The sequence below is a fragment of the Acinetobacter sp. YH1901141 genome (genome assembly GCF_013416935.1).
Classification (GTDB): domain Bacteria; phylum Pseudomonadota; class Gammaproteobacteria; order Pseudomonadales; family Moraxellaceae; genus Acinetobacter; species Acinetobacter towneri.
Genome location: NZ_VPEY01000002.1, coordinates 1 through 57671 on the forward strand (window position 1 = coordinate 1; position 57671 = coordinate 57671).

Sequence of the window (57671 nt, forward strand, 5' to 3'; positions counted from 1 at the left end):
AATTTCAAATTGTGCAGCTACTGCTCGAATAGAATAACCTTCCTCAAGCTTAGCTAAAATTTTACGTCTAAAATGTTCTGAATAACTCATTGCACCATTGTATTGGTTTTATAATGATTTGACTATATTGTCACGATTCCTCAATCTCAGCAGAAACAAGCAGCGGCATTGGGCTTTCAGCCTTACTCACAAATACGTTGAATTAAAGCATAAGTGCTGTTTTTAGTTGTCACCCATAAAAAAACCTCAGTTCTTTGCACTGAGGTTTTTTTACAACCGAATCAGGTTGAGATGTCAGGATACTTGGCGTTTCAAATTTTAGAACTGTGGTTTTACCACGACTAAAATTACAATCGCTAATAGCAGCACAGTCGGCATTTCATTGAAGAATCGCCAGAACTTGTGTGATTTATAATGCGCATTGCCAATCAGTTTTTGGCGGTAATAGCCACAAACCAAATGGTAAATCACCAATAAACCGACCAATGCTACTTTCAGGTAAAACCATAACGCATCGTGGTAATTGCGGGTCGCATCGCCCCAATCTACCAAAAAGTGTGCCGTGATGAGGGTGGCAATCATAGACGGCCACATAATCCCTCGGTACAACTTGCGCTCCATGATTTCAAAACGCTGATGGCTCAGTGTATCTTCACTCATGGCATGGTAAACATATAAACGTGGTAAGTAGAACAATGCAGCGAACCAGCAAACCACGGCAATAATATGTAATGCTTTTACCCATAAAAAAGCATCAGAAGGTGCATCCATCGACTATCCTATAGGAGATTATTCATCCCACTTCTTGAAAATAAGGCAGGCATTTACACCGCCAAAACCAAAACTGTTACTCATCACAGTATTCAATTTTGTGTCGCGTTTTTCAAGTACGATATCAAATGCTTTCGCGCCTTCATCAAGTTCAGTGACGTTGATGTTTGGTGCAATGAAGTCGTTTTGCATCATCAAGACAGAATAAATTGCTTCTTGAACGCCTGCAGCACCCAAGCTGTGACCAGTCATTGACTTCGTTGAGCTAAGAGCAGGCACTTTACCTTCACCAAACGCACGTTCCATGGCTTTCAATTCAGTCACGTCGCCTGCTGGAGTAGAAGTACCATGTGTGTTCACATAGTCAATTGCGTCTACACCGTGTTGTTTCGCTTCGTCTAAAGCCATCAAGATACAACGTGTTGCACCTTCACCGCTTGGTGCAACCATGTCTGCACCGTCAGAGTTTGCAGCATACGCAACCACTTCAGCTAAAATATTTGCACCACGTGCTTGTGCGTGTTCAAGTGATTCAAGAACCACGAAACCACCACCACCTGCAATGACGAAACCATCACGGTCTGCAGAGTACGGACGAGATGCTGTTTCTGGTGTGTCGTTGTATTTAGAACACAAAGCACCCATCGCATCAAACAATAAGCTTTGTGACCAGTGATCTTCTTCACCGCCACCTGCAAGCATTAAATCTTGTTTACCCAATTGAATTAGGTTGTAGGCATAACCAATTGCATCGGCAGAAGTTGCGCATGCACTGGTAATTGAGTGCGCGATACCTTGTAATTTGAACGCAACACCCAAGTTTGCCGTAATCGTGTTCGACATGTTACGTGGTACGAAGAACGGGCCAATTTTACGTGCGCCTTTTTCTTCAAGTAGCTCAATCATTTCTGCAACAGATGCAGTTGAGTTACCGCCTGAACCACCCGCGATACCGTAACGTGGGTTGCCTGCTAAATCTTCTTGCTTTAAGCCCGCATGTTCAATCGCATCTACTGCAGCGTTGTAAGCGTACATCGCACACACGCCCATAAAGCGTTTTAATTTACGGTCAATGTGGTTAAAGTTTTGTTCTGCTGCTGCACTTACGTGGCTTTTGAAATTAAGTTCAGCATAAGTTGGGTTGGAACGTGTCCCAGAAATACCGTTTTGTAAAGAATGAGTCACAGCTTCTAAAGTATTACCAATGCACGAGTTAATGCCCATGCCGGTGATTACAACACGTTTCATCTACAGATCCCTTTTATGGTGATAATGTTGAGCCGAACACCGTGACTGCCAAGCAATCGCTGATACGGTATGACTCATGTCTTACAATTGCGTTCATAATAGCAGAAAGAATTTTGAATTCTTATGGCAAATATGATGCCACTTTGCAGGGAAGATCAAACCGCAGTGAAGCGGCAAATGAGATGCAGGAAGCCAACCAAAAGATACACAATCATATTGAGATAAACTTAGACTACACCTAGTATCTACCCATAAATCATAGAAATTAAAAATGAGGAGTAAGAATGTCAGATTCCAAGAATAAACAATCAAGCGGATTCTTCTCGAATGCGATTGGGGTGGCTAAAAAGCTCAGCAGTACAGGCATCCATGTATTGCAGCAAGTTGCACCGGGTACTGTAGCGAAGGATGAGCACAGTGCAAAATCAGGGCAAATTATTGAAGGTCAGGCACGTAGTTTTAGTGCTTTTCAAGCGCGTCAGTATGACAATCCTCAACACATGCTCAGACAGCATGTGCCACAAGTTTCACGTCAGCTTTTAGGACGTCACTATAATCGCGTCAATCAGGTAGCGAGTTTTGTGTCGCCCGATTTTTCCGACAAAATTTCAGATTATTTATTTGATCAGCTGAATAGTTTTACCTCCAATATTAGCTCTGTTGATGATGTGCTTGATCAAGCAGGTGTGCGCGATTTAGAAGAATTGACTCAAGATGTAGATCGTTCTAAACGAATTAGTCAGGCACTTGCAGAACAAAATAAATGGATTGCATCACTGCAAGGCGCATTGACAGGTGCAACAGGAGTAATCGGTTCAACTATTGATGTGCCTGCATCTATTGTGATGTCTTTGCGTACCATTTATCAGGTGGGACGTGCATACGGTTTTGAACTGAACAAAGACACCGAGCAAGAAATTGTTCAGTTTATTTTTAAACAAATTGATTTAGGCGTCATTGCAGAAAAGCAAGCAGTGTTGATGGGGCTAAAAACCTTATCTAATATGCTGCAAACTCATGATGTGCATCAATTACAAAATATGCTCGGTTCAAGCAATGATTATGAGGTATTAAAGAAATACTTCTTAAATGAGCAAGGTCAAGTCAAATGGCCGTGGTTGAATCATGTACCTAAGTTTTCCATGTTGAATAAACTCACGCCTGTAGCAACCGCATCGGTGAGTGCGGTATATAGCTGGAAATTAGTGGAAGATGTGCATCACAAGGCACAGCAAGTATTTTCCAATGCCCGTAGCTATTTAATTCAGCATAAAGACAGCAATTTATCTGCCATTCATGCGTATGAAAAATCGTTGGAATTGCTGGCACAGGCTGCGCCTAAACTCTTGGAGCAATTGAAGGGCAATGAAGCTAAACATGCGGAGCAAGATGAATTAGTAGCGGGGCAAGAGCGCGCGGAATCTGCGCCGTCAGATGCTTTAGTGCAAACCGTATCAGACCATGAAAGTATCCGAGCGGTAAAAGTGCAGAAAAAATCGGACAAAGTGGAAACAACTGCAGCACAGCTCGATGAAAATATTCAGCAAGGTCTAGAAGAATTGGCAGATCAAATGCTAGAGCCACATGCTGAAGTTGCATCGCAAAAACCTGCTGTACCTGCAGAAGAAATTGATGAATATATGCTGGAAGATGCTTTAGAGCCTGTGGAAGATTCAACCCAAGTGGCTGAAACTGTTTCGGAAAATCCAGTAACATCAAGTACAGAAACTGCAAAGCAGGTTACAAAAAAGCCGAGAACTCGTACAAGTACTCGCAAGCCAAAAGCTGAATAAAAACAAGTGATAAGTAGAAATTTGGTTGGTATTTTAACTGCCTATGAAATATTGACCATTTTTCTATCTTCGCTTACAATTGCATGCCCTCAAAAAGTAGTATGTTTTTGGGGCTTTTTATTAACGGGAGAATTGCCACATGGCAACAACAAATCAGTTGATCCGTAAGGGTCGTACGACTTTGGTTGAAAAATCAAAAGTTCCTGCGTTGAAGGCTTGTCCACAACGTCGTGGTGTTTGTACACGTGTTTACACAACTACACCTAAAAAACCTAACTCAGCAATGCGTAAAGTTTGCCGTGTTCGCTTAACTTCAGGTTTTGAAGTTTCTAGCTACATCGGTGGTGAAGGTCACAACCTACAAGAGCACAGTGTTGTTCTTATCCGTGGTGGTCGTGTTAAAGACTTACCAGGTGTACGTTACCATACCGTTCGTGGTTCTTTAGACTGTGCTGGCGTGAAAGATCGTAACCAGTCACGTTCTAAATACGGTGCTAAACGTCCTAAGAAATAATCTTTTAAAGATTAAACTCTTAGTTCGTAGAACTGCAATCCTTTATCGTCTCGCTTGTCTGATTTCTGCATTTAATTTTGTGAAATTCAAGCGACGTGTAGTAAGGCCAGCGAAATGCACACGACACTTTGTGCTACGGCTGGATCACCCTGAAGTGTCATATTTATAGGTAGTTTAAAATGCCAAGACGTCGCGTAGTCGCTGCTCGTGAAATCCTTCCGGATCCTAAATTCAGCAGCCAAACAATCGCTAAATTCATGAACCACGTAATGCAAGATGGTAAAAAATCTATTGCTGAAAGTATCGTTTACGGTGCTTTAGACCGCGTTCAAGAAAAATCTAAAGTAGACCCAGTTGAATTTTTTGAAGCTACGCTTGAAAAAGTTCGTCCAATGGTCGAAGTAAAAGCACGCCGTGTTGGTGGTGCTACTTATCAAGTTCCTATGGAAGTACGCCCATCCCGTCGTACTGCTTTAGCGATGCGTTGGTTGGTAGATGCTGCTGCTAAGCGTTCTGAAAAAACTATGGCGTTACGTCTTGCTGGCGAGTTGCTTGATGCATCTGAAGGTAAAGGCGCAGCGATCAAAAAACGTGAAGATGTGCACCGTATGGCTGAAGCCAACAAAGCCTTCTCTCACTACCGTTTCTAAGCGGATAAAACAGGCCCTAATCAGGAGGGTGATGAATCGGTTGTCACTGAATTGTCATCAAATCGCTTTAAGTTGCTAGGCAGCTTAAAGCGTCCTGTTTTAAACAACAAAATTTAGGAATGCTAGAAATCATGGCACGTCAAACCCCAATTTCTCGTTACCGTAACATTGGTATCTCTGCGCACATCGATGCGGGTAAAACAACAACTTCAGAACGTATTTTGTTCTATACAGGTGAAAGTCACAAACTTGGTGAAACTCACGAAGGTTCAGCAACAACTGACTGGATGGAACAAGAGCAAGAACGTGGTATTACTATTACCTCAGCAGCTGTAACATGCTTCTGGAAAGGTATGGGTAACCAATTTGACCAACACCGTATTAACGTAATTGACACCCCAGGACACGTTGACTTCACAATCGAAGTTGAGCGTTCTATGCGTGTTCTTGACGGTGCATGTATGGTTTACTGTGCTGTAGGTGGTGTACAACCTCAGTCTGAAACTGTATGGCGTCAAGCAAACAAATATAAAGTACCTCGTTTAGCGTTCGTGAACAAAATGGACCGTACAGGTGCAAACTTCTTCCGCGTTGTTGAACAAATGAAAACTCGCTTGGGTGCAAACCCAGTGCCTATCGTTGTTCCAGTGGGCGCAGAAGACACATTCACAGGTGTTGTTGACTTAATCGAAATGAAGTCAATCATCTGGGATGAAGCTTCACAAGGTATGAAGTTTGAATACGGTGAGATTCCAGCTGACCTTCAAGCAACTGCTGAAGAATGGCGTACTAACATGGTTGAAGCTGCTGCAGAAGCATCAGAAGAACTCATGGACAAGTACCTAGAAAATGGCGAACTTTCTAAAGAAGAAATCGTTGCTGGTTTACGTCAACGTACATTAGCGGGTGAAATTCAACCTGCAATGTGTGGTTCGGCGTTCAAAAACAAAGGTGTTCAACGTATGTTGGACGCAGTAATTGAATTCTTACCTGCACCAACTGACGTTGAAGCGATCAAAGGTATCTTAGACGACAAAGACGAAACTGAAGGTTCTCGTGAAGCATCTGACGAAGCTCCTTTCGCAGCGTTAGCGTTCAAAATCATGAACGACAAATTCGTTGGTAACTTAACGTTCGTACGTGTTTACTCTGGTGTTCTTAAAGCGGGTAGCCCGGTTTATAACCCAGTGAAAATGAAGCGTGAGCGTATTGGTCGTATCGTACAGATGCACGCAAATGACCGTCACGACATCGAAGAAATTCGTGCAGGTGACATCGCAGCGTGTGTAGGTCTTAAAGATACAACCACTGGTGATACATTATGTGACGAAAACCACGTAATTACACTAGAGCGTATGGAATTCCCAGAGCCAGTAATTGCATTGGCTGTTGAACCTAAAACTAAAGCTGACCAAGAAAAAATGTCAGTTGCTTTAGGTCGCTTGGCGAAAGAAGATCCATCATTCCGCGTTCGTACAGACGAAGAATCTGGTCAAACGATCATTGCGGGTATGGGCGAGCTTCACCTTGACATCATCGTTGACCGTATGAAGCGTGAATTCAACGTAGAAGCGAACATTGGTAAACCAATGGTTGCATACCGCGAAACGATCAAAAAGACGATTGAGCAAGAAGGTAAATTCGTACGTCAAACTGGTGGTAAAGGTAAATTCGGTCACGTATTCGTACGTTTAGAGCCGCTTGATCCTGAAGCTGGTAAAGACTACGAATTCGCTGAAGAAGTTGTAGGTGGTGTAGTACCTAAAGAGTTCTTCGGTGCAGTAGACAAAGGTATCCAAGAACGTATGAAGAATGGTGTCTTGGCTGGTTACCCAGTTGTAGGCATTAAAGCGACATTATTCGACGGTTCTTACCACGATGTCGACTCTGACGAATTATCGTTCAAAATGGCGGGTTCTTACGCATTCCGTGACGGTTTCATGAAAGCAGATCCTGTTCTTCTTGAGCCAATCATGAAAGTTGAAGTAGAAACTCCAGAAGACTACATGGGCGATATCATGGGTGACTTAAACCGTCGTCGTGGTATGGTTCAAGGTATGGACGACTTACCTGGTGGTACTAAAGCAATTCGTGCAGAAGTTCCACTTGCAGAGATGTTTGGTTACGCAACACACATGCGTTCTATGTCTCAAGGTCGTGCGACTTACTCTATGGAATTTGCTAAATATGCTGAAACTCCACGTAACGTGGCAGATGGCATCATTGCTAAATTCCAGTCTGGTGGTAAAAAAGGTGACGACGAGTAATCTTTCGATTACTATAAGCGCAAACTAATTCATAGTTAAAAAACCTAATGCTCATGGAGTGATCCTCCATGAGTTGTTTTAAAAAGGAAGATCTCATGGCTAAGGCTAAGTTCGAACGTAATAAGCCACACGTTAACGTGGGCACAATCGGTCACGTTGACCATGGTAAAACAACTTTAACAGCTGCGATTGCTACAGTATGTGCACGTAAGTTTGGTGGTGAAGCGAAAGATTACGCTGCTATCGACTCTGCACCAGAAGAAAAAGCACGTGGTATTACAATTAATACTTCTCACGTAGAATACGATTCTCCAACTCGTCACTACGCGCACGTAGACTGCCCAGGCCACGCCGACTATGTTAAAAACATGATCACTGGTGCTGCTCAGATGGACGGTGCGATCCTTGTTTGTTCAGCGACTGATGGTCCAATGCCACAAACTCGTGAACACATCCTTCTTTCTCGTCAGGTAGGTGTACCTTACATCATCGTATTCTTAAACAAATGCGATATCGTAGACGACGAAGAGTTAATCGAATTAGTTGAAATGGAAGTTCGTGAACTTCTTTCTACTTACGACTTCCCAGGCGACGACACTCCAGTAATCCGTGGTTCAGCACTTGCTGCACTTAACGGTGAATCAGGTCAATATGGTGAAGATGCTGTAGTTGCTCTTGTTGAAGCGCTTGATACTTACATCCCAGAGCCAGTACGTGCAATCGACCAAGCATTCTTAATGCCAATCGAAGACGTATTCTCTATTTCTGGTCGTGGTACAGTAGTAACTGGTCGTGTAGAAACTGGTATCGTGAAAGTAGGCGAAGAAGTTGAAATCGTTGGTATCAAAGACACAGTTAAAACAACTGTAACTGGCGTAGAAATGTTCCGTAAACTTCTTGACGAAGGTCGTGCGGGCGAGAACTGTGGTGTTCTTTTACGTGGTACTAAGCGTGAAGACGTACAACGTGGTCAAGTACTTGCTAAACCAGGTACAATCAAGCCACACACTAAATTCGATGCGGAAGTATACGTACTTTCTAAAGAAGAAGGTGGTCGTCACACTCCATTCCTTAACGGTTACCGTCCACAATTCTATTTCCGTACAACTGACGTAACTGGTGCAATCCAGTTGAAAGAAGGCGTTGAAATGGTAATGCCAGGTGACAACGTTGAAATGTCAGTAGAATTAATCCACCCAATCGCAATGGACCCAGGTCTACGTTTTGCGATCCGTGAAGGTGGTCGTACTGTAGGTGCTGGTGTTGTTGCTAAAGTAACAGCATAATCACTTTATAGTGTGAAAAAGCGCTCCATTTGGGGCGCTTTTTTTATGGCTGTATTTTGTGTGCTAGTTTCCAGATGGATGAAAGCTTGTCCTACTGTATTGATGGATGAAATAGCTGTTCTTTAAACCTTGAATCAATCTAAAACCATTTTATGAACATTCTTTTGCTGCGGTTTAGTTGCCTTTTTTCTCTTACATCATAAAAATAATTTTGCTGTCTAATTATTCTTGCTCTTACGTCATAAAAAATTATCGTCTATTTTTTTACTCTTGCGTCGTAAAAATAATTTCATTGTCTATTTTTTACTCTTGCGTCACAAAAAATAATTTCACTTATCATTATTTTTTATTCCTCATGTCCTGAACTGACAACTCACTGTCCTTAACTGCACTTAAATACCGCACAGAAAACCGTAATATGAACTCATACCGAAAAATAAAAAATATAGCGGGTTACAGGAAATGAATGACTTCATTGTTGTAACCTCAGGAGTGAGCAACATGAATGCTAAAGTGAGTATTAGTGAACGTGCAGGGGCGAGTTTTCCTGTCCGTCGAATGAATTTCAACTTTGATGCTGTACCTGAATATTGGATGAATGGTAATGCAGGTCTAACGCATTTTATGACTGCATTATCTGCGTTATTTCCCGCAGGTGAGAAGTTCTTTATAGACAGTGTGCGTGCTGTGCGTTATCACCCAATGCTGAAAGACAATGCAGATTTACAGAAAGAAATCAGTGCATTTATTGGACAAGAAGCCATGCACACGCATGAGCATGTCGGTTTTAATGCCTCTGCACAGAAATTTGGGCATGATGTTGATACTTTGGATTGTTATACAGATACTGTGATTCAAACTACACGCAAATTTATGGCAAAGTTGGCTAAACCGATTGGCATTACACAGAAAATGGTAGATTTAACTGCGACCACTGCGCTAGAACATTTCACAGCTACGATTGCCTCACAATTATTGACCAATTCACATATTCAAGAATTGATGACCGATGACACCATGAAAACTATGTGGTTGTGGCATGCGATTGAAGAAAACGAACATAAAGCTGTTGCGTATGATGTATTTGAAGGTGTGTTTGGCAAAGGTCTGAAAGCCTATGCACTACGTACAAGTTCTTTGGTTATTTCGATGCTGACTTTATTTTTTGTACAAAACTATTTTTTGTTGCGTTTACTAAAACAAGACGAGCAGTTGAATTTGGAAAATTTACGCATGATTTATCGTTATGCCTATAGTCCATCTAAAGGGATTATTACAGGCATGGGCAAAGAAATGTTGTTCTATTTCAAACCGAATTTTCATCCTAACGATTTTGATACCACAACATTATTAAATACTTGGAAAGCTAAATTAGGCTTTTAAACTTTTCCCTTTGGTCAGGCAACGTAAGTTGCCTTTTTTTTTGCTCGATTTTTTTGTAGTGAAATCTATAATGCCTACATCTTAGAACAGCACAAGATCATTTCTTATGATTCGTTTAATGCAAGCCCATGATGTCGCTGATGTAGTTGCGATTGAAAATTTGGTACAAAGTCATCCGTGGGGTGCCAAACAATTTTCCGAAGCGGTGGACAGTTATCACAGTACCGTGATTGAACACGCAGGGAAAGTGGTGGGTTTTTGTATTTTACAACCTGTGTTGGATGAAGCGAATTTGTTGTTGATGGCGGTACATCCAAGTCAGCAAGGCAAAGGTTTAGGTTATCAACTGCTAGAACATTCTATTGCAGGATTGAAAAACCAACCTGTGCAGATTTTTTTAGAAGTACGTGAAAGTAATTTAGCTGCGATAGCCCTGTATGAAAAGTCAGGTTTTCATCAAATTGATTTACGTAAAAATTATTATCCTAAAACGGATGGCACACGTGAGCATGCCATTATTATGGTGAAATCTTGTAGCGATGATTTTGCCAGTTTGTTTAAGTAAATCTGATCGATGCAAAAATAGTATTGCATCATTACATTTTTATTTGATGATGGAGTTATTCCAGCCTAAGGGCAGCGTGGTCATTAAGGAGTTTCCCAATTGCTGCACCTCATCGGTATTTAGGCTGCGGTTAATGCGTCGCCATTGACCATCAAGCAGTAGCTCAAGGGGCACATATTGCGATTTATAGTTCATTTTATTGGAATGTGGTACCCAATAACCTAAGTAAACATATTGCAGTCCCAAATGCTGTGCCTGTTCAATTTGTTTTAATACCGCAAATGTTCCGAGTGAGCGACGACTTTCGTCTGGGTCAAAAAAGGTATAGACCGCAGAAATACCATCATCTAAATAATCACAGGTCGATACTGCAATTAAGCGATCATCTTGCCAAACCTCTAAAAAGAAGCTGCTGGTACAACTGTGGATTAGGAATTTTTCAAATTGGTCACGGCTGGCAGGGAACATATCGCCATCGGCATGTCGTTCATTGATATAGCGTTCATACAGCGCATAATGCAAATCACCTGCATCTTGTGGCTTGGTGATTTTGATCTGTAAATCGTGATTGCGTTTCCAAGCTTTCTTTTGCGTGCTGTTCATTTTAAATTCAGCGACAGGAATACGTGAAGAAAGGCATTGGCGGCACAAATGGCATTCAGGACGATAGACAAAATCGCCACTGCGACGAAAACCGACCCGAGAGAGTTCAGACAAAGTCAGCACATCAATTTTATGTGCAGGATCTAAAAAAACCATCCGCGCAGATTTTTCAGGTAAATAGCTGCAATCATGCGGCGGAGTAATGTAATACTGCAAATCATTTAGCAGGGATTTTGGGTGATATGAATTCATTTTCAAGATCCCTCTCTGTTATTGTCATTCAAATAGGCGCGCATACTGCGCTATTGTTTTACTTGAAAATACACTGTCCTGATATTTTTTCCAATTGATTGCAGGCTGTTTTACAACATCTTGTAACGATTTAAGATAGTCTTGGCGAGAAAGTGTACATGCGCCCAGACTAATTAAATGATCATTGACCAATTGACAGTCAATCCAAGGCAATTGTTGTTCTTGTCCGAGCAGCATCAAACTATAAAATGCCATTTTAGATACATCAGTGCGATGGCTAAACATGGACTCACCAAAACAGCCCTTGCCAATGCTGACCCCATATAAACCACCGACCAAAAGATCTTGCTCCCAAACTTCGACACTGTAGCCATAACCTGCTGCAAAAAGCTGACTGTAACCTTGAATGATCTCTTCAGAAATCCAAGTTTCATTGGCATAGCTACGGGGCAAGGCACAATTGCGAATTACCTGTTCAAAGGCATGATTGACAGTAATGCGATAATCCATTTTTTTCATGTTGCGGATTAAAGACTTACTCGGCTGATAATGTTGCGGAATAATCACGCAACGTGGCTCAGGACTCCACCAACAAATAGGATCACCTTCTGAAAACCATGGAAATAAGCCATGTGTATAGGCTTCATATAAGGTTGAAGGGGAAAGGTCTGCACCTACACAAATCAAGCCTTCACCCTCAGGATCAACTTCAATGGGATCGGGGAAAATGAATTGTGAAGCCGGGAGCGTGTGCATATCAATTGCCGTATGAAGTTTTACGATGAACTTGATTTCATCATACCTAAAAATGCCGTGATAAAAAAACCGCTCAAGGAGAGCGGTCTTTAAACTTGGTCACTAAATTATTCACCAAGTGCATCTAAATATTTTTCTGCATCCAAAGCTGCCATACAACCTGAACCTGCAGAAGTAATCGCTTGGCGATAAATTGAATCGGCCACATCACCTGCAGCAAATACGCCAGCCACAGAAGTTTGAGTCGCATTGCCTGAAGTGCCGCTTTGTACTTGGATATAACCATCACGCAAGTTCAATTGACCTTCGAACATGCCTGTATTCGGTTTGTGACCAATCGCAATGAATAAGCCAGACACATCAACAATTTGAGTAGAACCATCGGTAGTTGATTTTAAACGTACTGAAGTTACGCCTGTGTTGTCGCCCAAGACTTCGTCAACTTGGTTGTTCCAAAGAATGCTGATTTTGCCTTCTTTCTCTTTGGCAAATAAATGATCTTGCAAGATTTTTTCAGAGCGAAGTGAATCACGACGATGCACCAATGTCACGTGTGATGCAATGTTAGACAGGTATAATGCTTCTTCAACAGCCGTGTTACCACCGCCAACGACCATCACTTTTTGGTTTTTATAGAAGAAACCATCACAGGTGGCACAGGCACTTACGCCTTGACCCATAAATGCTGCTTCAGATTCTAAACCTAAATATTGTGCAGTCGCACCTGTGCAAATGATTAAAGCATCACAGGTAAATTCTTCCATATCACCTTTCAGTACAAATGGGCGCACATTCAGGTTTACTTCATTGATATGGTCATACACGATTTCTGTGCCAAAGCGTTCCGCATGAGCTTGCATACGTTCCATTAACGCTGGGCCTGTTAAACCTTCAGGATCACCTGGCCAGTTATCAACTTCCGTAGTTGTGGTGAGCTGACCACCCAATTGTAAGCCTGCAATTAAAGTCGGTTTTAAGTTGGCACGTGCAGCATATACTGCGGCACTATAACCTGCAGGGCCTGAACCTAAAATAATTAAACGTGAGTGACGAGCGCTCATGCACAGCATCCTTTTTTTATTTAGAAATTTATGGAATTATACGTGAAACAGGATGAATTTGCTGTGTGATTAAAGTTGATATTACTGATCATGTAAATCGATTTGAGCTATATAGAAAAAGTTAACAACACACTTCAATAATCTTGCATCTTTTTCTAGGCAACACATGCATAATAGAAGGTCTGTTATAATTTATAGCTTGCTGTGTGGTGAAGCTTGCATCGTGAAATGCAACTTAAATGACACAGCTAAATGAAATACAGACGCTCCGAATCAGGTGGCTTTTTAAGACCATCGAACAAACAAAAAACATTGATGAAGAATTGGCGACAGGACAATATATGACTGCGGTGTCGGGTGCTTATGCACATCGCTTAATAGCGACATTATTTTTGGTCTCTTTTGGAATATATCTGTTCCTTGCAACGGTGACCTATACTCCATTTGACCCAGGTTGGATGCACATTTCCAGTGACACCCAACAGGTTTCAAATGCGAGTGGAATCGCAGGTGCGTGGATTGCCGATTTACTGTTTGGCTTTTTAGGTTGGGCGAGTCTGCTTCTTCCTGCTTATTTTTTTATTGAAGCCTTACAAGTCTGGTGGCCACGTAGTTTTTTAAACCGACCATTTCGTTATGCTGCACAATTCTTCATTTTATTGGCAACAGCAAGTTTGCTGTATTTATTTTGGCAAGTACCTGCCGATACGTTAGACAATGCCTCAGGCGGCATCATTGGTTTTGAACTTGGGAAAAGTTTATCGCAAATTTTAACCATTTATGGAGCAACACTTTTTTTAGTCGTCTTTTGGATTTTCTTATTTACCCTCGCATTTGGGGTGAAGTGGAACAGAACGTGGGCAACTTTAAAAGCTACACCTGCTTATCTGCAAGATTTGTTCTATCGCAATGTACCTGAAGCAGAATCTGACTTTGACCGTTCTACACCACAGGTGAAAAAGACCGTTGTCGCTGCTGCACCTGTGGTTGCTGTTGAAGTGGCATCAACTGATTTAGAAGCAGCAAGTGAACCCGTGGTTGCACAGGCGAAAGAAGCTGAAACAACTGCGCCACATCCTGCGGCAGAGCGTATGTTTAATCACATGCAGCAACGTGAAGAAGAAGAGCAACAGGCGCAGCAACAGCTATTGGTGCAAGATGAAATTGATGATGTTGAGTTAGAAAAAACCATCGAAAAGGCGCATCGCTTAGAACAAGACAGCCAGCGTATTGTTGCGACAGGCGAAGTGTGGCGTGCTTTACAAGAAAATACCGACAGTCAGCATAACCAAGACATTCATGCATTATTACGTGCTTCTGAAGAACCAGAGCCACATCTACAATCGAATCCTTTTGATGAAGTGCGTCCTGCATCTACGGCATCTCAAGCCACTGCAAAATCTTCGTTAGATTGGGATGATGATCAAATTTTTGATGAATTGCTCGCAGCAGTTCCGCAAGGCAAAGCTGCAAGTGATTTACACAGCCCATTCCAAAACAGCGGGGCAATGGATACTTTAGATGAGTCTGTGACCCAGCAAGAAACAGTGCATCCGCACTCGAATCCTACGGCTCACAATTTTAACGATGATCTCAGCAGATTTGAGTCAGATTTTAACCCGCCATCGTCAAGTGCTTCGAATACGCAAAATCATGCTGTACGCCAAGAGCGCCATTTGCAGCATGATTTAGACAGTTTAGATGACTTGTTGGTGGATGATCTTTTGGGTGATGAGTTACAGCAAGATGCATTTCAAGATCAAGCGCCTGTAGCGCGTAGTACCAGTAGCTATGCACAAAGTTCTGCTTTTGTTCAGGCACCTATTCAGACGGCAGCCACTGCCGCAGTGATGGCAAACGCAGCGACTGCTACACAGGCTGAACAAGCAGAAAAAGTGGCGTTATCCAAAGAAGCATTTATCGAAGCTTGGCAGGAAACCGCAGGCAAACCACTAGACGAAGATGACTTTGATTTTGATGCGCCGCTGACCGATGCACATGGTCGTCCGATGTCACGCGCCATGCAGGTTGCAGAAAAACGTCGTGATTTATCGCCATTACCGGGTTTGGATTTGCTTGATAAAGTCGATCCAAACAAAAAAGTGAACTTCACCGCAGAACAATTATCGCGCTTGTCGGAATTGCTGGAAATTAAATTACAGGAATTTAATGTCAAAGCCAAAGTGGTTGAAGCACAGCCTGGTCCTGTCGTGACCCGTTTTGAGCTGGATTTGGCACCTGGGGTCAAAGCTTCAAAAGTAACCAATATTTCTCGTGACTTGGCGCGTTCAATGTCGATGGCATCGGTACGTGTGGTCGAAGTGATTCCGGGCAAACCGTATATTGGCATTGAAGTACCGAATAGTTCACGTGAAATGGTACGTTTGATTGAGTTATTACAAACGCCTGCTTTTGAAGATCCAAACGGCATTTTATCTATGGCGATGGGGAAAGACATTTCAGGCAATCCTGTGATTACTGAATTGGGCAAAGCACCACACATGCTCGTAGCAGGGACAACGGGTTCAGGTAAATCAGTGGCAGTGAACTCGATGATTTTGTCGATGTTGCTGAAATACAAGCCTGATCAATTACGCTTAATTTTGATTGACCCGAAACAATTGGAACTCGCCAACTATAACGATATTCCACACTTATTGACGCCTGTAGTGACTGATATGAAAGATGCCGTCAGCGCTTTAAATTGGTGTGTCAATGAAATGGAACGTCGTTATAAGCTAATGTCTTTCCTGAAAATTCGTAAATTAAGCGACTATAACCGTAAGGTTGAAGAATCTATTGCCAATGGTGAAGATTTAATTGATCCAACTTGGAAGCCGGGAGATTCAGCAACGCAAGAACGTGCACCGCGTTTAACACCATTGCCATCTATTGTGATTGTGGCAGATGAGTTTGCCGACATGATCATGCAAGTGGGCAAGAAAGCGGAAGAAATGATTACCCGTTTGGCACAAAAATCACGTGCAGCAGGGATTCACTTACTCTTAGCAACTCAGCGTCCATCGGTGGATGTGATCACAGGTCTAATTAAAGCCAACATTCCAACCCGTGTAGCTTTGCGTGTGAACTCGAAAATTGACTCACGTACTATCTTGGATGCGGGCGGTGCAGAAGACCTGCTTGGTCATGGTGATATGCTATTTTTAGGGCCGGGTAAAATTGAGCCAGAACGTGTGCATGGCGCATTTATTTCGGATGATGAAGTCAACCGTATTTGTGATGCGTGGCGTGAGCGTGGCGATCCTGACTATGTCGATGAAATCTTGACGCCATTTGATGAAGAACCATCTTCACGTGGTTTTGAAGATGGTGAAGGCAGTCCAGACCGTGATGTGTTGTATGATCAGTGTGTAGCATTTGTTTTGGAAACACGTAAAGTGTCGACCTCATCTTTACAGCGCAAATTTAGCTTGGGCTATAACCGTGCGGCACGTATTGTCGATCAGATGCAAGAGCAAGGCATTGTGAGCGAGCAAGGAGCAAATGGGAAACGTGAAATTTTAGTGTAAAGCTTTCACTTTCTGTTTGATTTTGAATCAAGTAGTGCTATAAAAAAATCCCGCAATTCAATTGCGGGATTTTTTCTTTTTACACTCAATCTTTTTGGCTGAATTTAGCCAGAGATTGTGTTTAAACAGTTTAAGCAAACTTGGCTAAAACTGCTAAAAAACCATCTTTTTGACGTGGAAATTCAGCAATCACATCGTGAATACGCTGACCTTCAGGATTAGTGGCATTGACATCGCGACCATCGGCAACAAATTGTGTCAATAGACGTTCATAGTCGCTTGGACGCATGTGTTTAAATGCGTGATAGAGTACGTGAAAATCTGCATTCACACCTGCAGGTGGAAGTTGATTCAAATAGGCAAATACACGTTCATCCGACCATGCTTCGTTAAAGGTCGCAGGTTGAGATAATGCCATGGCAATCTCCTTTATATTCTTTTGAAAAAAATAGGGCAAAATAACTAGTGTTATTTTGCCCTGATTCAATTTGCTTGACTAATCAGTATTCAGATTATCGCTCTTCAGGCAAATTGATATTCATTTCCAACATTTCAATATTGGCTTCTGAACGCACAGACATTTGAATATGTTGTTCATCGACACCACGCACGTAGCGATTTACCACTTGCATGATTTCTTTTTTCATCTGATCAATTTTTTCTTGGCTTAAGCGTTTACCAAGACCTTGTTCAGAAGCAACAATCACTTTTAAGCGATCTTTTGCTGTTTGTGCGCTAGATGGCTTATCTTCACCGCTAAATAATTTGCTCCAAAATCCTGCCATGTCTACGCTCCAAATAATCGTGCTAACCAGCCCTTAGGTTTCGCTTCAATATGGCGAAACGGACGTTCTTCACCTAAGAATCGTGCAACCAAGTCATCATAAGCCTGACCTGCAGCAGCATCGCTATACAGAATGACAGGTTTACCTTCGTTTGATGCTTGAAGTACGCTCTTACATTCAGGAATTACGCCTAAAGTAGGTACACGTAAAATATCTTTAGAAATGTCATCAATCGTCAGCATTTCTTGTTTATCGGCACGTTCTGGGTTGTAACGTGTAATACACAGGTGCTTACGGATACGACCTTCGTTTTGTTCTACTTTTTTAGTTTTGCTGTCTAGCATACCAATAATACGGTCAGAGTCACGTACTGAAGAAATTTCAGGGTTAGTCACAATAATCGCTTCATCGGCATGATACATCGCTAAAATAGCGCCGCGCTCAATCCCAGCAGGTGAGTCACAAATAATGTAATCAAACTCTTGTGCAAGCTCATCCATAATACGTGCCACGCCTTCATCGGTCAGGGCATCTTTATCACGGGTTTGAGAGGCTGGAAGAATATAAAGGTTTTCAATATCTTTATCGCGAATTAATGCTTGTTGTAAACGCGCTTCATTATTTAAAACATTCACAAAATCATAAACAACGCGACGTTCACAACCCATAATTAAGTCAAGGTTACGTAAACCCACGTCAAAATCGATAACAACAGTTTTGTGACCACGTAGGGCTAAACCTGTTGCAAAAGATGCACTTGTAGTGGTTTTACCTACGCCACCTTTGCCTGATGTTACGACAACAATTTTCGCCACCGAATCCACTCCTGTTATGGTTTAAATTCCCCTATATTTTTTGGGGATTTTTGGTGATTATTTATACATTAAAATTGTAGAGCTTCAAATACAAGCTCTTGGTTATCATTTAAGTAAATATGCACAGGTTTTTTAGTCACATGCTGAGGAATATCGTCCGCCACGCAATACGTGCCTGCAATAGATACCAATTCTGCTTCTAGGGAATGACAGAAAATTCGTGCCGCAATATTCCCGCCCGCGCCGGCAATGACTCTACCACGTACACTACCATAAATATGTATATTTCCTGAAGCAATCACTTCAGAACCGCTGTTGATGCCTGCGGTTAAAATAATGTCGCCCTGATGTTGTACCAAGCATTGACCTGTACGCAAAATTTCATCGTGATAAGACGTAATATGCGCTACAGCAGGTGTAGTTTCAGCAACTTGATTTTCCGTCTGTTGCTGTTCTGCCGCAGGTTCAGGTTTTACTTCAACCACTTGTTCTTTGGTGGCTTTCACTTCCTGCAATGGACGGTCTTGCGGGATGACAGGGAACTGAATAGCACGTGCCTGATCTGCCATAATGCCTTCAGTCACAGCAATTGGCTGTGCTTCTAGGCTAATTAGCAATTGAATTAGCGCAATCAATTCTTGTTCGACTGAACTTTCAATGACCACCAAAACCCCTGGTGGAAATGATTTTTGCAACATTGGGCTTAGTTGCTGGCGGATCGCATCATGATCATTGGTGTCTAAGCTAATGCGAATCGCATTGACCAATCTGCCTTTTATCCGTATGTCAGCCATAATAATTCCTTAACACTTCTAACTTTGCTGGTTGTTGAAGTCATCTTATAAATAGAGCAAATCCTAGAACAAATTGGGTGAATTCTCTAGTTCAGTTACTAAAAATATTTCACATTGTTTTAGCTAAAATTATCGAAAGACCTTTATGAAATATCGTGTTGTTGTCCTTCATTTAAAATTTGTTGCCATTGTTTAACTTTTACTTGTTTGCGAATTGCTTCTAAACTTTCAAATATCGCTGATTCTACTAATTTATCAATATGCTGATTATGTTCAATCTCAATCTGACTAATTTTTTCAGCAATCATTTGATAAGTTGGATTTTGTACTTGTTGATGCTGCTGTGCAAAAGGTTCAATTAAACCTTGGGTGATATTTTCGCCCAATCGTTGTCCGATACTTTGAATTTGCTGTTCAATACGTCCACCGACCAATGGAATCAGGCGCAGCAATTGCGTCAGTTCAGGCGTATCTTCAATGGCTTGATTCACCACCAACCCGACATTTTTCGCAATCATGTGACGCTGCATTTGTAATTCTTTGCCTAAGGATTCCTGCAAAATATCGGCTAGGGCAATCGCGAGTAATTGACGATGATGCTCGACCAAATCATCAATAAATTGTTTGTGAGTGGTACTGGTGGTCAATTCACGTTGCACACCATTAAGTACCGTGAGCACCACACGGCTACTCAGTTCTTCCATTAGCAAGTTGTAGTAAAAGTTGCCGCGTTTATACCAACTGTCTGGAATGACTTTATAGCCATGGCTATGCAGGTTGTAACCAATCGCGATGGCACGTAATAAACGTAAAAAACGCAATTGCGGAATAATTGCAAGAATTTCATACCAGTGAATAAACGGGAAAAACCACCAACGCTGATGATGTTTGAAAATAATTGCAATACCCCAACGCACGCCCAACTCTACAATTAAAAACGTGGTAAACCAGCCTTCGGTAATCACCACCCAAGGGCGCAATTCTGTTCGATAAAACTGTAAAATTTCAGGTAGACGAATAAAATCGAACAACCATTCGCCAAAATCACTCATTAAAATGGCATTGGCACTTAAACAGAACAAGTTAAAGATGATTAAACCCATCAAAAACAAGTCATAAGCCAAGGCAATTTTCCATCCCCATGAATCTTTACGCAGGGGATGAAAAGAGGATTTGATGACAGGTTCTTCAGACTTTTTCATGGCGTACCTGAATGGTTATGCAGTCGGAGCTGCAAGTTTTTGTTGCATGCTTTCAATCAATTGATCTTTTTCCAGCCACAGTTCATGCACCCATTGCTGAAAACGCTCACGATATTCAGCATCATCTTCGTAATTGCCGCCCAACACCCAATCTGGAATATTAATTTTGCGTAAATTCACCGCAATGCGCGGCACCTCACCTAACCAAAACTCGCTATAGCCCGGCACGCCATCTGGGTACACAATGGTCATATCTACCAAGGCATCAATTTGATCACCCAAAATATTCAATGCCAAAGCTAAACCACCAGCTTTTGGCTTTAATAAATGTTGATAAGGCGATTGTTGTTGATCATGTTTTTCTTGGGTAAAGCGTGTGCCTTCTAAATAATTCAGCAGGGTAAAGGGCTGACTTAATAACTGTTGGCAGGCTTTACGCGCTTCTTCCATATCGCGGTCTTTCAGCTCAGGTTTTTTGGCAATTTGTGCTTTGCTGTGACGCTTCATCATTGGGAAGCCTAAAATTTTAAAGGCTTGTCCTACAAAGGGAATAAAGATCAGTTCCCACTTGGTAAAAAAGCGGGTCAATGGCATACGGGTTAAGCCAAAATACTGATTTACTGTGGTATCGACCCAACTTTGATGGTTACAGGTCATGAGATAACGACCTTGCATGCTCAGTTGCAAATCTTCATCAATGCTGATATCCCATTGGGTATTGGGTAATACATGATCAATCAGCCAGTTGTTTACACTGAGCCAACTGTTGGTAATTTGAATATTGGTTTCATCGACCTTACGTGACTGCTTTAACAGTTTGGTTAAGCCCAAAGCCAACACAGGAGGGCCGTGAAAAAATGTACTGCCAGTGATGACTGTACCCACGGTGAGACCTTTTGTGATTTTTTTTAATAAAGGGTGTTTCTTTGCTTGCGATGACATATAAATCAATCCTGAAGATAAATCGTCCAATGCGTCACGTGTTTGTAGATGACTCCAATATAAATGTTGTTTTTAAAATAAAAAAGTGTTGAAGTGAAAGTGTGTAGAAATTGTGATGAAGTTATACCAAGATTTGTACATGATCATGTATATTTGTAAGTAAAAGTTTTTTTATTAACAAAAAATCAATGGTCTAAGTATATTTTTTCATTCAATATTCAGCATATACAACAAAACACAAGTAAGGAGGCATGCCATGCGTGCATTAGCAATTTCGGCAGCAGTCGTAGGGGCAATGGTTTTAACTGGTTGTCAAACGACTGGTAACAACCTTGGTGGTATGGAATATGACAAAACTGCGTTAGGCACAGTAATTGGTGCTGCTGCGGGTTATGGCGTCTCTAAAGGTAACGCAAATACAAGCGCACAAAACAACCGTGCTGCAGCGATTGGTGCTGTAGTGGGTGCTGCTGCGGGTGTTTATCTTGACAATAAAGAAAAACAACTTCGTCAACAAATGGCTGGTACAGGCGTAGAAGTAAACCGTAATGCCGATGGTTCTGTTGGCTTGATCATGCCGGGTAACATCACGTTTGATACTAACAAATCAAACATCAAACCAAACTTCTATTCTACCTTGGACAAAGTAGCGCAAACGCTAACCCAAGATAACAAGAGCGGTATTTTGGTAACAGGTTATACTGACAGCACTGGTAACGACGCAATCAACATTCCATTGTCACAAGCACGTGCACAATCGGTTGCAAACTACTTGGCTAGCCGTGGTGTATCAACTTCACGTATTAATGCACAAGGTCACGGTGCTGCAAACCCAATCGCATCGAATGCTACTGCAGAAGGTCGTGAGCAAAACCGTCGTGTAGAAATCAGCATTTATGCAATCCAATAATCTGGCATTGTATAGATTGTAAAGAACCGCCTTCGGGCGGTTTTTTTATGCAAGCAATTTCTAGGGTCTACTCAGCAAATAGACAATGACGTCTAAAGTAGCATTTTAGATTAGTCATCTTTGGCGGAGATGACTATAATCGAGCTCGAACCGAAATAGAGGAAATACTATGACACTGGCAAGTCAGTTAAACGACAAGCAACTTGAAGCGATGAAATACACTCAAGGACCCTTGTTAGTGCTTGCAGGTGCAGGTTCAGGCAAAACTTCGGTGATTACCCGAAAAATTGCCTATTTGGTTAAGCATTGCGGGATTCCTGCGCATCGTATTACAGCGATGACTTTTACCAACAAAGCAGCACGAGAAATGAAAGAGCGTGTGACCAAATTGTTGTCACGTGAAGAAGCTAAAGGATTATCGGTTTCGACTTTCCACACCTTTGGTCTGAATTTATTACGTTTTGAATTAAAACACACGCCGTTAAAAGCCAACTTCTCTATTTTGGATGCCGATGACTGTAAACGTATTCTGATGGATTTAATGCACCGCGATAATTTGTCGGGTGCAGAAAGCAAAGAATTGATTGCCAAAGCCATGAAGATGATTTCGGACTGGAAAAATGATCTGATTGCACCAGAGCAGGCGCATACCACCTGCGAAACGCCAGAAGACATCCAGTTTGCACATTTATATCAACTTTATGAACGTAATTTACGTGCCTATAACGCGGTAGATTTTGATGATTTAATTGTAATGCCGACACGACTTTTGCAAGAAAATGCCGAAGTGCGTGACAAGTGGCAAAACCGTGTTCGTTATTTATTGGTCGATGAGTATCAGGACACCAACACCGCACAATATATCTTGGTGAAATTACTTGTGGGCGTAATGGGGCAGTTCACTGCGGTAGGTGACGACGACCAATCGATTTACGCTTGGCGCGGTGCGAAGCCTGAAAATATGGCCTTGCTGAAAGATGATTTCCCGAATTTAAAAGTGATTAAACTTGAGCAAAACTATCGCTCGACCAGTCGCATTTTAAAAGCGGCCAACACCGTCATTGGCAATAATCCACATATTTTTGACAAAAAACTGTGGTCAGATAAAGGTCATGGTGAAGTGATTCGGGTAATTACATGCCGCAATGATGATGATGAATCAGAACGCGTGGTTAAAGACTTACTCACGCATAAACTGATGAATGGTAAAAGCTGGAAAGATTATGCAATTTTGTACCGAGGGAACTTTCAGGCACGTATTCTGGAAACCCAATTACGTCAAATGCAAATTCCTTACAAGCTTTCGGGGGGGCAGTCATTCTTCGCACGTGCTGAAATCAAAGACATCATGAGTTATTTGCGTCTGATTATTAACCCTGAAGATGACAGCGCATTCTTACGCATTATTAACACGCCTAAACGCGCGATTGGTCCTGTGACTTTGGAAAAACTAGGGCTGTTTGCACAGGAAAACCATTTGTCATTATTGGCTGCTGCAGGTGATCAGCGCCTAACCATGGCAATTCCGAAAAAAGCCACGACGCAGTTGGCAGAGTTTTCAGATTTTATTAGCAATTTTACGCGTAACTTATTGGAAGATGATGAACCTGTGCCAATCATCCGTCAAATGATGCTCGAAGCAGGTTATATCGACTACATTAAAGAGCAAGCAGCTACCCCTGCGCAGGAAAAAACCAAGCTAGATAATATCGAAGTTCTATATAGCAGCATCCAAAGTTTGATTAACCGTGCTGAAGATGTCGATGAAAAGAATATTGAAAGCGTGATTCGTAAAATGGTGCTGCTCGATATGCTCGAACAGCAACAGGAAGAAGAAGACACTGATAAAGTCAATTTACTCACCCTGCATGCGTCCAAAGGCTTGGAATTTCCGTACGTGTATTTGATTGGTTTGGAAGAAGAGCTTTTACCGCATAAAAACTCAATTGTGGCAGATACTGTCGAGGAAGAACGCCGTTTGATGTACGTGGGGATTACTCGTGCACGTCAGGGCTTAACCATTACTTTGGCAGAGCAGCGCAAAGCGGGCGGGCAAATGAAACAAATGACCCCAAGTCGTTTTTTGGATGAATTACCACAAGATGAATTGGAATGGCTCGGACGTAAGAAAAAGTTAGCCGGTGATGTCGATCCGAAATTACAGGCACAGCATTATTTGGAAAATTTACGTGCCTTAATCAAGCGCTAATTTTTTGAAAATACTTAGGGCATTGATGCAAGTACAGCATCAAATGGCACATCGAAAATCGAAAGAAAATTGAAAATTTAAAAACAGGATAAACTTCATGAAAGTTCAAGTTAAAGTCTTAGATTCACGTTTAGGCACAGAATGGCCAATGCCAACTTATGCAACCGCAGGTTCGGCAGGTTTGGACTTACGTGCTTGTGTAGACAGCAGCACCGTGATTGAGCCGGGTCAAACAGTCTTGGTCAAAACAGGTTTAGCGATTTATATTCAAGATACAGGTTTTGCAGGCATGATTTTGCCGCGTTCAGGCTTGGGTCACAAACATGGCATCGTGTTGGGGAACTTGGTGGGTTTGATTGATTCAGATTATCAGGGTGAATTGATGGTTTCGGTGTGGAACCGTAGCCAAACAGCATTTAGCTTAGAACCTGGTGAGCGTTTAGCGCAATACGTTTTGGTTCCTGTGGTACAGGCCAAGTTTGAACAAGTAGATGAATTTGTTGCCACCGAACGTGGTGCAGGTGGTTTTGGGCATACGGGCAAAAACTAAGTTACTTAGGTTTCAGCCTATATCGTTTGGTAAAGTTTTATCTGAAACTTTACCAACAATTCTTGAAAAGTAACGAAAGATGTACTAATAATGACAAGTAAATCACTAGCTCTGATGAGACCATTGCACATCTATTAAAAAATCTAATTAGAATTTTCAAAATATCTCGAGCCAAGATTTATTCACTTTATGTTGGCTCATCTTTGTAGTTGTAAGCCTATGAACAATCCACAAACACTTTTTCCTCAGCATATTTTTCGCGCTTACGACATTCGTGGTAAAGAAACTGTGCTGACTGTGAAATTGATAAACGCGATTGCACAAGGATTGGTGCAACAATATCAACAAGAAAAGCAAACTCAAATTAGTATTGGTTATGATGCGCGTTTAAATAGCCCCGCTTATGCTGAAATTATGCGCCAAGTCTTTCTTGCCCATCAATTTCAAGTGACGATGGTGGGTTGTTGTTCTAGCCCGATGTTGTATTTTATGGCACGACACACGGCAGGCAATGGCATTATGCTTACGGCCAGTCATAATCCAAAATCAGACAACGGCATTAAATGGATTGTGCAGGGCGAACCGCCAACCCCTGAAATGATTCAACACGTGGCACACGATGCAGCGCCATATTATTTAAATACCGATGCAGCACCATCCATCGCCTCACAACACGCCACTAATATTTCACATGAATTTATTGAAGATGCGTGTCAGCAATATCAGCAGGCAATGTTGAACGATATTCAACTGGCAGGCACTTTTAAAGTGGTTTTAGATGGGATGTATGGTTCGGCAGGTCATTGCGCTGCTTTGGTTTTGCAAAAAATGGGCTGTGAGGTGATTGCTTTACGCTGCGAAGCCAATGGTCATTTTCCAGAACATGCACCCGATCCATCACAAGAAAAACACTTACAACATTTAAAAGCTGCGGTGCGTGAACATCAGGCGGACATTGGCATTGCTTTAGATGGCGATGGTGATCGTGTCGTCCTCTTGGATGAACATGCCAATGTGCTTTCAGCAGATCGTTTGCTGTCTTTATTTGCAGAAATGTGTTTAAAAACTCATCCTCAGCATCAAGTGGTGTTTGATGTAAAATGCTCCACTATGGTGCGCAATACCGTGCGTGATTTGGGTGGCGAAGCGGTGATGATTCGCTCGGGCAGTACCTTCTTGCGGCGTTATTTGGCGCAGTCGCAAGGCAAGGCTGTGTTCGGTGGCGAATACGCAGGACATTATGTATTCAATGATGGACGTGGTTTTGGCTATGACGATGGTATTTACGCAGCGCTGCGCGTGTTGGAATATTTAAGCCACAGTAATTACAGCAGCCTTTCGGCATTGATGCAGAAATACCCTGAGCGTTGCTGCACTGAAGACACGTATATCAGCACACGGAATATTGAACCGAGTGCGGTTTTAAATGATGTTGAAAGTTCTAGCCATCGCAGTGGTGCAGAATTAAGTAAAATAGATGGTGTAAGACTTGATTTTGAAGATGGATTTGGCATTATTCGAGCATCCAATACAGGCGAATATTTTACGGTGCGTTTTGATGCCGATAATCCATCACGACTGAATGATATTCGCGATACATTTGTTTCCATGTTAAGTGAGCGATACCCTGAAATCGCCCAAGACATTTTAGATGCTCAATAAGGAGAGGCGAATGCCACATCAACAGACTGGTATCGACAAAGCGCAAATTTTGACTGAAGCTTTGCCGTATATTCAACGTTTTGCGGGCAAGACCCTTGTTGTGAAATATGGCGGCAATGCCATGACCGACCCTGAGCTGGAAAGTTCTTTTGCTCGTGATATCGTGTTGTTAAAGACTGTAGGCTTAAACCCGATTGTGGTGCATGGCGGTGGCCCACAAGTGGATTCTATGCTCAAGCAATTGGGACGTGAGTCTGACCGTATTGATGGCATGCGTGTCACCGATCCTACGACTATGGAAGTCGTAGAAATGGTCTTGGGTGGTAGCGTTAACAAATCTATCGTCAATCTGATTAACCAACATGGCGGTCGTGCCATTGGTTTGACGGGTAAAGATGGTAACTTGATTCGCGCACAAAAATTATTGATGCAAAAAACTACTGAAACAGGCGAACTACAACAAATTGACCTTGGTTTGGTGGGTGAAGTGGTGGGTGTCAAAACCGACGTGTTGGAAATGTTTACCAGCAGCGACTTTATTCCAGTGATTGCACCTTTAGGTGTCGATGATGCAGGCAATACCTATAACATTAATGCCGATTTAGTCGCAGGTAAAGTTGCCGAAGCATTGGGTGCGGAAAAGTTAATTTTGCTGACCAATATTACGGGTGTATTAGACGAAAATAAAAACCTGTTAACTGGTTTGACTACGCAGGAAGTAGATCGTTTAATTGATACAGGCGTGATTTACGGTGGCATGATTCCAAAAGTGGGTTGTGCATTGGATGCAGTTAAAGGCGGTGTAATCAGTGCACATATTGTAGATGGTCGTGTGCCACATGCTACTTTATTGGAAATCTTTACTGATCATGGTGTGGGAACATTAATTACCAACCGTGTCCAAACGCGTAAATAAAACTCTATAAGATGATCCCTAAAAGAGCTTCACAATTGAAGCTCTTTTTTATGTCAAATTTACGGCAAGAAACTGAAATTTTGTTGATTCAGCATCCTTGAAATTGCTTTGCACCTATCCTGCAATCTTAAAATTGTAGTCGCTAAAATCGCGGTCATCATAGTGTCATGCTGCTGTCCTAGTGTAGGAGAAAACATGAGGTATCTATGATGCTACAAAAATTAAATCAGTATCGTCAGCAGTTTAGCTTTCCTATGGTTAAAGTGGGTAAAGCACAGAAAAAAAACAGCAAAGCTACGCAATATGCGTTTGAATGGGTTGAAAATTTAAAGCAACTACAAGAAGTACAGCGCTTTCGTGCACAGCAATTTTCCAAGCAATTTGGCATTGAATTTGAATCGGCTTTAGATCAGGACTTGTACGATTTTGGCTGTGAACACGCCGTACTCAGAGATAAATCTACGGGTGAAATTGTTGCTTATACTCGTTTAAAACTTTGGCAAGGGCATGAGCTAGCCAACAGTTATAGTGCGCACGAGTTTAAAATTATAGATGAGTTAGGGCATCTCTCGAATATTGTCGAAATGGGGCGTACTTGTGTGCATCCACGTTATCGTTCAGGCAAAACACTCTCTATTTTATGGCTGAATTTAGTGCCTAAAGTGTTATGGGAAATGCGTGCCAAACACATGATTGGCTGTGTCAGTATTCGTTTGGAAGGTAATGAAGCACGCGCGTATCATACCCATCAAGCGATTCAACAATTGGCAGAAAATCAACGCTGCGATATTCAGTCACAGCAGCCGTTTGAGCCAAGTTGTCCAAGTCATAGCTTTAGCCAAGATGAACGAATACCTAAACTGTTTGATGTTTATCTGAAAATGAATGCTAAGCTGTCTGAGCAAGCATTTTATGACCGTGAGTTTAACTGTCTAGATTATTTTGTTTTGTTAGATGTGAAACAAATGGCGAAACATTTTATTCGCCAAAAGAAAGTGAAAGCATCTTAACTAGAATAATTAAGCAGAGATTTCTACAGCACTGCATATCTATGAAGTGGTACTGTAGAAATCTATTTATATTTTTCAGATTTGAATTATCCACATGGCTGATGCACAATAATCAGATAATTTCATTATTTGTATAAAGATAAGGCCTTATGTGTCAGTTGCTTGGAATGAATTGTGCGACACCTACCGATATTACCTTTTCATTTCGGGGATTTTCGCAGCGCGCAGGAATCACCTCAGATCATTCTGATGGCTTTGGCATTGCTTTTTTTGAAGATAAAGCTTGCCGTTTATTTGTCGATAACCAGTCTGCAGTGGAGTCACCCATTGCAGAATTGATCCGTAACTATCCCATCAAATCGCGTAATGTGATTGCCCATATTCGTAAAGCGACACAAGGCAAAATTAATTTAGAAAATTCACATCCGTTTAGTCGTGAGTTGTGGGGACGCCAGTGGATTTTTGCCCATAATGGTGATTTACATGACTTTCATCCACGTTTATCAGGTCGTTTTACCCCTGTGGGCAATACCGACAGTGAACGTGCATTTTGTTATTTGTTAGATCAATTGGTAAATCATTTTGGTTATGATGAACCGAGCCTGACGCAAATTTTTGACTTGTTAGCCGAAATTTCTCCTAAAATTGCAGAACATGGCACTTTTAATTTTTGTTTGTCCAATGGTCAGGCATTATTTAGTTATGCGGTGACCAAATTACATTGGTTGGTGCGTGCTTATCCATTTCAGCCTGCACAATTAATTGATTTAGATGTTGAGGTTGATTTTAGCCAAGTCACCACAGCAGAGGATTGTGTGGCAGTGATTACCACTGAACCCTTGACTCAAAATGAAACATGGACAGCATTTCAGCCAGGTGAAATGATTTTATTTCAACATGGACGCCCAATTAAAACCCAAATGACACATATTGCGCGTTTGGAACGTGAGCGTTTAAATCCTGAATTAAGACGGATCACCAAAGCGGATCAATACTAATTTATACGGGTATGTGTGGTTGAAAAATATTCATTTTATTATTGTATAATTCAATTAAATCAAGAATGAAAATGTATAAATTGGTTAATTAATAATTGATTCTTTTAGTCGGGTATTTTTGTTAAAATTTATTTAAATCAATGTCTTGTGTTGTTTTTGTGCGATTTAAACCAATCCCTACCAATTCGCTTCATTTTTATTTATGGGAAATACGGCTACCATTCCGCAATGTGATTAATCATTTATTTCTGTAAGGTGGTCGTATGAAGATGAAATGGGTTCCAGAATACAACACTGGTATCGATGTGATTGACGATCAGCATAAACGTATCCTCGATTATATTAATGAAATTGTTGAAATTAGCGATGGTACAGATCGAGCACGTGTAAAGCAGATTTTAGATAATATTATTGATTACACCCAGTCGCATTTTACGTTTGAAGAATCATTACAAGAAGAAGCGGGTTATAAATACCGCGTACCACATAAACGTGTACATGATTTATTCATTAAAAAAATTGAGTTTTATCGTGATCGTTTTGAAATGGGACAATCCATTGAAGGCGAATTGCATGAAGTTTTATCAAAATGGTTAATTAATCATATTCAACACGATGACGCCGATTATGTCGGTGCAGTGAAAGAGAATATGATGGGTATTATTAAGGAAAATGAGAAGAAGAAAGGTAAAGGCTGGTTCGCTCGTTTCTTCTCATAAGTCTGAAGCCATAAAAATGAAAGAATAAAAATTATAAATTTGCGCAGCAAACTGTCTAACGATAATTTGCTTTTTCTTTTTTGAGGTTTTGCTTTTCCTTGATGACAAAGGCAAAATAGCCGTAGATTTTTATTAGGACAGCGTCATGCAGGACAATGCTATGTCACGATGGTTATCGCCGCTGATGGCATTTGGTTTATCATTCATTATTATTGCCACACTCGCACCAATGACAGGTATTCAGGTTGAGCGTCAGCTCGACTTTTGGTTGTTGTGGTTAGCAACCATGCTGATTTTGGCATTACCGATTACTTATTTGGAAATTGCCTTAGCCAAACGCTCAAAAACGACAGCATTACAAGCACTTTTAAGTTTAACCCGTGATGCCGATGCTTCTCAAAAATGGCGTTTGGTGGGCTGGCTTGCAGTGGTGTTCATTCCATTTTTAGCAGGCGGTTTGTTGTCTAATGCTGCGCAAATTTTAAATCAATATGCCGCTGCAGACTTGGCTAGTCATGTCTTGTTTGTGATTGTGGCTATTTTCGCACTGGCATTGTCATTAGTGCCGCGTCAAATTTTATTGCTATGTACCGCTGTTGCTGTTGTGGCGGCTTTGGTTTTATCGATGGTGATGGGTTCAGAACTCCCTGCATGGCAAGTCACCTCAATTGAGTTTAGCGAATGGGGCAGTGCAACCGTTTTGGCTTTGGTGGCCAGTGGTTTAGGCATGGGCTTGTACTGGCAAACTAGTTTGCCGCAAGTACAGCAACAATCTGCAGCAACTTCAACGGTATTGCCAATTTGGATTGCTCAGCTATTGGCAGTCGTTGCTTTTGCATTCTTTGCCGTGCAAGCACAAATTCCAGCATTGGCTTTGGTGGTGGCAACTGTTGCAGCAGCAGCGGTTTTATTACAATTGGCACGTGAACAATTGGCACAACGTCAAATGGTGGTTGCGATTCAGTGGGTTGTATTGATTGCAGCAACTTTGGCTTGGGCAATTCCTGCCATTAGTCCTGTATTTAATTTTGCCTTATTGCTTTGGGGCTTAGTTATTTGTTTGATTTACGCTATTTTTGCAGGCTGGATTATGAAAATCAGCCATTTGCGTAAAGCCATGAACTTTAGCAGTGAAGCCTTTTATAACATTTGGCGTATTGCGGTACGTGTGGTGTTACCTGTATCTATCGTAGTGGCGATGGTGGCGTTAATTGGACAGTGGATCGCATGAGTCAAATGGCGCAGGTTTGGGTGGCGTATGCCACACCCGAACAACAATGGCATGTGGCTGTCGCATTTCAGCAGGGCATGACTGTACTGGATGCAATTCAGCAGAGTGGACTTGTGACAGCAACGACTTTACCTGAACCGTTGATGCTGGGTATTTTTGGTGTACGGGTTGAGCCGCAGCATGTATTACAAGCAGGTGATAGGGTTGAGATTTATCGTGCTTTGACCATTAACCCGAAAGATATTCGTCGTAAACGTGCCGCAAAGAACCCAGTAGGGCGTTATGCCAAAAGCAATCGCTTGAGACAATTGCAATGATTTAAAAAACCCCTCAGATGAATTTCAGTGAGGGGTTTCTTTTTATTCTAAAGCGGCTATAGTGGTGGCGCGTTGAGAATCGCTTCTTTCGATCCTGGTAGGCCTGGTTGAGATTCTGGAATCGTTTCCAATCCTTCAACTTTTTCTACAATACCATTTTGATTGAAAAAGATTTTCAAATGCTGACCATGCGCGGCAGGGATCTTGGCTTTTTTAGCATAAGTTCCTGGGATATAGTTGTAAATGTAGTCCCAACGTAATGGATTCATCGGGTCGGCGATGGTAGGACTGCCCAGCAAAAAGCGGACTTGTTGATGACTCATACCGACTTGGACTTTAGACGCTTGAGCTTGGGTTAAAGGTGTACCCTGTGGAATATCGACTTTATAAACGCCCAAGGTCGAACAGCCTGCGAGCAGTGAAGTGACCAATAACGTCAACATGATTTTTTGCATTTTGCTACACTATCCCAAATTAATTATGATGCATTTGATCTTGATCCAGTGTTAGATCATACTGCATCTTAACTTTGTTGCATATTCCAACTTTAATTTTGTTGAGAGACCTTTTTTCATGCCTATTTCAAATCAAGAATTACGCAAAGCTGGACTTAAAGTTACCCTTCCACGAATTAAAATCTTAGAATTATTAGAAAATTCAAAACAACATCATTTAAGTGCAGAAGATATCTACAAAACTTTACTCGATCAGGGTGAAGATGTGGGTTTAGCAACTGTGTATCGTGTGTTAACACAGTTTGAAGCTGCAGGCATTATTGAGCGTCATAATTTTGAGAACAATCATTCTGTGTTTGAAATTATGCAGGAAGATCACCACGACCACTTGGTTTGCTTGAACTGTAGCAAAGTGGTTGAATTTATTAACGATACCATTGAAAAAGAACAGCATGATGTGGCAGAGAAATTTGGTTTTGAGCTCACAGGGCACTCGCTGAATTTATATGGTTATTGTGATGCGCCAGAATGTCGTGAAGCCTTACGCAAGAAATAATTTGCTGTAAGCATAAAAAATAGGCTTCCGTATGGAAGCCTATTTTGTTTGTGTTTAAGCATTGTTGCGAAGTTATTGCCCATCGAAGGTAATATTCGAAGTTGCATGTAACAAGCGCTCGCCACCTTCTTCTGCAAGTTTGATTTGTAGACGCAAATCGTTTGGCGAGTCGGCGTGTTTAAGTGCATCTTTGTAGCTAATTTGCTTGGCTTTATAGAGGTCGTATAAAGCTTGGTCAAAGGTTTGCATACCCAACTCACGTGAACGCTTCATCAGGTCTTTAATTTCGTGCACATCACCTTTACGGATTAAATCTGCAATCAGTGGTGAGTTAATTAAAATTTCAATCGCAGCACGACGTGAGTTGCCATCAATGGTTGGAATTAACTGCTGTGCCACAATCGCTTTCAGGTTTAGCGATAAATCCATGAACAACTGGTTATGACGGTCTGCTTCAAAGAAGTGAATAATACGGTCAATTGCTTGGTTAGCGTTGTTGGCGTGTAGGGTGGCAAATACCAAGTGACCTGTTTCGGCAAAGGCAATTGCATAATCCATGGTTTCGCGGGAACGAATCTCACCAATCAGAATCACATCAGGCGCTTGACGCAAGGTATTTTTTAATGCGATTTCAAAGGAGTCGGTATCAATCCCGACTTCACGTTGGGTAATAATACAGCCCGCATGTTCATGCACAAATTCAATCGGGTCTTCAATGGTGATGATATGACCTTTAGAGTTTTGGTTGCGGTAACCAATAATAGATGCCAAAGAAGTCGATTTACCTGTACCCGTTGCGCCTACAAAAATGATGATGCCACGTTTGGTCATCGCCAAATCTTTAAGAATAGGTGGCAGTTTCAAGTCATCCATGGTCGGGATTTTGGTTTCAATCCGACGGAGTACCATGCCCGGCTCATCACGTTGTTGGAATGCGCTGACACGGAAACGTGCTGTTTTTTCACTGTTGGTAATCGCAAAGTTACATTCACGGGTTTCGGCAAATTCCTTGCGCTGTTTTTCACTCATAATTGAGTTAAGCAGCTGACCGACAATTTCACCTGTAAGTTTACTTTTGGCTACAGGCACAATTTGTCCATGAATTTTCATGGAAGGTTCAACATCGGCTGTAATAAACAAGTCAGACGCTTTTTGCTGAATCATTAAATTCAGTAAATCATTAAAGTCCATCGCGTATCTCGAATTTTAAACTTATAAGAATGATTCAGGCTGTTTTGCAACCGTACGAGCCGTTTGTGGGCTAATCACACCGCGCGATACCAAGTTTTTCAAACTCTGGTCAAGGGTGGTCATACCGTAGTTGGTACCAGTCTGAATTGCCGAGTACATTTGAGCTACTTTGTTTTCACGAATCAGGTTACGCACTGCAGGAATACCAATCATGATTTCATGCGCAGCTACACGACCACCACCATTTTTCTTGAGCAGGGATTGTGAAATGACGGCTTGTAAAGATTCAGACAACATGGCACGTACCATGTCTTTTTCTTCGGCAGGGAATACGTCAATCACACGGTCAATGGTTTTTGCTGCAGAGGTGGTGTGTAGCGTACCAAATACCAAGTGACCCGTTTCAGCAGCAGTCAGTGCCAAACGAATGGTTTCTAAGTCACGCATCTCACCCACTAGAATAATGTCAGGGTCTTCACGCAGTGCCGAACGTAATGCTTCGTTAAAGCCATGCGTATCACGGTGTACTTCTCGTTGGTTAACCAAACATTTTTTAGATTGGTGTACAAATTCGATTGGGTCTTCGACGGTCAGAATATGGTCGTAGCGATTGTCATTAATAAAGTCAATCATCGCGGCAAGTGTGGTTGATTTACCTGAACCCGTTGGGCCTGTCACCAATACCAAACCACGTGGATATTCACAAATATCTTTAAAGATTTGTCCCATGCCTAAATCTTCAAGGGTCAAAACTTTAGAAGGAATGGTACGGAATACTGCACCTGCACCACGGTTTTGGTTAAATGCGTTCACACGGAAACGAGCCACGCCTGGGACTTCAAAAGAAAAGTCCGTTTCTAGATTTTCTTCATAATCACGACGTTGTTTATCATTCATAATGTCGTACACTAATTTGTGTACTTCTTTATGTTCTAATGCTGGTAAGTTAATTCGACGAACTTCACCATCCACACGAATCAGTGGTGGCATGCCCGCAGATAAGTGTAAATCCGAAGCGCCGTTTTTAGCGGAGAACGCCAATAATTCTGTAATATCCATGAAAGTCCCCGAGATCAATTAAATCTTAATTATTTTGATAGAATAATACGGCTTTCCATCAGCTTAACCAACTGTTAGTTGCTGGACAAGGTAAAAAAAGATGAATGAAATGAGAAATGCATCAATGAATAATCTGCAGCTTATGCGCACTCAGGTTTTGCAACAAATTCAACAGGCATGCCAGTTGGCACAGCGCGAGCCAAATACGGTGCAATTGTTGGCAGTGTCTAAGACTCATCCGAGTGAAGCCTTGCGTGAAATGTATGCGACAGGGCAGCGCGCTTTTGGCGAAAATTATTTGCAAGAAGCTTTGGATAAAATGCAGGCCCTGAGTGATTTAGAAATTGAATGGCACTTTATTGGGCATGTGCAGCGCAATAAAACCAAACATTTGGCAGAAAAATTTGCATGGGTGCATGGGGTAGATCGTTTGATTATTGCCGAGCGTTTATCGAATCAGCGCGATGCTCAACAAGTGCCCCTGAATATTTGTTTACAAGTAAATATTGATGCGCAAGACACGAAGGATGGTTGTCAGCCGAGCGAAGTTGCAGAATTAGTCCGACAGATCAGCCAATTACCGCATTTAAAACTACGCGGTTTGATGGTGATTCCTGCACCTGATCATCCTCAAGCTTTTCAAGATGCCAAACAATTGTTTGATGCAGTGAAAGCACAACATGCACAACCTGAAGATTGGGATACTTTGAGTATGGGGATGTCGGGCGATTTAAATGCCGCAATTGCAGCAGGTTCAACTATGGTACGGATTGGTACAGCATTGTTTGGCGCACGTGACTATTCCAAGGCTTAATTGCTAGATGAACAAAGAATCTGCCAAGATTTTGCAAACATTATCTTGTACGTTTTGGCTGACATGAAATGCGGAATTTTGCGGCTAGTGCTGAAGGTTGGATTTTCTTAATATGAACTTATCGGGAAACAGGGAGTTTCCTAAATAAGAAGAATAAGAAATAGAACAACACGGAAGTGCTTGGTACGACAGGAGTTATACCAAAAACTGAATCTAGAAAGCCTCGACAGGATGTCGAGGCTTTTTTAGTTATGTATACTGTAAAGCTGTCAAAGTTTTGGCTTGTGTAGATTATTTTTAATGACCTTCACTATTTTTAGAAAGCGCCACTTCCGTCCAGTAAATAGGTGAAGTAGACATTCAAGATTTATTTTCTATCCAGATTCGAATACGGGCAATCAGTAAAAATAGCAGAAAACAGAACTGAAAGAAGCCTGTGAAAATGATGGTCCAACCGCTATTTCCAGGTGTTTTTCTTGCATCCAACTCAATGACTAAAGTGCAGACGGTGAGAATGATTTCAAAAATTAAAACCGCTTTAAAAACCCAAGGTTTAGGGAAACGTATTAACCATGTGAGAAAAATAATACTTAAACTGGGCAATACAGCAAAGAGAATAATCGTTTTTATATCCATAAAATTAAGTACTTAAAGTGTGGGTGATTTTAAAATAAATTCAATACAACTTCATGGAAGCCTAAAATCTGAAATCTCACAGTCATCTCAATAATTCTTCAATCGACAAATAATCTTCAGATTTTAGGCAGTATTGGCTTTAACCCACCACATTGACTTCACTTGCCCCTGCACCCACTGGTTTGACTTGAATTTGCACAGAAATTCGTTCGTGCATTTCCTGAATATGCGAAATCAGCACCACTTTACGTCCCTGACTTTGCAGATGGTCTAAGGCATTCATCACCATGTGCAAGGAAGTCGGGTCGAGAGTGCCAAAGCCTTCATCAATAAATAGCGATTCCAGTTTCATTGAGCCAGATGCCATATTGGCAATTGCTAGTGCCAAAGCTAAAGAAACCAAAAAGGTTTCGCCACCCGATAAAGACAGAACAGGGCGAATTTCACTGTTCATATCTAAATCAATAATCGCTAACCCCAAACTGTCAGGAATACGATGCAATTGATAACGCGAACTCAGTGGTAGCAATTGCTGATTGGCGTATTCCACCAAAATATCCAAGTGATGTTCTTGGGCAATTTTCTTAAATTTCGTACCTTCTTTATGCCCAATTAAATCGTAAATACGTCCCCAGCGGTATTCTTCAGCTTTGATACTTTCAATTTGAGTTTGATAGGTAGCAAAAATCCCTTGATTGGTGCTATTCAGGCGTAGCTGTGCCTCAATCTCATTATAGTTTTGCTGTTGTTTGGCTTTGTCTGTTTGCAGCGCTGCCAGTTGCGTGGTGACCTCGTCAAAACTCAGTTGTGGCTGTTGCTTTAAGTGTTTTTGATATTGCTCTTCCAATGTTTGCCAAGCCGTTTTAGCACTCTCCAAACTGTTTTGTTGTTGCTGCAGCATGTTGCGTATTTGCTGATGTTCGGCATAAGAAATCTGTAAACATTTATCAATGATGCTGGCTTGAAAATGCGTGTGTGTCGCTTGCCACGTTGCAATGTGTTGCTGACATTCAGTGTGTTGCTGCATGCGCTGTTGAATTCTACTATCCAAACCATGTTTTTGCAGTTGTAAGTCTTTTAACACCTGTTCTGCTTGATTAAGTACAGTTCGTTGTGTGCTAAGTGCAAGATTGAGTTGCTGTTGTTGCTGATCTAAAGCCTGCTGCCATTCTTGATAGGTCTGATATTCACATCCCGCATGAGTTCTTGTAAGCTGCTTAATTTGATCACGCAGCTCACTTCCTGCAGTTTTAATCTGCTGCAGTTGTAGGGTTTTCTCTGCATGTTGCTGTTGTAAAAATAGCAACTTTTCTTGCACTTGCTGCTGTTGTTGAGTCAGTTGTTCAATCGTTTTGCTCAGTTGAACTTGCTGCTGCTGCAAGTGATGACGTTGCTCTAACTGTTGTAAGGCATTTTGATAGTATTCAATCGGTTGATTGAGCCAAGCGTGTCTTTGTTCTGCATCTAAAAGCGACAATATAGGCTGTAAACGCTGAGCGAGGTCTTGGCGTTGTTGAATAGCATATTTGAGTTGTTCTGCCTGCTGTGCAGCATTGCGCCATTGTTTCAGGGTATCGTTTGCTTGTTGAATACTCTGCTGCAAGTGTTGAGTGGATTGATGTGTTGTTGCCCAATGTTGCTGTACGTGTTCAATTTGCTTTGCAACAGGCAGCGCTGCATCCAAATCTAAAGATAAGGATGTTGCAAGCTGTTGCACCAATGTCTGTTGTTGTTCAAGTTGCTGTTGCAGTTCAAGACTGCGTTGTTGTTGTTGATGATAAGTTGCATCGTATTGACTGCGAGCACGCTCCAATTGTTGTAGCTGTTTTTGCGCATGCTCAAATTCAGTTTTGGCCTGCTGCAATTGCTGATCCTGCAATTGGTTTAAAGCGTCACTGAGTAAATTTTCATGCTGGATAAACGGATGTTCATGGCTGCCGCAGACCATACAGGCTTCATTCGGTTTTAATTGGGCACGTAAATCCTGCACACTTTGATGCTGCAATAAACGCTGCTGTTCAAAGATCTGCTGTAATTGTTGCAAGGCTTGTTCAGTAATTTGCACTTGCTGCTGTTGGGTTTGAATTTGAGTCTGTGTCTGCTGTTGCAGACTTAAAGTTTCTTGCTGACGCTGTTGTAACTGCTCAAATAGGGTGGTCTGTTGTTGCCATTGTTCAAGTGCCTGTTGCAAGCGCTCTAAAACATGCACACTCTTTAAAGCATGTTGTAATTGCTGTTGCTCTGCCGTGAGTTGCTGCTCAAGTTGTTCAGGATGTTGATATTGTTTTTCCCAAACCAACAGTTGTTGCTGTGTATGTTGTTGTTGCTCAATTAAAGTATCTAATGCAGATTGGAACAGCGTAGGGTTTTGCTGACGTAGTTGCTGTTCAAGCTGCAAATAATCTTGCAGACGTTGCAACGTAAGGGCTAAATTATCATCAAAATTTGCCCATGCCGCAGTCTGTTTGAATTGCTGTTGTAAATGTTGCTGTTGTTGTTGCTCGGTTGCAAGTTGAGTCGTCAGTTGCTTCAAATTATTTTGCACAGGCTGAATTTGCTGCTCTGCAAATAATTTTTGTGCAGCATCCAAAGCGGTATATTGTTGAAGTTTGCTAGAAATTTCATGTTGTAACTGTGCCGCAATTTCAAGTTGTGGTTTCAATTGTTCAACATGCTGCTGCCATGCCTGAAGGTCTTTTTCCGCTTGCTGTTGCTGACTAATCGCTTGCTGTTGTGCGTATTCCGCTTGTTGCAAGTTTGGTTCAAATTTCAAAAGCTGCTGATTCAGATTTTTTAGCTCGGTATCTGCTTGCTGACGCAAGACAAATTGCTCGCGGATGGTTTGAAATTCATCTAAATGTTTGAGCAATTGTTTTTGAGAGGCGAGTTTAAGATCGGCATCGACTTGAACATCATATATTTCTTTTTTAGCTTGGGTGCTGGCATAGAGTTCATGGCAATCTTTGTGCCATTTCACATCATTTTCATACAGTTTTTCGGTTTGGGTCAGCAAAGCTAATTGTTGACTTAGGTCATGTTGTTGGGTTTCTAAGTCTTTTAGTGTTTCATCGCTGAGGAGCACCACATGCCCCATGACATTTTCAAGATCTGTTCGCTTTTGTTTAATTTCACTAAATTTAACGGCTGCACGTTTACTGACTTCGGTAAAAATTTGCGAATTGGTTAAATATTCAAGTAAATCTGCCCGTTCATGGTCTTTGGCTTTTAAAAATGCCCCAACTTCCGATTGTGCCAATAATACTGCGCGTGTGAATTGCTCAAAACTAAGACCAATCAGTTGTTCTACAATCGGCGTAGCTTCAGAAATTTTTTGATTTAAAACCCGTTGCTCATCTAGGCAGGTAATGGCACGTTCAACTTTTAAGTTTCCATCCACTTTGTTATGTGCACGGCGAATTTGCCAACGTGCCGAATAGCGTTTTTGATCAAGCGCGATAAATTCAAGTTCTGCAAAGCCAGAAGTCGTACCACGACGTAAAATATGTTTAGAATCTTTTAAGGAAATTTCTTTGCCTGCGGTATCGGTCAGACTGCCTGTAGCACCTCTCAAACGTGGAATTTCGTCATAAAGTGCCAAACACATGGCATCCAGCAAAGTCGATTTGCCTGCACCAGTTTTGCCCGTAATTGCAATTAAACCTGCCTGTGCCAGTGGCTCATCTTCAAAATTGATGACATGCGTGCCTGCCAAAGATGCCAAATTATTTAAACTTAAACGTAAAATTTTCATGGCAAATCCTTAAGCTTTATTCTGATCAAGTTCTTGTTGGGCTTCGGTCAAAAGCTGTAAAAAATCTTGGCTCACTTCTGGGTCAGGTTGATAGCCCATTTTTTCCCATAAATCTAAAAATAATTTTTCAGGCGTAGGCGGCTCTAAATCAATTTTTGATTGTTGCACGTTCGAGTTTTCACAGTTTTGAAAGCGTCGTGCAATGCGCAGTAAACGATAGCGGTTGGCAGGCAGTGCTTGTTCAATTTGTTGGCGTAAATCAATGGGTGGCGGGGCATCGCTGATATATTCAATTTCTAAAAAATGCCGTGCGCAAACTTCTGCAATTTCATCTTTTGGCAATTTATTCAGTTCGGTGATTAATTCAGAAAGTTCACAGCGAATCCGAAGCAGCTCTACCGTACGTGGAATAAGCAAGCTTTCATATTGGAAACGCTGTGCATCTGCCTGTAATGGATCAATCCTAACTTCAAGGACTTGGTGTTTATAATTCAGCTCGCTAAATGATAAAGGGATGGGTGAGCCGCTATAGCGAATGTGTGGCTGTCCGACCTGTTGTGGTTTGTGTAAGTGTCCGAGTGCGACATAGTCAATCACCTCATCAAACAGCGCAGTCGATAAGGCTTCTTCATTCCCCACTACAATTGGGCGTTCTGAGTCGGAAGTTTCGCCACCTTGCATGTGTGCATGTGACATTAAAATCAGGGCTTGATCGGGTTGTTTACGGGCTTTGGCTTCTGCAATCAGTTGTTGATGTAAGTAAGCAACCGCAGATTGATTGTCACTGCTATGTTCATTTAAACCTGTAATTTCTGCACTGCGTAAATAGGGCAGGGTCAGACACCATGCCACAATATTTTGCGCAGCGTCATAAATAGGCACTAGGAGTTTATCTAAATCTAATTTTTGCTCGGCTGTTTTACCAATCACGCCCACAGCTTTGGCGTTGAAGCGGTCTAAAAAGGGTTCAACTTGCTCAATGCGATACCCAGAGTCATGATTGCCTGCAATCATTAAGGTTTGCATGTGTGGAGCAAGCACATGCGCATCGGTAAGGAATTGATAGAGTTGTTTCTGAGCGCTCGAAGCAGGATTGACCACATCAAAAATATCGCCTGCTATGAGCAGGGCATTCGGCTGTTTGCTTTTAATTTGAGTTAAGAGCCAATTTAAAAATTCAGTATGTTCATATTCACGTTCATGGTGATGGAAAAATTGCCCCAAATGCCAATCAGACGTATGTAAAAAATGAACAGCCATGCGTGTTCCAATCTTGATGTTGAATTATGGGATAACTTAACATAACTGAGCGCAACACTGCGGCAAAAAACCAGTTTTCTGCTTTTAAAGCGACAATTTAGGTCGCAGAGATTTTAAAGAGAAGGGAAAGTAAAATCTGTCGTGATCTGTATAGAAAAATATAGAGAGTTAAAATACTGATGTTAGAAAGGCTAAAAAAAGACCTTAAAAAATAAAGACCGACGATTCGAGTGATGATGAAATCGTCGGTCAAAGAAAAACTTGCGATACAGTAAAGCTTTGGCTGCTGTTCAAAGCATGACTGTATGCGATTTATTGCTTTAGTCAGGTCACCGAAAATATTGTGGATGCCATACACATTAACGGTTGTTGTGACCTTGTAGCCTATATAACGTCAGGCTTTTGTATTCGGTTGACAATTTCATGAAAAAAAAATCAATTTTTTTTATACTAGGCTGAATCTTTTGTCTGAGTCATCTTTATGGTATCGCTAAGCCGTTATTTTATCTGGTTTTTCTTGTATTGCTTTGTGATGACCTGTATTTGTGGCGTATTGGCTGCATTATTACCTGCGGGTGTAGGCGGGATTTTAACTGCGGTGCCTTATTTGGTTGCCATGATTTTAGTGCTGTATAAGTTTTTAAAACAACAACGCCGTGCGCCGAATGACAAGGAACGCAAGACATTTACTTTAGGATTTAGCCTGATTTTTTGGGGCTATAACTTGGCGTTTTTATTATTAGGTTTGGCGATATTTTCTCGCCAAAACCCAAGCATTTGGCAAGATTTTTTACAGTATTTGCAACAGCCGCAATTTATGAGTGTGGTGGTGATCATGTTCTTGTTGATCGCAATTCCATTGTATCTGCTGACCTATTGGTTTTATGGTAAACAGGCACAGCGTATGGCAGTTAAAATGTTTGGCTGATAAAAGAAGTTGTTAATATCTGATTTTCCTCAAATATACATGATCAGTTATGTGATGATGATTTGCTCAGACTTGAACATTCAGTCTAAATCACGTATAGCTAAAACTATATTTTTCATCATGCTGAGATTGGAAGATGCATAAACCTTTGGTACTGGTAACAGGGGCAAGTGGTTTTATTGGTTCACAATTGTTGCCGTTTTTATTGCAACAGGATTATCGGGTGGTGGGGCTAACCCGACAGCCCAATCGAGTATCCAAACATCCACAATTACGCTGGATTCAGCAGTTAGATGAACTCGACACCGACCAAATTGATTATGTGATTAATTTGGCGGGAGAAAGTATTGGGCAGGGCAGATGGACAGCAGCACGCAAACAAAAATTGCTTGATAGTCGAGTTCAGACCACACTGCACTTATATCAATATCTTGAAAAGCGCCGTATTTTCCCCAAGTGTATTATTTCAGGCTCGGCAGTGGGGTATTACGGAATTGACCCGCAGGAACAATGGTCAGCAGTATGTACCGAACACAGTGCAGCACAAGATATTTTTATGTCGCAGTTGTGCCAGCAATGGGAACAGGCTGCGTTAAGCTTCAGCCAGCAAAATACTAAAATTATGCGCTTGGGCGTGGTGTTTGGGCGCGGTGGTGGCATTTTACCGCAAATGTTATTACCAATTCGTTTAAATGCCGTCGGGCGGATTGGGCATGGACGGCAGCCTGTTGCATGGGTGCATATACAAGATGTTTTACAGGCCATTCACTGGTTAATGACGCAACCTGTAGACGCCAAAATTTTGAATGTGGTTGCACCTGAAAAAACCAGTCAGCAAGACTTTGCCGAAACCGCAGCTCGGCTTTTAAAACGTCGTCCATTTTTGGTGTTACCTGCTTTTGTCTTGCGTTGGTTATTGGGCGAGCAATCGCAATTGGTGCTGAATGGGCAATATGTTAAACCACAAGCGTTAGAACAAGCAGGCTATTGCTTTCAATATCCAAAACTTGAACAGGCGCTAGCGGCTTGTCTGGGTGCATCATCCTCTACTTAAACAGAGGATGATGCTGAGTGTTATGCACAGATTGAGGTGGGCTGTAACTGCTTTGGATCATAAGCGGCAGGATCAACAATCGTTTCTTGCCCAAGCATGAGCTGTCTTAATAACTGCGCTGAAGCAGTGCCCATACATAAGCCATTACGGAAGTGTCCGAAATTCATCCATACATTATTTAGGCTTGGCACTTTGCCGATATACGGCACACCTGTAGGCGAGCCTGGACGTAAACCAGCCCATTGTTTCACAATGGGGAACTGTGCCAATTCAGGCACCATTTCAAAACAAGCCGTTAAAATATCTTGTTGGGTTTGCGGGTTTGGTGTGGTGTCAAAACCAACGTGACGCATACTGGAACCGCATAGCACATGCCCATCTTGACGTGGAATCAAGTACATCACCTTGTTCATGCACATGCTTGGCAACCATTGTGCAGGGGTTTTAAATAACACAATTTGCCCTTGTACAGGCTGTACAGGAATCTCTAAACCCAGTTGTGCCGCCCAGTGCTGTGACCATGCACCTGTCGCAAGCACGATATGATCTGCACGATGCAAGCGACCATCGGCAGATTGAATGGCTTGAATACGATCTTCAGTGATCTGAAATTGCTGAATTGGGCAGTGTTCAAAAAATCGCACGCGCGGATGTTGTTTCAAATATTGCGTGAGCGATTGTAATAAACGCGGATTGCGCACATTGGCAAGTTGTGAGAAATACAGGGCTTGTTTAAATTTGGGGTGGATATGCGGGTTAATTTGTTCGAGCTGTTCCCGATTCAGACATTCAGCTTGCTGCATCGGTTCATGATGACGTTCGGCATAATTTATACCAATCTCAAAATCATCTTCATCAAAAATCAACATGCCTGTTTCATGGATTTCAAAATCAATGCCTGTAATAGGTTTGAGTTTTTCATTCCATGCTTGGTACTGCGGTTTGGCAAATTGGGCTAAGTCATTGACCGCTTGAGGATAACGCCACGGATACATGGGAGAAAGAATTCCACCACCTGCCCATGATGCCGCTTGTGCTGCTTGTTGTTGATCAAAAATACTGATAGAGCAGCCCTGCTCTACCAGTTCGAGTGCAGACAACAAACCGCTGATGCCTGCACCAATGATTGCGATGTGCATGAAAGTCGCCTGTTTATGCCATATCTTTAAGTTTGAGTGCTGCTTCTTCGGCAAAATATGTCCAAATACCATCTGCACCTGCACGGCGGCAACTCATTAGCGATTCAATAATCACACTGTCCGACAACCAGCCATTTTGAATCGCGGCAGCAAGCATGGCGTATTCACCACTCACTTGATAGACAAAGGTTGGCACACCAAAGTTATCTTTCACTTCACGTACAATGTCTAAATAAGGCATGCCTGGTTTTACAATCACCATGTCTGCACCTTCTTGAATATCCAGTGCAATTTCATGCAAGGCTTCGGCACGGTTGCCAATATCCATTTGATAATTGTATTTGTTGCCGCCTTTTAGGTTGCTGGCAGAACCGACTGCATCACGGAAAGGACCGTAAAAGCTAGAGGCATATTTGGCTGAATAAGCCATGATAGAGGTATAGATATGCCCGTTGCTTTCCAACGCCTGACGAATCGCACCAATACGGCCATCCATCATGTCACTTGGCGCAACCACATCTGCACCCGCTTCGGCATGGCTTAACGCCTGTTTAATTAGACATTCAACCGTTTCATCATTCAGGACATAGCCTGTGTCATCAATAATGCCATCTTGACCATGAGTGGTGTACGGGTCGAGTGCGCCATCGGTAATAAGTACCATCTCTGGCAATTCTTTTTTCAGCAGGCGTAGTGTGTTTTGCACCAAGCCATCTTCACGCCATGCTGCTTCTGCGGTCAGGCTTTTGTCTTCTTGTGGTGTGACTGGAAATAATGCCAGTTTAGACACGCCCAACTGCATTAAACGCTCGGCTTTTTTGAGTAATAAGTCTGCCGATAAACGCTGAATATTTGGCATGCTTGGAATATCTTGGGTTTGATTTTGTCCCGGTAAAACAAATACAGGATAAATCAAGTGATCTGTGGTTAAGTGAGTTTCGCGAACCATGGCGCGTAATTGATCATTTTTACGGATACGACGCATACGAGTGGCAGGAAATGCAGGGCGATTGAACGTATAGGTCATAAAAATCTCACTGATCAGTATTAAACTAGACGACTATTGTAGCCCCTTAAATTTCATTTGGGCATACATTGGCTGTTTTTATTGTTGGTAAATTGAGTTGTTTGGACTTTTGGGCACGTTATGAGTAATGCAGAGAAAAATTGGACTGGGAATATACATTTAGGCGCGAAAGTCGATATTGATGTCGTGCTAAGACAATTGGTCAATGCATTTAATGGATCGCCATTTTTTCAACACAATGGCATGAGCATGCGTGTGGTAGATGGTCAAATTGAAGCCTATATTGAGATGCAACCGTATATGGTGGGCAACGTGGCTTTCCAAATTTTACATGGTGGTGTTGCTGCAACCATTTTGGACAGTGTGGGCGGTATTGTGGCAATGGGGGAGTTATATAAACGGACAGAACCTGACGATTTGCCCGATACCATTAAAAAAGTCACTCGTTTGGCTACCGTAGATATGCGAGTGGATTATTTAGCACCGGGACGCGGCAAGTATTTTATTGCCCGTGCGGAAACTTTGCGTTTAGGGCGTAAAGGCTGCACCATGCGTATGACGATGGTCAATGATGAAGATAAACCAATTGCAACGGCAATTGCGTCTTATGCCTATTAAAATCTAAGGTAGGGCGCGAACAATTGTGTTTTGCATAATTGGATGACTGTTTATTTTTGAGTAGTTTATTGTTTTAAACATATAAGGAGTTGAGTGATCATCTCCTTTTTTTGTGTGCATGAAGAGTTTTTTGAATTGTGACAGTTTGTAGCGACTTAAGTTTTCTTTAAGTTTAGATTTCTATCTTGAGCATTGAGTTATTTTCTATCCAATGTGATGCACATGATCAAATTTAATTTTGATGCTCAATCATCCAGTCAAACGCATTTTCTGGATGCGAATTTTCATCAGCAAAAAAATAAAAAACAATTCAACGGGTATGCATATGTAGCGCAGCCGTATAAACCACAAACGAACCCAAAACAGTTGAACCTAGAACAGCCACATTTAGATGTATTACACAGCTATGCCTCGGTGATTCAAGCACACACAACAGCACAACATTTAAATGTGACAACTGTGACCCAAGATGCTAGCAAACAACGCTTGGCATTAGAGCATTTTATTCGAGATAAATACCAAAAAGTCCATCAGGCATCCATAAATACTTTTTCAGATACCTTGTTTGCAGGCTATGTAAACCACGACATGCAAGTGGTGATTGGCATGCAACCATTGGGCGCAAACCAAGCCTTTTTGGAACAGTATTTAGGTGCACCCATTGAAACCATTTTAACCCAATTGAGCCAAGTGCCTGTAACGCGCGCGCAGATTGTTGAAATTGGCAACTTGGCAGCGCAAGACATGAGCAAAGCCAAATTGATGGTGGCTTTTTTGGTCTTTCACTTATCGCAGAACAATGTGTCGTGGGCAGTTTGCACAGGAACAGCAGCAGTGCGCTATGTGTTACAGCAAATGGGTTTGCATTTTCAGGTACTAGAAAAAGCCAACCCCGAAGCCTTGGGCGATGCACAGCATCAATGGGGCAGTTATTACCAACAGAAGCCTTATGTACTGGCGATTGACGTTGCAGCAGCGTTGGCGGTCACGCAACAGCAATATTGTTTTTATGCCTAAGGTCATGCAGAAAGGCGGAAATTGAAAGATGAATGAGTTATTTGAAAACCTGAATCACTATGCCCAAACAGACCCTGAGCGTGAAGCAATTGTGACGGCACAAACCACACTGAGTTATGCCACATTACAGCAACGGGTTGAGTTGCTCAGTGCAGAATTGGCAACTTATCAAGTACAGCGTTTGGCGTTGTGGGGTGTGAACCAGGCCGATTGGATTGTGGTCGATTTAGCCGCACGTAAAGCTGCAATGACAGTCATTCCTGTGCCTTTATTTTTTACTGCTGCACAAGTGCAACATTTACTGCAAGACAGCCAAGCCGAGTTGCTGTGTATTTTGACGGATACTGCACAAAGCGATACTCCGTCCAATGTTAACTCGGCTATTGGAAATACTGCTATTCCAGAAGCTTTGTTGGAGATGATTGATGCAGTTCAGGCACAGGTTTTGCCACCATCAGATTTATATCAAGGGCAGTTGTTTCGTCTAAGCGTTGAAACAGCACAACCGCATTTATCCCCAAATTCTGCTGAGCAGCCTACAAAAATTACTTATACCTCGGGCAGTACAGGTACACCCAAAAGTGTGTGTTTGGCAGAAGCCACCATCAATTCAATTACACACTCTTTAAGTTAGGCATTACAAAGTAGCCAGCTTGGGCGGCATTTGTGTCTAATTCCATTTGCAACATTGCTTGAAAATATCGCAGGCGTGTATGTGCCTTTTCACATGGGACGTGCAGTGGTGGTGGGTGAAGTCAGCCAGTTCGGTTTGCTGTCCAACCATGAGTTTGATGTTTCACGCTTTGTCGATGCCGTGCAGCAATATCGCATTGAAAGCGTGATTTTATTGCCGCAAATGCTCAAAGCGATTGTGGAATATATCCATCAACACGGCGATTTGGGCTTGCGCACTTTGAAGTTTATTGCCGTGGGTGGTGGCAAGGTGTCTGCAGATTTACTCAAGCAGTGTCAGCAATTCAATTTACCTGTTTATGAAGGTTATGGTCTGTCTGAATGTGCATCGGTCGTGAGTTTAAACCTGCCTGAAGCTCGCAGAATTGGCAGTGTTGGCCGCGTATTGCCGCATGTTCAAGTCGAAATTGCTGCCAATCAAGAAGTGGTGGTCAAGGGCAATGCCATGTTGGGATATATGCATGAACTTGGGCGTGAGCAGGATGCGGTATCAGCCGATATTCACACAGGCGATGCAGGTTATTTTGATGAAGATGGCTATTTATATATCACGGGGCGTATCAAGCAAATTATTGTCAGCAGTTTTGGGCGCAATATTTCACCAGAATGGGTTGAATCGAACAGTTTGAGTGAGCCTGAAATTCAACAGATTGCCGTGTTTGGTGAAGCGCAGCCGTCATTATCTGCAGTGATTTATGCCAAGGAACATCGTTCAGATGCGCAATTGGCAGCCGCGATTTATCGTGCCAATACCCGTATGCCTGATTATGCCCAAATTAAACACTGGTGCCGTGCTGAACAACCTTTTTCTTTAAATAATCAGATGTTAACCGATAACGGAAAATTGCGTAGAGCAGTCATTCAGCAACAGTATCAGACAGCTTTGGCACATCCTACAACGTATTTAATGGCTGATCTTGGAGATGTTTCACAGATAGACATCAACCTGTCAGTCATCAATAGAGATAGAGAGAAATCACATGAATATTGCACAACAGCAATTCAAACATTCCCCACAACAAATTAAAGATCGTTTGGTGGAGCACGGTTGGGTTTTACTTAGAAATGAACATTATGATGTGAATGCGTTTAGTGGGCTGATGAGCAATATTTGCTAAAAGCTGACCTATGACCCTGCACGTGAAAATGTGACCCGACAATCGCAAAAAGTAGATGCAGGTACGCAGGCAATGGGACTGCATATAGAAAATGGTTCAACCCCAATGCCGCCTGATATTATTGCTTTTTTTAGTGAAAAAAGTGCTTCGCGTGGTTCGCAGACTACTTTATGTGATGGACATGAGGTATGGCAAAAACTGCCTGACACACTGAAGCAGAAATTTGCTGAACCGATGACCATCAGCCGTTACTTACCCAAAGCGATGTGGCAAAAGTATGTGGCGACAGCACTCAATATTGCCGATGCCGTACAGGTCGGGCAGCAGGAACTCGCTCATTTTATTGAGATGATTCCTGGACAACGGATTCGTCCTGCGCATGATGAAGGTGTGCAGTATGACTTGAACATGCCGATGATTCGCCATGACAATTTAAAAGCTGTGCCTGCCTTTGCCAACACCTTGTTGGGGCCTTCTTATAATTACGAAAAGCCGCGTTTTTACTTTGCCGATGGCAGCGAAATCCAAGCGGAATTATTGGAAGAGTTGGCAGAGCGATGCGAGCGTGAAACCTCAGAAATTGACTGGCAAGATGGTGATGTGGTGCTCATTGATAACAAGCGCTTTATGCATGGCAGACGTGAAATATTGGTGCCATTAGAAGATCGTAAACTCTATATTTGTATGGGCTTGGGACTGAATCCTGCATTTTTATAATTGAGTTGTATCGAATATCTTAAAATTGAGAGTATCTTTTATGTCAAATTTAACTGCGGTGATTTTCGGGGCAACAGGCGGGATTGGTCATGCGATTGCGCATCATTTTGCTAAAAAAGGCTTAAACTTAATTTTGGTTGGGCGTAAGCAAGACACCTTGCAACAACTAGAGCAAAGTCTGGCGCAGCAGTATCCTCAGTTGCAATTACACAGTCTGCGTTGTGATTTAATTGATGCCAGCAGTCGTCATGATTTTATTCAGGCACTTGCCGCATTAAAACAGCCGATTCATTACTATATTAACAATGCAGGCATGAATGATTTTCGTCTGTTTGCGCAGCAATCACAGGATACCATTGAGCAAATGATGTTGGTCAATGTGGCTTATCCGCTGCAACTGATTCAGGATGTGATTCCATATATGTCGGACAGTCAGCCGAGTCAGATCATCAATATTGGCTCGACTTTTGGCAGCATCGGCTACCCTGGCTATGTGAGTTATTGCGCCAGTAAGTTTGCCTTGCGTGGTGCAACTGAAGCATTGGCGCGAGAGTATGGTCAGACTGCCATTCGTTTTAGATATTTCTCCCCACGCGCGACCAATACCAGTATGAACAATCCCGATGTGATAGAAATGAATATCAAAATGGGTACAAAAGTGGATGCACCTGAATTTGTGGCACAAGAGCTGTATCAATTTTTACAAACAGACCGTCAATCCTATCAGGTCGGGTATCCTGAAAAAGTCTTTGTCAAACTGAATCAGTTGATGCCTAGCCGAGTCGCAGCTGCCATTCAAAAAGATTTAGACACCATTTATGAATATGCAGATCAAAGCAAAGCGTCCTTTATTCAGCAAACTTCCGCCTCATAAATGATATTTTTTTCGATAACGCCATAAGGTGGTTCGGCTAATGCCCAAGGCTTGTGCCACCAATTCAGTTTGCCCCTGATATTTTTCCAGTAAATCCTGCAGTGTGTCTTTATCTACTTTATTGTTGGTTTTGATGGGCAGCTCAATAGGTTGTGGCGTTGGGGGAGCTGTGGCGAGTTTCAAACTAGCATGCACAATTTCATCGGGTAAATCGTGTTGATCAATTTCCGTTTTACCTGCTGACATGGTCAATGCATACAGCAAGGTATTTTTTAATTCACGCACGTTGCCCGGCCAGTCGTAATTGATTAATACCTTCAGTACTTGCTCGGTCAAATGTGGCGTGACCTGAAACTGGGCTTGTTGTTGCAAAATAAATGCTGCAATTTTAGGGATATCTTGTTTACGTTCACGTAGTGGTGGCACAAAAATTGGAATCACCCGTAAACGATAAAGTAAATCTTGGCGAAATCTGCCTAAACGCGCTTCTTCACGTAAAGCGCGATGGGTTGCGGTAATAATTCTGACATTCGATTTAATCGCTTTTTCACCGCCCAAAGGGGTGAATTCGCCCGTTTCTAATACTCGCAATAATTTGGCTTGCAGTTCCAGTGGAATTTCTGCAATTTCATCTAAAAATAAAGTACCACCTGCAGCACGTTCAAACACACCTTTATGCTCACGAATTGCCCCTGTAAATGCACCTTTCACATGCCCAAACAATTCACTTTCTAAAATATTGGCATTTAAAGCAGCACAGTTAATCGCAATAAAGACTTGTGCATGCCGTTGGCTGCGTGCATGTACTGCTTGCGCCACCAACTCTTTACCACTACCAGATTCACCACGCACCAAAACAGGAAACTCAGTAATCGCTACCCGTTCAATAATGGAATACATATGCTGCATTTGTGGCGAATCACTATGGAAAAACTCCGCCAAACTATTTTGTGCTTGGGCAGATGGGGTGAGTGTTTGTGATGACACTGTTGCAACGCTAGGCTGCAGAAAGAATAAACATCCTGTGAAATCGGCTGTATGGACACGAATATTTAAGCTGTGGTAGTGCCATGCCTTAGCACTATTCGGGAGTTGCAGCAGACCTGTCTGTGGTTGTGATGCTGATTGTGATTGTAGTTTTAATTTCAATAATTGGTTTTTTAATGTTTTACCCGTAGCTGCAGAAACAGAAGCATCTTGTGCATATTCATAAATCCATGTTTGAGCAATGTCGTCATAAACATAGAGCAAACTGTCTGGACAAAGTTGTTGTAAATGAAACAAAAAGCTTTCAAGACTGGCTTGTTGTTCAAAGTCATGTATCGCATTCATGATGTTTCATCTTTTGTTTCATTATTGATTCAATTGAAACACAAAATGCAACAGATGTGAAACATGGAGGATGATCTAAATTAAACAATATCTCTTAATATATTGTATTTTATTAATATATATAAAAGAGATTAAGTTGGCACTATATTTGCAAAATTAAGAATAACAAAATATAAAACTCAGTATCTATCTCATGATCTTTCATCAATTTTTTGAAGCTGACAGCTCGACCTATACTTACTTATTGGCATCTGAACAAACCCGTGAAGCGGTGCTGATTGACCCTGTAATTTCAGAGGTTGAGCAATATGCTGCTTTTTTGGAGCAGCATGGTTTGCAATTGGTTTACAGCTTAGATACCCACGTGCATGCCGACCATATTACTGCGGCAAATACCTTAAGAACCCGCTTTGGTTGCAAAACTATTTTGCATCGTAATTCGGGTGTTGGGTGTGGTGATATTTTCATTACCGATGGTGCGGCCATTCGTGTCGGTGAGTTGCAGATTGAAGCACGTTATACCCCAGGTCACACCAATGCATGTACCAGTTATGTGGTGGATGGCATGGTGTTTACGGGGGATGCCTTACTGATTGATGGTTGCGGTCGTACAGACTTTCAAGAAGGGAATCCTGCTACTTTGTATGACAGTATCCACCTGCAAATTTTTAGCTTACCTGATGACACTTTGGTGTACCCAGGGCATGACTACAAAGGGCGTGTGTCTTCTACCGTTGGGCAGGAAAAACGCAATAACTCGCGTTTAGGACAAGGGCGCACCAAAGCGGAATTTATTACCCTCATGCAGAATTTAAAACTGCCTTATCCAAAACATATTGATGTGGCTTTGCCTGCCAATAAAGTTTGCGGCAAGTAATGCTTGCACAGCACAACACAGTGATGGAATAGGGGAAAATACGCATGTGGATGTTAATCCTAGAAGGCTTGGCGATTGGTACTTTGCTGGGTTTGACAGGGGCAGGGGGCGGTATTCTTGCCGTTCCTGCTCTTATGGCAAGCCAAGGCTGGACTGTGGTGCAGGCTGCACCCGTGGGTTTATTGGCAGTCACTTTGGCAGCTTTGGTTGGCACAGTTGAAGGCTTGTTCAAACGTATTGTGCGTTATCGTGCTGCATTGTGGATTGCCTTAATCAGTATTCCATCTGCACGTTATGGGGTGCATTTGGCAGGTATTGTCCCGCCCATTTGGTTAACACTGGCGTTCAGTCTGGTCATGTTTATTGTGGCGTATCGTATTTTCTTTAATAAAGTCAACGACCAAATTAATCCACCGTGTAAGGTAAACCAAAACACAGGACGCTTAATTTGGAATGTTAAAACGGCGTCTTTGCTTGGTGGTGTTGGTGTAATTGCAGGCTTGTTGACGGGTTTGTTGGGTGTGGGCGGTGGTTTTATTATTGTGCCGTTATTGCGTAAATTTACCGATTTGGATATGCGCAGTATCGTCGCAACCTCTTTGATGATTATTTTCCTGATTGGTGGCGTGAGTATTTCAGCACACGTTTTAGATGGCTTTCAGTACCCAATGGCAGTCACCATCACCTTTGTTCTGGCGTGTATTGTCGGGATGTTACTTGGACGTACTTTGGTACATCGCATGAATAGCAATACTGTACAAAAGGTATTTGCTACAACAGTCATTGGTGTTGCGCTCTACCTCATTTATACAGCGATTATGGCTTAAGTCTAATATTTGGATACTATGTTTTTACTTTGAACTGCAGTATTGTGAATAGGTAACGTATTGTTAAGTGTAAGAAAAAGCACTAGACCTAGACCAAATTAAAGATTAGTTTAGCTGTATAAGATGACAAGGAGCCAAGAATGAAAAAACATTTATTTTGTGTGGGTGTCGAGTTCCGCAAAGCATCCGATGAAACAGGCTCTTATGCGTATTTGACCGCATATTTAGGCGCAGATGACTTACATGAAGCGATTGATCGCGTTCAGAAACAACTGGAGCAAGAAGGCAATAAAGTATTGTTCGTTCGTGGTTGCTGGGTTGTCGATGCCGATTGTGATGATGGTTTCTGCCCAACTGAAGAAAGTAATGCTGCCTCTAAAGCAGACCTACTGTTCAACGATGAAATCTATTATGGCAAATTGCAGCAATGGTCAATCAACAATGGCTATGAATACTGAGTAAAATGTTGGCTGAGTAAGATGCCGATGGGTTCAGTTTACTGACCTGTGAATATTTAAAAAACCGCGTTTGAATGATTCAAGCGCGGTTTTTTTATTCTTCATCAACCAAATGAACAAGTACATATTTTTCAAACCAGATCGGAAACTCTCCTTTAAAATCTGGATTAATGATCAATGTATCTCCGTTAGTCACTTCACAGATATAAGAAGCCATATTCTTGGTCGCATTACTTGAGTTATCAAATAAATACGCTCGGTCGGATACTTCAATCGCATCAATCAACATGTGCATAGTGCGGAAATAGCGTTCACGGATTTTAATTTCTTCGACTGGATGACCACCATTTTTCACACGTTGTTTAACTCGGTCCACATTAATATCAGGGTCCTCAGTCGTCACAAAGTATAAATAGGTACGATAGCCTTGCGTTTTAGCATCTCGCAAAAACTCGATTTTACTCTCATGAGACATTACGGTTTCAAATGTAAATCCAACCTTAAGCGTAAGTAACTCTTTACGGATGACATCAAGAATTCGGGCTGCGAGGTAGGAATCAATCGTGTTCCCGCTTAAGTCGATTAAGCTTCCATCAATCACAGGATCTACTGAGAGGAGAGGACTTTTGCTTAGAGTACCATCTGCATTTTTTAGTGGTCGACTTGCTTGAGTAAGATAATCAACCAATATGTTTGCATTAATGCGTATATCAAATTGACTTAGATCAAGAATGGGTGTGGCTTTAAGATCGCGCTCAAGGTTGTCAGCATTCAAAAACAATTTAGATAAACGGCTATCTAAACCATTAATCATCGTACTTTTGCCCGATCCATTTGGACCCGCAAACATTCTGATTCGAGGTGTTTTTGGCAACATAAATTATTCTGCAGTAGCCTCTATGTTACGTTTTCTAATTTTAAAGGTTCTGCGACCATTAAACTGGCGGGCTAGATCAGGGTTCCGACCAGATAACTGTTTGATTAAAACTGGTTTGCCATTCGGGGTTTTGCTGACTAAGGCATCATTTTCCACATAAAGTACTCGATCACTGTGAGCTACTGCAATGAAGCGTTCACGCAAAACGTCAGCTGCAGCTGTAGCGATTTCACTTTCATTGGTTCGGTTTCTAGTTGACATATCTAAAACCTCTAGGTGATTAAGTTTCATGGTTAGCGCGTCAATTCTTGGATTAAGAATAAATTGCTCTATTTAATCAATATATGCGTATTTTGATTAAATTCCAAGAACAGTATGAAGCTAGTAAGTATTATATTTTTGCATTTCTGATGCTATCAGAATACCACATCAACCGTTTTTTAGCATTGTGTCGCATGTAACTTGAAATGCAGATATTTTATTGCTTTTGATATTGAGCTAAAACATCAGTTTCCAGCGCTGAAAACTTTAGAGCCTACTTAAAAGGACGTCCTTCGCCTTGTTCTTCATAAGTCACACCATCTCGAATGTGGTACAAGCGTTTAAAGGTAGGGATGATTTTATCGTCATGTGTGACTACAATAATTGCAGTTTGAAATTTTTCTGCCATTTCGTGTAATAAGCGAATCACGGTCATCGCGCGTACACTATCCAATGGTGCAGTGGGTTCATCGGCTAAAATCACAGGCGGTTGATTAATCAAACCACGTGCAATGGCGACACGCTGTTGTTCACCACCAGACAATTGCCCAGGCATGGCATGTACCCGATGCTGCACATCGAGCGCCGTTAAAATTTCCAATGCGCGGGCGCGGGCAATGTCATTGGCTACGCCTGCTAACATCGGCAGCAGCGCTACATTATCCAAAACATTTAAAAAAGGAATTAAGTACGGGGTTTGGAACATAAAACCAATTTTATCGCGGCGTAAGGCACTTAAGTCTTTGACTAACCAACGTTGATCAAAAATCACCTCATCGCCCAAAGTCATGCGTCCTTCGGTAGGATCAATCACGGCACCTAAACATTTGAGCAAGGTGCTTTTACCCGAACCTGAGGGGCCAATCAGCCCAACCACTTCACCGGGTGCAACCTGCATTTTGACATCTTTTAAGGCATAAAAGGCATTGTCACCTTGTCCAAAACGCTTTTTTAAACCTTCAATTAAAATGCCGTGTGTCATGTTATCCCCCAATTGCTTCGGCAGGGTCAATGCGCAGTGCCATCCGAATTGCAACCAAACTGGCTAACATGCAAATCAGCATCACCGCAATAAATCCAAAAATAGAATCTTGCGGAACCAATAAGACATATTTCGGGAAATATGGTGCGGCAAAGGTTGAACTGATTTTACCAACAGCAAACCCAATTAATCCAAGCGCGAGTGCTTGTTGCAAGATCATCCAAGCGATTGTGCGATTGCGTGTGCCAATTAATTTTAAGACCGCAATTTCACGAATTTTGTCCATAGTCAGGGTATAAATAATAAATGCCACAATCGCGGCGCTGACCAAGGCCAAAATCACCAAAAACATGGCAATTTGTTTGGCGGATGTGGCAATCATTTTGCTGATTAAAATGTGTTCCATCTGCGGGCGGGTATAGACTGTTAGTTGTTGCCAACGCTGAATATGTGCTGCTGTTTCTTCAGCTGAAGCACCTGCATTTAAACGGACTAAAATAGCATTCACATAACGGTTGCTACTTTGTGCATTGAGTACGCTTTCAAGCAAGTCAGGATAAGCAGGGCGGTTATAAATTGGGTTTACTGCAATTCGTCTACGGTCTTGTAAAATGGCAGCATTGTCCTTTTGGAATTGCGCCTGTTGTGCATCTTTCAGCGGAATAAAAATCATCGGGTCACCACCCGAAGACACCATGCGTCGGGTTAAACCCACCACGGTAAAGGTGTTACGACGGATTTTAATACGATCACCCAACTTTAATCCCGTACTCATGTCGGCTACGGCTTCATAGTGCCCGCGGGTCAATTGACGTCCTGCCAATAAATGTGGCGGCCACCCCAAGTTATTCCACGCATGTTCACCTGTTTGAATCCCGACCACCATCGAGCGAATATCTTTATCTTGATGATGCACTTGCATGGTTAAATAAGTAATATTTGAAGCATGCGCCACCCCGGGCATATTCATCACGCTGCGATATAAATCATCACGCACACTTGAAGGTTCTGCATAAGGGCCAAGTGTATCTTGCTGCACTACCCATAGGTCAGCACCACTGTTATTCAGCAGGGCTTTGGCATCATCTACCATGCCGCGATACACGCCAGCCATAATTAAGGTCACACCAATCAGCAAGCCGAGTCCAAAGCCAGTAAATACAAATTTACCCCATGAATGGAAAATATCACGACCTGCCAGACTAATCATTTAGCTGCTCCTGCAAGTTGCTTGACAACCCGTAAACGGTTTTTGGCATGTAGGGGTTTTTCACTATACAGCACCACTTGATCATTTTCGGATAAGCCTACGAGCACTTGCACATCGCCCGCTAAATTTGAACGTCCTAATTGAACTTCAACAAATTGCGGCTTTTCGGCCACAACTTTCCACACGCCTACTTGGTTATTG

General features: G+C 42.0%; 54 protein-coding genes and 2 pseudogenes (1 of these 56 running past the window's edge). 30 read left to right on the forward strand and 26 right to left on the reverse strand.

Annotation, left to right across the window (positions count from 1 at the left end):
* The 3 genes and pseudogenes from FTV52_RS14610 to FTV52_RS01535 form a co-directional block, all read right to left on the reverse strand.
* Nucleotides 1-90 (reverse strand): annotated as a pseudogene (locus FTV52_RS14610) (transposase); the annotation flags it as partial.
* 228 nt (nucleotides 91-318) lie between these two features.
* A complete protein-coding gene (hemJ, locus tag FTV52_RS01530) occupies nucleotides 319-771 on the reverse strand; it encodes a protoporphyrinogen oxidase HemJ (protein WP_004975266.1) in 453 nt (150 codons plus the stop codon).
* A gap of 18 nt (nucleotides 772-789) precedes the next feature.
* The gene (locus FTV52_RS01535) at nucleotides 790-2019 is read right to left on the reverse strand and encodes a beta-ketoacyl synthase N-terminal-like domain-containing protein (RefSeq protein WP_004975268.1); all 1230 of its coding nucleotides are present in this window, start codon (nucleotides 2017-2019) and stop codon (nucleotides 790-792) included.
* 284 nt (nucleotides 2020-2303) lie between these two features.
* Here FTV52_RS01535 and FTV52_RS01540 point away from each other — a divergent pair, with 284 nt between their 5' ends.
* The 7 genes from FTV52_RS01540 to rimI all read left to right on the forward strand — a co-directional run bounded on the left by FTV52_RS01540 (nucleotide 2304) and on the right by rimI (nucleotide 10477).
* Nucleotides 2304-3812: an EcsC family protein gene (locus FTV52_RS01540; protein ID WP_179989606.1), complete on the forward strand. Its 1509-nt coding sequence runs from the start codon at nucleotides 2304-2306 to the stop codon at nucleotides 3810-3812.
* 139 nt (nucleotides 3813-3951) lie between these two features.
* Nucleotides 3952-4326, forward strand: a complete 375-nt coding sequence (gene rpsL, locus FTV52_RS01545) for a 30S ribosomal protein S12 (RefSeq protein ID WP_000246374.1) — start codon at nucleotides 3952-3954, stop codon at nucleotides 4324-4326.
* Between the two features lie 179 nt (nucleotides 4327-4505).
* Entirely contained in the window at nucleotides 4506-4976 is a 471-nt protein-coding gene (gene rpsG, locus FTV52_RS01550; protein WP_004975277.1) for a 30S ribosomal protein S7, read from the forward strand.
* A 131-nt stretch (nucleotides 4977-5107) separates the two neighbouring features.
* The gene (gene fusA, locus FTV52_RS01555; RefSeq protein WP_004975278.1) at nucleotides 5108-7243 is read left to right on the forward strand and encodes an elongation factor G; all 2136 of its coding nucleotides are present in this window, start codon (nucleotides 5108-5110) and stop codon (nucleotides 7241-7243) included.
* Between the two features lie 95 nt (nucleotides 7244-7338).
* Complete coding sequence (tuf, locus tag FTV52_RS01560) at nucleotides 7339-8529, forward strand: elongation factor Tu (protein ID WP_004975768.1); 1191 nt, start codon at nucleotides 7339-7341, stop codon at nucleotides 8527-8529.
* Nucleotides 8530-9030: 501 nt separating this feature from the next.
* Entirely contained in the window at nucleotides 9031-9912 is an 882-nt protein-coding gene (locus tag FTV52_RS01565; RefSeq protein WP_096902701.1) for a metal-dependent hydrolase, read from the forward strand.
* Nucleotides 9913-10018: 106 nt separating this feature from the next.
* Complete coding sequence (gene rimI, locus FTV52_RS01570; protein WP_178866998.1) at nucleotides 10019-10477, forward strand: ribosomal protein S18-alanine N-acetyltransferase; 459 nt, start codon at nucleotides 10019-10021, stop codon at nucleotides 10475-10477.
* Nucleotides 10478-10516: 39 nt separating this feature from the next.
* Here the strand turns inward: rimI and FTV52_RS01575 are convergent, their stop codons facing one another.
* The 3 genes from FTV52_RS01575 to trxB form a co-directional block, all read right to left on the reverse strand.
* Nucleotides 10517-11332: an arginyltransferase gene (locus tag FTV52_RS01575; RefSeq protein ID WP_131261724.1), complete on the reverse strand. Its 816-nt coding sequence runs from the start codon at nucleotides 11330-11332 to the stop codon at nucleotides 10517-10519.
* A 24-nt stretch (nucleotides 11333-11356) separates the two neighbouring features.
* Nucleotides 11357-12088, reverse strand: a complete 732-nt coding sequence (gene aat, locus FTV52_RS01580; protein WP_096902699.1) for a leucyl/phenylalanyl-tRNA--protein transferase — start codon at nucleotides 12086-12088, stop codon at nucleotides 11357-11359.
* A gap of 107 nt (nucleotides 12089-12195) precedes the next feature.
* Nucleotides 12196-13149 (reverse strand): thioredoxin-disulfide reductase, encoded by a 954-nt coding sequence (gene trxB / locus FTV52_RS01585; protein ID WP_004975288.1) that lies wholly within the window; start codon nucleotides 13147-13149, stop codon nucleotides 12196-12198.
* Nucleotides 13150-13490: 341 nt separating this feature from the next.
* Between trxB and FTV52_RS01590 the strand changes: the two genes are divergently transcribed.
* Nucleotides 13491-16679, forward strand: coding sequence for a DNA translocase FtsK (locus tag FTV52_RS01590; protein WP_104853253.1), 3189 nt, complete (start codon nucleotides 13491-13493; stop codon nucleotides 16677-16679).
* Nucleotides 16680-16809: 130 nt separating this feature from the next.
* Here the strand turns inward: FTV52_RS01590 and FTV52_RS01595 are convergent, their stop codons facing one another.
* The 6 genes from FTV52_RS01595 to FTV52_RS01620 all read right to left on the reverse strand — a co-directional run bounded on the left by FTV52_RS01595 (nucleotide 16810) and on the right by FTV52_RS01620 (nucleotide 21217).
* On the reverse strand, nucleotides 16810-17097 hold the full coding sequence (locus FTV52_RS01595) for a PA4642 family protein (protein WP_004975291.1): 288 nt from the start codon (nucleotides 17095-17097) through the stop codon (nucleotides 16810-16812).
* A gap of 94 nt (nucleotides 17098-17191) precedes the next feature.
* Nucleotides 17192-17464 carry a cell division topological specificity factor MinE gene (gene minE / locus FTV52_RS01600; protein WP_004975292.1) on the reverse strand — a complete coding sequence of 91 codons (273 nt, stop codon included), beginning with the start codon at nucleotides 17462-17464 and terminating at the stop codon, nucleotides 17192-17194.
* Nucleotides 17465-17466: 2 nt separating this feature from the next.
* Nucleotides 17467-18279, reverse strand: coding sequence for a septum site-determining protein MinD (gene minD / locus FTV52_RS01605; RefSeq protein WP_004975294.1), 813 nt, complete (start codon nucleotides 18277-18279; stop codon nucleotides 17467-17469).
* A 68-nt stretch (nucleotides 18280-18347) separates the two neighbouring features.
* Entirely contained in the window at nucleotides 18348-19073 is a 726-nt protein-coding gene (gene minC / locus FTV52_RS01610) for a septum site-determining protein MinC (RefSeq protein WP_004975296.1), read from the reverse strand.
* Between the two features lie 143 nt (nucleotides 19074-19216).
* Complete coding sequence (locus FTV52_RS01615) at nucleotides 19217-20275, reverse strand: hypothetical protein (RefSeq protein ID WP_004975298.1); 1059 nt, start codon at nucleotides 20273-20275, stop codon at nucleotides 19217-19219.
* 15 nt (nucleotides 20276-20290) lie between these two features.
* A complete protein-coding gene (locus tag FTV52_RS01620; RefSeq protein WP_104852413.1) occupies nucleotides 20291-21217 on the reverse strand; it encodes an acyltransferase in 927 nt (308 codons plus the stop codon).
* 256 nt (nucleotides 21218-21473) lie between these two features.
* Here FTV52_RS01620 and FTV52_RS01625 point away from each other — a divergent pair, with 256 nt between their 5' ends.
* From FTV52_RS01625 to FTV52_RS01670, 10 genes are all read left to right on the forward strand, one after another.
* Nucleotides 21474-22127 (forward strand): OmpA family protein, encoded by a 654-nt coding sequence (locus FTV52_RS01625; RefSeq protein ID WP_179989608.1) that lies wholly within the window; start codon nucleotides 21474-21476, stop codon nucleotides 22125-22127.
* A 169-nt stretch (nucleotides 22128-22296) separates the two neighbouring features.
* Nucleotides 22297-24336 (forward strand): UvrD-helicase domain-containing protein, encoded by a 2040-nt coding sequence (locus tag FTV52_RS01630; protein ID WP_004975304.1) that lies wholly within the window; start codon nucleotides 22297-22299, stop codon nucleotides 24334-24336.
* A gap of 97 nt (nucleotides 24337-24433) precedes the next feature.
* Nucleotides 24434-24886 (forward strand): dUTP diphosphatase, encoded by a 453-nt coding sequence (dut, locus tag FTV52_RS01635; protein WP_004975307.1) that lies wholly within the window; start codon nucleotides 24434-24436, stop codon nucleotides 24884-24886.
* Between the two features lie 219 nt (nucleotides 24887-25105).
* Nucleotides 25106-26548 (forward strand): phosphomannomutase/phosphoglucomutase, encoded by a 1443-nt coding sequence (locus FTV52_RS01640; protein WP_179989610.1) that lies wholly within the window; start codon nucleotides 25106-25108, stop codon nucleotides 26546-26548.
* Nucleotides 26549-26558: 10 nt separating this feature from the next.
* The gene (gene argB / locus FTV52_RS01645) at nucleotides 26559-27464 is read left to right on the forward strand and encodes an acetylglutamate kinase (protein ID WP_179989612.1); all 906 of its coding nucleotides are present in this window, start codon (nucleotides 26559-26561) and stop codon (nucleotides 27462-27464) included.
* A 209-nt stretch (nucleotides 27465-27673) separates the two neighbouring features.
* Nucleotides 27674-28474, forward strand: coding sequence for a GNAT family N-acetyltransferase (locus FTV52_RS01650; RefSeq protein ID WP_168710353.1), 801 nt, complete (start codon nucleotides 27674-27676; stop codon nucleotides 28472-28474).
* 149 nt (nucleotides 28475-28623) lie between these two features.
* The gene (locus FTV52_RS01655) at nucleotides 28624-29472 is read left to right on the forward strand and encodes a class II glutamine amidotransferase (protein WP_004975313.1); all 849 of its coding nucleotides are present in this window, start codon (nucleotides 28624-28626) and stop codon (nucleotides 29470-29472) included.
* A 263-nt stretch (nucleotides 29473-29735) separates the two neighbouring features.
* Nucleotides 29736-30191 (forward strand): bacteriohemerythrin, encoded by a 456-nt coding sequence (locus tag FTV52_RS01660; RefSeq protein ID WP_154320417.1) that lies wholly within the window; start codon nucleotides 29736-29738, stop codon nucleotides 30189-30191.
* Between the two features lie 145 nt (nucleotides 30192-30336).
* Nucleotides 30337-31422 carry a hypothetical protein gene (locus FTV52_RS01665; protein WP_004975316.1) on the forward strand — a complete coding sequence of 362 codons (1086 nt, stop codon included), beginning with the start codon at nucleotides 30337-30339 and terminating at the stop codon, nucleotides 31420-31422.
* Entirely contained in the window at nucleotides 31419-31739 is a 321-nt protein-coding gene (locus FTV52_RS01670; protein ID WP_004975319.1) for an RnfH family protein, read from the forward strand. Before FTV52_RS01665 ends, FTV52_RS01670 begins: the two co-directional genes overlap by 4 nt.
* A gap of 56 nt (nucleotides 31740-31795) precedes the next feature.
* Here FTV52_RS01670 and FTV52_RS01675 read toward each other — a convergent pair whose 3' ends face one another.
* A complete protein-coding gene (locus FTV52_RS01675) occupies nucleotides 31796-32194 on the reverse strand; it encodes an outer membrane protein assembly factor BamE (protein ID WP_004975323.1) in 399 nt (132 codons plus the stop codon).
* 118 nt (nucleotides 32195-32312) lie between these two features.
* Here FTV52_RS01675 and fur point away from each other — a divergent pair, with 118 nt between their 5' ends.
* Nucleotides 32313-32750, forward strand: coding sequence for a ferric iron uptake transcriptional regulator (gene fur / locus FTV52_RS01680; RefSeq protein ID WP_004975325.1), 438 nt, complete (start codon nucleotides 32313-32315; stop codon nucleotides 32748-32750).
* A gap of 72 nt (nucleotides 32751-32822) precedes the next feature.
* Here fur and FTV52_RS01685 read toward each other — a convergent pair whose 3' ends face one another.
* Complete coding sequence (locus FTV52_RS01685) at nucleotides 32823-33941, reverse strand: PilT/PilU family type 4a pilus ATPase (RefSeq protein ID WP_179989614.1); 1119 nt, start codon at nucleotides 33939-33941, stop codon at nucleotides 32823-32825.
* A 21-nt stretch (nucleotides 33942-33962) separates the two neighbouring features.
* Entirely contained in the window at nucleotides 33963-35000 is a 1038-nt protein-coding gene (locus tag FTV52_RS01690) for a type IV pilus twitching motility protein PilT (RefSeq protein ID WP_179989617.1), read from the reverse strand.
* Between the two features lie 124 nt (nucleotides 35001-35124).
* On the opposite strand from FTV52_RS01690, the gene FTV52_RS01695 reads away from it, so the two are divergent.
* Nucleotides 35125-35814, forward strand: a complete 690-nt coding sequence (locus FTV52_RS01695; protein ID WP_131261727.1) for a YggS family pyridoxal phosphate-dependent enzyme — start codon at nucleotides 35125-35127, stop codon at nucleotides 35812-35814.
* A gap of 360 nt (nucleotides 35815-36174) precedes the next feature.
* Here the strand turns inward: FTV52_RS01695 and FTV52_RS01700 are convergent, their stop codons facing one another.
* From FTV52_RS01700 to FTV52_RS01710, 3 genes are all read right to left on the reverse strand, one after another.
* Complete coding sequence (locus tag FTV52_RS01700) at nucleotides 36175-36450, reverse strand: hypothetical protein (protein ID WP_004975329.1); 276 nt, start codon at nucleotides 36448-36450, stop codon at nucleotides 36175-36177.
* A 139-nt stretch (nucleotides 36451-36589) separates the two neighbouring features.
* Entirely contained in the window at nucleotides 36590-40201 is a 3612-nt protein-coding gene (locus tag FTV52_RS01705) for an AAA family ATPase (RefSeq protein ID WP_179989618.1), read from the reverse strand.
* A gap of 9 nt (nucleotides 40202-40210) precedes the next feature.
* On the reverse strand, nucleotides 40211-41461 hold the full coding sequence (locus tag FTV52_RS01710; protein WP_004975334.1) for an exonuclease SbcCD subunit D C-terminal domain-containing protein: 1251 nt from the start codon (nucleotides 41459-41461) through the stop codon (nucleotides 40211-40213).
* Between the two features lie 481 nt (nucleotides 41462-41942).
* On the opposite strand from FTV52_RS01710, the gene FTV52_RS01715 reads away from it, so the two are divergent.
* Nucleotides 41943-42389, forward strand: coding sequence for an ABZJ_00895 family protein (locus FTV52_RS01715; protein ID WP_004975337.1), 447 nt, complete (start codon nucleotides 41943-41945; stop codon nucleotides 42387-42389).
* A gap of 136 nt (nucleotides 42390-42525) precedes the next feature.
* Nucleotides 42526-43443 carry a TIGR01777 family oxidoreductase gene (locus FTV52_RS01720; protein ID WP_096902271.1) on the forward strand — a complete coding sequence of 306 codons (918 nt, stop codon included), beginning with the start codon at nucleotides 42526-42528 and terminating at the stop codon, nucleotides 43441-43443.
* A 20-nt stretch (nucleotides 43444-43463) separates the two neighbouring features.
* Here the strand turns inward: FTV52_RS01720 and thiO are convergent, their stop codons facing one another.
* Nucleotides 43464-44582, reverse strand: coding sequence for a glycine oxidase ThiO (thiO, locus tag FTV52_RS01725; RefSeq protein WP_004975341.1), 1119 nt, complete (start codon nucleotides 44580-44582; stop codon nucleotides 43464-43466).
* 13 nt (nucleotides 44583-44595) lie between these two features.
* Nucleotides 44596-45609 carry a porphobilinogen synthase gene (gene hemB, locus FTV52_RS01730; protein ID WP_004975342.1) on the reverse strand — a complete coding sequence of 338 codons (1014 nt, stop codon included), beginning with the start codon at nucleotides 45607-45609 and terminating at the stop codon, nucleotides 44596-44598.
* 120 nt (nucleotides 45610-45729) lie between these two features.
* Here hemB and FTV52_RS01735 point away from each other — a divergent pair, with 120 nt between their 5' ends.
* The 5 genes and pseudogenes from FTV52_RS01735 (at nucleotide 45730) to FTV52_RS01755 (ending at nucleotide 50646) form a co-directional block, all read left to right on the forward strand.
* Nucleotides 45730-46227, forward strand: a complete 498-nt coding sequence (locus FTV52_RS01735; protein ID WP_096902274.1) for a thioesterase family protein — start codon at nucleotides 45730-45732, stop codon at nucleotides 46225-46227.
* Between the two features lie 222 nt (nucleotides 46228-46449).
* Nucleotides 46450-47244, forward strand: a complete 795-nt coding sequence (locus FTV52_RS01740; RefSeq protein ID WP_179989620.1) for a thermostable hemolysin — start codon at nucleotides 46450-46452, stop codon at nucleotides 47242-47244.
* Between the two features lie 28 nt (nucleotides 47245-47272).
* Nucleotides 47273-48964 (forward strand): annotated as a pseudogene (locus FTV52_RS01745) (AMP-binding protein).
* A 121-nt stretch (nucleotides 48965-49085) separates the two neighbouring features.
* On the forward strand, nucleotides 49086-49772 hold the full coding sequence (locus FTV52_RS01750) for a TauD/TfdA family dioxygenase (RefSeq protein WP_373683408.1): 687 nt from the start codon (nucleotides 49086-49088) through the stop codon (nucleotides 49770-49772).
* Nucleotides 49773-49812: 40 nt separating this feature from the next.
* Nucleotides 49813-50646: an SDR family oxidoreductase gene (locus FTV52_RS01755; RefSeq protein ID WP_179989621.1), complete on the forward strand. Its 834-nt coding sequence runs from the start codon at nucleotides 49813-49815 to the stop codon at nucleotides 50644-50646.
* Here FTV52_RS01755 and FTV52_RS01760 read toward each other — a convergent pair.
* On the reverse strand, nucleotides 50641-51978 hold the full coding sequence (locus FTV52_RS01760) for a sigma-54-dependent Fis family transcriptional regulator (protein ID WP_004975355.1): 1338 nt from the start codon (nucleotides 51976-51978) through the stop codon (nucleotides 50641-50643). The two genes, FTV52_RS01755 and FTV52_RS01760, sit on opposite strands and share 6 nt — an antisense overlap.
* Nucleotides 51979-52171: 193 nt before the next feature.
* Here FTV52_RS01760 and FTV52_RS01765 point away from each other — a divergent pair, with 193 nt between their 5' ends.
* The 3 genes from FTV52_RS01765 (at nucleotide 52172) to FTV52_RS01775 (ending at nucleotide 54140) form a co-directional block, all read left to right on the forward strand.
* Entirely contained in the window at nucleotides 52172-52855 is a 684-nt protein-coding gene (locus FTV52_RS01765) for an MBL fold metallo-hydrolase (protein ID WP_179989623.1), read from the forward strand.
* A 44-nt stretch (nucleotides 52856-52899) separates the two neighbouring features.
* Nucleotides 52900-53682 carry a sulfite exporter TauE/SafE family protein gene (locus FTV52_RS01770; RefSeq protein ID WP_179989626.1) on the forward strand — a complete coding sequence of 261 codons (783 nt, stop codon included), beginning with the start codon at nucleotides 52900-52902 and terminating at the stop codon, nucleotides 53680-53682.
* A 140-nt stretch (nucleotides 53683-53822) separates the two neighbouring features.
* Nucleotides 53823-54140, forward strand: a complete 318-nt coding sequence (locus FTV52_RS01775; RefSeq protein ID WP_004975369.1) for a hypothetical protein — start codon at nucleotides 53823-53825, stop codon at nucleotides 54138-54140.
* Between the two features lie 94 nt (nucleotides 54141-54234).
* Here FTV52_RS01775 and FTV52_RS01780 read toward each other — a convergent pair whose 3' ends face one another.
* The 5 genes from FTV52_RS01780 to FTV52_RS01800 form a co-directional block, all read right to left on the reverse strand.
* Complete coding sequence (locus tag FTV52_RS01780; protein ID WP_225543583.1) at nucleotides 54235-55017, reverse strand: hypothetical protein; 783 nt, start codon at nucleotides 55015-55017, stop codon at nucleotides 54235-54237.
* A gap of 3 nt (nucleotides 55018-55020) precedes the next feature.
* Nucleotides 55021-55278 carry a hypothetical protein gene (locus tag FTV52_RS01785; protein ID WP_004975373.1) on the reverse strand — a complete coding sequence of 86 codons (258 nt, stop codon included), beginning with the start codon at nucleotides 55276-55278 and terminating at the stop codon, nucleotides 55021-55023.
* Between the two features lie 274 nt (nucleotides 55279-55552).
* Complete coding sequence (locus FTV52_RS01790; RefSeq protein WP_096902281.1) at nucleotides 55553-56260, reverse strand: ABC transporter ATP-binding protein; 708 nt, start codon at nucleotides 56258-56260, stop codon at nucleotides 55553-55555.
* Between the two features lies 1 nt (nucleotide 56261).
* A complete protein-coding gene (locus FTV52_RS01795; protein WP_136144179.1) occupies nucleotides 56262-57470 on the reverse strand; it encodes an ABC transporter permease in 1209 nt (402 codons plus the stop codon).
* A protein-coding gene (locus FTV52_RS01800) for an efflux RND transporter periplasmic adaptor subunit (RefSeq protein ID WP_167846193.1) crosses the window boundary here: on the reverse strand, nucleotides 57467-57671 show its end. The gene runs 947 nt beyond the window's last position; the window shows 205 of its 1152 coding nt (coding positions 948-1152); its start codon lies beyond the right edge, outside the window — the gene reads right to left on this strand; its stop codon occupies nucleotides 57467-57469. Before FTV52_RS01800 ends, FTV52_RS01795 begins: the two co-directional genes overlap by 4 nt.

Excerpts from the sequence above, each read along its gene's own strand:
- hemJ (WP_004975266.1), bottom strand. The coding sequence starts at position 771 with ATGGATGCACCTTCTGATGCTTTTTTATGGGTAAAAGCATTACATATT.
- FTV52_RS01535 (WP_004975268.1), bottom strand. The coding sequence starts at position 2,019 with ATGAAACGTGTTGTAATCACCGGCATGGGCATTAACTCGTGCATTGGT.
- FTV52_RS01540 (WP_179989606.1), top strand. The coding sequence starts at position 2,304 with ATGTCAGATTCCAAGAATAAACAATCAAGCGGATTCTTCTCGAATGCG.
- rpsL (WP_000246374.1), top strand. The coding sequence starts at position 3,952 with ATGGCAACAACAAATCAGTTGATCCGTAAGGGTCGTACGACTTTGGTT.
- rpsG (WP_004975277.1), top strand. The coding sequence starts at position 4,506 with ATGCCAAGACGTCGCGTAGTCGCTGCTCGTGAAATCCTTCCGGATCCT.
- fusA (WP_004975278.1), top strand. The coding sequence starts at position 5,108 with ATGGCACGTCAAACCCCAATTTCTCGTTACCGTAACATTGGTATCTCT.
- tuf (WP_004975768.1), top strand. The coding sequence starts at position 7,339 with ATGGCTAAGGCTAAGTTCGAACGTAATAAGCCACACGTTAACGTGGGC.
- FTV52_RS01565 (WP_096902701.1), top strand. The coding sequence starts at position 9,031 with ATGAATGCTAAAGTGAGTATTAGTGAACGTGCAGGGGCGAGTTTTCCT.
- rimI (WP_178866998.1), top strand. The coding sequence starts at position 10,019 with ATGATTCGTTTAATGCAAGCCCATGATGTCGCTGATGTAGTTGCGATT.
- FTV52_RS01575 (WP_131261724.1), bottom strand. The coding sequence starts at position 11,332 with ATGAATTCATATCACCCAAAATCCCTGCTAAATGATTTGCAGTATTAC.
- aat (WP_096902699.1), bottom strand. The coding sequence starts at position 12,088 with ATGCACACGCTCCCGGCTTCACAATTCATTTTCCCCGATCCCATTGAA.
- trxB (WP_004975288.1), bottom strand. The coding sequence starts at position 13,149 with ATGAGCGCTCGTCACTCACGTTTAATTATTTTAGGTTCAGGCCCTGCA.
- FTV52_RS01590 (WP_104853253.1), top strand. The coding sequence starts at position 13,491 with ATGACTGCGGTGTCGGGTGCTTATGCACATCGCTTAATAGCGACATTA.
- FTV52_RS01595 (WP_004975291.1), bottom strand. The coding sequence starts at position 17,097 with ATGGCATTATCTCAACCTGCGACCTTTAACGAAGCATGGTCGGATGAA.
- minE (WP_004975292.1), bottom strand. The coding sequence starts at position 17,464 with ATGGCAGGATTTTGGAGCAAATTATTTAGCGGTGAAGATAAGCCATCT.
- minC (WP_004975296.1), bottom strand. The coding sequence starts at position 19,073 with ATGGCTGACATACGGATAAAAGGCAGATTGGTCAATGCGATTCGCATT.
- FTV52_RS01615 (WP_004975298.1), bottom strand. The coding sequence starts at position 20,275 with ATGAAAAAGTCTGAAGAACCTGTCATCAAATCCTCTTTTCATCCCCTG.
- FTV52_RS01620 (WP_104852413.1), bottom strand. The coding sequence starts at position 21,217 with ATGTCATCGCAAGCAAAGAAACACCCTTTATTAAAAAAAATCACAAAA.
- FTV52_RS01625 (WP_179989608.1), top strand. The coding sequence starts at position 21,474 with ATGCGTGCATTAGCAATTTCGGCAGCAGTCGTAGGGGCAATGGTTTTA.
- FTV52_RS01630 (WP_004975304.1), top strand. The coding sequence starts at position 22,297 with ATGACACTGGCAAGTCAGTTAAACGACAAGCAACTTGAAGCGATGAAA.
- dut (WP_004975307.1), top strand. The coding sequence starts at position 24,434 with ATGAAAGTTCAAGTTAAAGTCTTAGATTCACGTTTAGGCACAGAATGG.
- FTV52_RS01640 (WP_179989610.1), top strand. The coding sequence starts at position 25,106 with ATGAACAATCCACAAACACTTTTTCCTCAGCATATTTTTCGCGCTTAC.
- argB (WP_179989612.1), top strand. The coding sequence starts at position 26,559 with ATGCCACATCAACAGACTGGTATCGACAAAGCGCAAATTTTGACTGAA.
- FTV52_RS01650 (WP_168710353.1), top strand. The coding sequence starts at position 27,674 with ATGCTACAAAAATTAAATCAGTATCGTCAGCAGTTTAGCTTTCCTATG.
- FTV52_RS01655 (WP_004975313.1), top strand. The coding sequence starts at position 28,624 with ATGTGTCAGTTGCTTGGAATGAATTGTGCGACACCTACCGATATTACC.
- FTV52_RS01660 (WP_154320417.1), top strand. The coding sequence starts at position 29,736 with ATGAAGATGAAATGGGTTCCAGAATACAACACTGGTATCGATGTGATT.
- FTV52_RS01665 (WP_004975316.1), top strand. The coding sequence starts at position 30,337 with ATGCAGGACAATGCTATGTCACGATGGTTATCGCCGCTGATGGCATTT.
- FTV52_RS01670 (WP_004975319.1), top strand. The coding sequence starts at position 31,419 with ATGAGTCAAATGGCGCAGGTTTGGGTGGCGTATGCCACACCCGAACAA.
- FTV52_RS01675 (WP_004975323.1), bottom strand. The coding sequence starts at position 32,194 with ATGCAAAAAATCATGTTGACGTTATTGGTCACTTCACTGCTCGCAGGC.
- fur (WP_004975325.1), top strand. The coding sequence starts at position 32,313 with ATGCCTATTTCAAATCAAGAATTACGCAAAGCTGGACTTAAAGTTACC.
- FTV52_RS01685 (WP_179989614.1), bottom strand. The coding sequence starts at position 33,941 with ATGGACTTTAATGATTTACTGAATTTAATGATTCAGCAAAAAGCGTCT.
- FTV52_RS01690 (WP_179989617.1), bottom strand. The coding sequence starts at position 35,000 with ATGGATATTACAGAATTATTGGCGTTCTCCGCTAAAAACGGCGCTTCG.
- FTV52_RS01695 (WP_131261727.1), top strand. The coding sequence starts at position 35,125 with ATGAATAATCTGCAGCTTATGCGCACTCAGGTTTTGCAACAAATTCAA.
- FTV52_RS01700 (WP_004975329.1), bottom strand. The coding sequence starts at position 36,450 with ATGGATATAAAAACGATTATTCTCTTTGCTGTATTGCCCAGTTTAAGT.
- FTV52_RS01705 (WP_179989618.1), bottom strand. The coding sequence starts at position 40,201 with ATGAAAATTTTACGTTTAAGTTTAAATAATTTGGCATCTTTGGCAGGC.
- FTV52_RS01710 (WP_004975334.1), bottom strand. The coding sequence starts at position 41,461 with ATGGCTGTTCATTTTTTACATACGTCTGATTGGCATTTGGGGCAATTT.
- FTV52_RS01715 (WP_004975337.1), top strand. The coding sequence starts at position 41,943 with ATGGTATCGCTAAGCCGTTATTTTATCTGGTTTTTCTTGTATTGCTTT.
- FTV52_RS01720 (WP_096902271.1), top strand. The coding sequence starts at position 42,526 with ATGCATAAACCTTTGGTACTGGTAACAGGGGCAAGTGGTTTTATTGGT.
- thiO (WP_004975341.1), bottom strand. The coding sequence starts at position 44,582 with ATGCACATCGCAATCATTGGTGCAGGCATCAGCGGTTTGTTGTCTGCA.
- hemB (WP_004975342.1), bottom strand. The coding sequence starts at position 45,609 with ATGACCTATACGTTCAATCGCCCTGCATTTCCTGCCACTCGTATGCGT.
- FTV52_RS01735 (WP_096902274.1), top strand. The coding sequence starts at position 45,730 with ATGAGTAATGCAGAGAAAAATTGGACTGGGAATATACATTTAGGCGCG.
- FTV52_RS01740 (WP_179989620.1), top strand. The coding sequence starts at position 46,450 with ATGATCAAATTTAATTTTGATGCTCAATCATCCAGTCAAACGCATTTT.
- FTV52_RS01755 (WP_179989621.1), top strand. The coding sequence starts at position 49,813 with ATGTCAAATTTAACTGCGGTGATTTTCGGGGCAACAGGCGGGATTGGT.
- FTV52_RS01760 (WP_004975355.1), bottom strand. The coding sequence starts at position 51,978 with ATGAATGCGATACATGACTTTGAACAACAAGCCAGTCTTGAAAGCTTT.
- FTV52_RS01765 (WP_179989623.1), top strand. The coding sequence starts at position 52,172 with ATGATCTTTCATCAATTTTTTGAAGCTGACAGCTCGACCTATACTTAC.
- FTV52_RS01770 (WP_179989626.1), top strand. The coding sequence starts at position 52,900 with ATGTGGATGTTAATCCTAGAAGGCTTGGCGATTGGTACTTTGCTGGGT.
- FTV52_RS01775 (WP_004975369.1), top strand. The coding sequence starts at position 53,823 with ATGAAAAAACATTTATTTTGTGTGGGTGTCGAGTTCCGCAAAGCATCC.
- FTV52_RS01780 (WP_225543583.1), bottom strand. The coding sequence starts at position 55,017 with ATGTTGCCAAAAACACCTCGAATCAGAATGTTTGCGGGTCCAAATGGA.
- FTV52_RS01785 (WP_004975373.1), bottom strand. The coding sequence starts at position 55,278 with ATGTCAACTAGAAACCGAACCAATGAAAGTGAAATCGCTACAGCTGCA.
- FTV52_RS01790 (WP_096902281.1), bottom strand. The coding sequence starts at position 56,260 with ATGACACACGGCATTTTAATTGAAGGTTTAAAAAAGCGTTTTGGACAA.
- FTV52_RS01795 (WP_136144179.1), bottom strand. The coding sequence starts at position 57,470 with ATGATTAGTCTGGCAGGTCGTGATATTTTCCATTCATGGGGTAAATTT.